We start from the raw sequence: 56,659 nt of genomic DNA on the forward strand, positions 1-56,659 counted from the left end.
AGAGAAAGGAGCGGGGGGGCACGGAGGGGGGGGGGGGGGGGAGGGCGGGCGCCGTCCCCCCCCCCCCCCCCCCCCCCCCCCCCCCCCCCCCCCCCCCACGTCGCTGTGCGCCCCCGTGTGGGTGGCGGTCAGGGGCGGGTGGCGGTCAGGGTTCGGGCCTCGGTGACGACCAGCTCCTCGACGCCGTAGAGGAATCGTTCCATCCGGGGGCGGGGGAGTACTGAGCCGTCGGCCGTCATCGCCAGCTGGAGCGCGTCCGGGGTCTGGAGCGCGTCGAGGGCGTAGGTGAGGCCGGGGCGCGGCTCGAACTTCTTCGGCCGGCTGAGGGTGGTGCGGCTCGTGTCGAGGGGTTTGTCGGGGGTGGCGGTGGCCGCTGGCTCGGTGATCGCCGGTGGGAGCAGGTCGCGGGTGTCGTTGAAGATGCACGAGCGGTCGGCCGCCGGGCCGTGCTCGGCGGTCAGCCGGGCGATCTCCTCGTCCAGCAGCCGCTTGTTGTAGTACGCGTGCCGGTAGGTGGCGATCGAGGCGGCGTGCGTGCGGCGGACGACGGCGCCGAACTCGCCGTCCGCTTCCGGCAGATGGAGAATCCCGTCACCGGCCACCACGCTCACCGCGCCCGCGAGGCCCGGCAGGAAGCGGTTGTTGACGACGATCTGGAGCACGGCGTCGGACGAGCCCGCGAGCCGGGCCGTCATCACCGCCGTCGCGGCGAGCAGCACCGAGGAGGTGCTCACCCGGTGGCCGGCCGCGACGAGTTCGACCGCCCGGAGCAGCGCCGGAGAGCTGAGCACGACGTTCGGGAACGGCTGCGGATCGTCGTGCCTGGCCGGCGGGAAGAGGCGCGGCGGGCCCGAGCGCAGTTTGCGCAGGACATGCGCGCGGGCGTTGGCGTCGCGCCGTCGACCGCGCTCGGACTGCTGGAACTCGGCCTCTTCCAAGGGCTGTTGGGCGGGCCGGCCGGCCCGGATCGTCTCGGCGGACTCGCCCAGCGACAGCTCGGTGAGGTCCATCACCAGCCGGCCCATGCCCGCGCCGTCCACCGCCGTGTGCGACAGGACGAGCGACAGGTGCCGGACGAGACCGCCCGCCTCGACCAGGCCCACCCGGATCGGCCACTCGGTGGCGGAGTCGAACGGCAGGGCGGCCAGCTCGTCGTGCAATGCCGCACCGGCGGCGGTGAGTTCGGCGGCGCTGCCGTCGCTGTGGCGGGTGTGCACGGGCAGCCGGCCGTCCGGGTCGACGGTCTGCCGCAGCCGGCCCTCGCCGTCCGGGTGGAGCCTGGTGTGGAGGGAGTCGTGCAGGTGGAGCAGGTCCGCGAGAGCGCCGAGGACGACCGGCACCGGCAGGCCCGGGTCCAGCGGGGCGGCCGTCGTGATGTTGTAGCGCGGCGCGTCGGCGGCCGCCAGCCGGCCGACGGCGTCCCAGATGGCCTGCTGGCCCCAGGTGGCCGGTCCGGTTCCTGACCGGCCGGACGAGAAGGTGATCTCCAGCTGCTGACTCGTGGTCACCGTGAGGCTCTCCGATGTGCGGTTCTGGGCTCGGTGCGTGGTGCGTGATGCGTCGCGCTTCCGGGCGGGGCGGGAGGTGCGGTGGGAACCGGGTGCTGCCAGGGCAAGAGTCTGGCGCACCGCCCAGGTCGCGTCGAGCCTCGGAACACGGGCGCCCGCCACCGCCGTTCGGAGCCGCCCGGCCCGGCTGGGGGCCCGGCTCGACGGGGTGGTTCACGCGCGTCCGCCTCCGGGTACGGCGGTCGGGGCGGTTGCCGCACCGGCCTGGCCGAAGGCGCCGGAGTAGGTGCCGGTGACGGTCCGACCGGTGCTGCGGGCGTGCAGGGCCAGCCGGGCACGTTGGGCGCGGGATGGGCCGGCGGCCGCGTCCAGCTCGTCCGGGCCGAACCAGGCCCACTGGGTGATCTCTCCGTCCGCGCAGGAGAGTTGGACTCCGTCGGGGTCGAGCGTGCCGAAGTCGTGGACGAACTGGACGATCGGATGGTCCAGTCCGGGGGCCGGGTGCTGCCAGAACACCGCGAGGAGTACCCCGGCCGGCAGGTCGAGCCCGGTCTCCTCGCGTAGTTCCCGAGCCGCGCCCGTGCTGGACTGCTCGTGGTTGTCCAGGCCCCCGCCGGGGAAGCCCCACTGGTCGACGTCGTCCCCCTTGACCATCAGCAGCCGCCCGTCTGGCGCCGTGACCACGGCAGCGGTGCACGTCCACGACCGCGCGGTGGTGGCGAGCCACTGCGCGCGCGGAAGGTACGGGCGGGCCGGGGCGTGGGCCCGCAGGAAGGCGACGGCGGCCGGGCCGACGCCGGGCAGGCTGTCGGCGAAGAACCAGCCGTGGGTGGCGTGGTGGCCGAGGAGGAGCCGGCCGAGGTCGTCAGGGCCGGCGGGTACCACCCGGACCACGTGCTGCGGCCCGAGGCCGCTGCCGCGGTGGAGCCGGCCCACGGTGTCGCCGGCGGCGCCGGAGCGGCCGCAGGTCTCGCGCAGGGCGCGGACGGCGGCTTCCGCGGGCGCCTCACCGGGCAGCCGTACGGCGGAGGGCAGTTCCCACCAGCCGTCGGAGCGGCGCAGGAGCAGGATCCGGCCGATGCCGTCGGCGACGAGGGCGGCGGCGGTGGGTCCGTCGGTGTCCACGTGGGGTCCCTTCGGTGATGACGGAGTCGGGAGGAGGCTGGTGAGGGCTGCGACGAGGGCGACGGTCCGGGCAGCCCGGGCGTGCGGCTGCCGGGTGCGGTCAGCCGCCGACCAGCGAGTGGGGGGTGGCGCCGGCTGCCCAGCCGTGGGTCGAGAAGCCGCGGCCGCCGGAGAGGTAGGAGGTCAGGGCGGCGTGGGAGGTGGGGAACATCGGCAGTGGCAGCTTGCGGGCCGGTGACCAGAGCACGGCGAGGTGCTTGTCCGGTTCGGTGTTCGTCAACTCGCCTTCCCAGTGGGTTGCGAGGAAGACGCAGAGCATGAAGGGACCTTTGCCGTCCCACCCCTGGCGGACCTGGATCGTGTGCACGAGCCGAAGGTCTCCCGGGGCGATGACCAGGCCGGTCTCCTCGTACAGCTCCCGGGCGGCGGCCTCGTCGAGCACCTCGCCGACCTCGACCTTGCCGCCGGGGATCGTCCAGGCCGGCGTCCGGCTCCACGAGTCGTTCGCGTAGTGGACGGTGGCGATCCGGTCCTCCTTCTCATCGTGGACGATCACGGCCACGGCCTGGCGCAACGATTCCACGGTGCTACCTCCAAGGGCATTCGAGGGTTGGGGGATTCAGGCTCATCATGCGTAGCCGGCGACGGACAGGGTGCTGCCGCGGCCGATCTCGGTGAGGGCGTGGACGGTGTAGGGGGCGGTGCCCTCGGGCAGGCGGGTGTTCGAACAGCGGGTGGGCGGCCGACGGGTGCGGACGTCGGGCCTAAGTGGGCATGGGGGTGGCGGAGTTGCTGGGGCCTGGCGGACGGGAGGAGGCTGATGATGGTGCTGTTCGAATTCGGTGTTCAAGTGGTTTCGGTCCGGGCGCGCCCGGGTCGAACGGGTTGTTTTCGAGCACCCCGTGGCGTGGGTGGGAACGCCCGGCCGCCGGTCGCGGACGGCTGCGGAAGCTGCCGGAGCCCAGTGCGCAGGCGGCGAGCGCCTGTTCGAGGGCAGGCGCCGGACCGTGAGATGGGGCGCGGAGCTTGCGGCGGGCGTGTCCGGCGCCGGAATCACTCGTCCGAATGATCGGGCGGCGAAGGAGGTTTCGGGCAGCCGGCAGGGCTACGGGGAATCGGTCCGCGTCGCGGCCTCGCCCGCCCGCATCCGCGCCGCACCGGCGTCGGGCGCGTCCCCGCCCCGGGACGGCGGAAGGGGCGTCGACGCGGTGAAGGTGGCGGGGGCGTAGTGCGCGTGATGCAGGCGGTAGGCGTCGCCGAGATGGTGCTGGAGGCGGCTGTGGCGGAACTGGTGGACCGCGCCGGTCTGGCGGAGCACTCCCCGCCGGTAGGCGTCGTCCAGGAAGGCGACCGTGTCCCAGGGGAGGTTGCCGGTCATGGGCAGCCAGACGCGGCAGAAGATCACCCACTGGCCCCAGGCGGTGAACCCGAGGGCGTAGGAGAAGGTGCCGCCGAGCCCGCCCACCACTCCGATGAAGAGGCCGTCCGACAGCTGCCAGTTCATCGGCCCCAGGACTGGTTGCAGCAGCTCGACGACGAGGCGGCCGCCGAGTGCGATCGCGAGGGTGAGCGCCGGCACGAGGACGAGGACCTGCCGGCCCACCGTCGCGCGGTTGGCGGACAGGAGGCCGACCGGGGTCGCGGCGGAGGCGATGTCCAGGGGCGCTTCGAGCGCGGCCATCAGCCCGAAGACCAGTCCGGCCGCCGAACCGAAGATCAGTCCGAAGGCCAGCATGTTGATGAGCGTGCCCTCGATCACCGCGCCGTCGGCGAGCGAGACCCTGTTGTTCAGCGCGCGTTCCAGCGTGATGGCGCCGGCACAGCCGACGCCCATCACGAAGCCGCCCAGCAGCACCGCCCCGAACCGGGAGGTGAAGGTGCGCATCGGTCCGCGGCCGATGCGGGTGTGGTTGCCGGGCAGTCGCAGCCGGACCTGGGACGGTGCGAAGGCGCTGCTGCCGAACCTCACGATGAGCCAGTAGACCGATCCGAAGGCCAGGCCCGCGATCGGTCCCATCAGGGAGCCTTCCAGGACGATCCCGTCGAGGTCCGCGGCGAGGACGGAGCCGAACTGGTGGGCGATCAGGCCGACGGACCATTCGGCGAGGGTCACGGACAGCGCGCAGGTCAGCATGACGGCGAGGAGGCGGGTCGACGGCCGCACCGAGTCGCCGATCTTCCACCAGGCGAGGTCCTGCTGGTCGAGGTCGGGGAGCCGGGCCAGGTGGTGGGCGAGGTAGCCGAGCCAGCGCCGGACCCGTTCGGACCCGGGGTCCGAGTCGTGGTCGGACCGCCGGCGCGGGGGGCCGCCGGCGGCCCGTGCGGGGGCGAGGCGCCGGTAGACCGTGGGCACGAAGCCGGCCAGCAGGTGCTCCTCGAGCGCGTGCTGGGTGGGAAAGCGGGTGCTGTCCAGCAGTTCGGCCGGATCGGTGTCGGCGTTCTCGCTGTAGAGCGTCCGCGCCAGGATGACCATCAGCGGGGTGCTCAGGACGCCCGCGAGGTTCCTGCTCGCGGGGGTGTCCTGGGTGCGCAGCGCCTCCAGGACGGCGTCCCAGACGTTCCCGGACCCGTTCCGGTCTCCGAGGGTGTCGTCCCGGCCGCTTCCCCGGGCGTTGACGGGGCGGGAGGTGCGCGGCAGGTAGTCCGTGAGGTCGCCGGGGGTGAGGTCGACGAGTTCGATGCCGGCCGCCCAGACCAGCGGGGTCCCCGCCGCGTGCACCGCCTCGGCGAACTCCCCGCGGCGGCTGGTCAGCACGAGCGGCATCGACGTGGCGTTGAGCGCCTCCAGTGCGTGGGGCCGCAGGCCTTCGGCGATCTCGTCGAAGCCGTCCAGCACCGGCAGGAGCAGGTCGGCGTCGACCAGCGCGGCGGCCAGCGTCGAGCCGCTGGGGACCCGCCGGACCAGGTGGGGGTGGTCGCGCAGCAGCAGGTCGATCAGCCAGTCGCGCAAAGCGGTGGTCGTCGGGTCCCAGGACCCGAGGCTGAAGATCACCGGTACCCGGTCGGCGGCGGCCGGGGCGGCCAGGAGGTCCAGGACGAACCTGATCGTCAGGATGGACTTCCCCGACCCGCCCCGGCCGAGCACCACGAGCCGCCCGGACGGGATCCGCCGGTAGACCTCGGCCACCCCGCGCAGATCACCGCTGAGGTCCACCCCGTCGGACGCGGACCCGGGGGGAAGGCGCTGGATGTTCTCCGCGTGGTCCGTCAGCCCCGCAGGAGCAGGTTGCCAGCGCACCGGCAACGGGAACGGATCGTGGACGCGGCGCTGCTCCTCCTCGATCTGCCAGCGGCGCCTGACTTCGTTCGCCAATTCCGCGGTCGCCCCGGCGAGCGCGTCCGGAATCCGCGGGAAAGGTGCCGGAAAGGGAGCGTGACCGGAAGCCGGTTCGGAATCGGCAAGGTATTCCGGAGCCAGGTCCCGGGCGGACTCAGGACCAGACCCGGAAAACGGTTCGGGAATCGTCTCTGACGATGCATTCGCGAGTGTGGCCGCCAGCAGCAGGCGATCCTCGGGCCCTACGCCGAGAGCGTCCGCCAGCAGATTGACCGTACCCAGCCGGTGATCGGCGGACTTTCCGGTCTCCAGTCTGCGGATGGTGCGGACGCTCACCCCCGACCGCTCCGCCACCTGTTCCTGTGTCAGCCCTGACTGCTTGCGCAGCCGGCGCAACAGTGTGCCGAGCTGATCCGCCACGTCGGCGCCCTCTTTCCCCGCGAGTACGGCCTGCGAGGAGCCTACCGTGACGACCGGTCATATGTGGCCGGTGCCATGGCCTGTCCTGCGACCTGCGCGAACGCCAGCATCGGTGGTGTCCGGTCGCCGGCCCAACCCGGAGTGAGGAGTCGATATGGCCTACCGCCACTGGTGCGGTGAGTGCGGGTACAAGACGGCGTGGCTCCCCCGGGCGGAGAGCGAGGAGCAGCAGATCCTGCACTACGCCAAACAGCACCCCGGAATTCCTCCGGGGGGCAGTGTGGAGGTCAGTCGCAGTGACCCGGGCGGAGGCCCGGGATGTCTGCCGGTCCTGGGAATCGCGGTTCTGCTGCTGATTCTCGCTGCTTCGTGCCGTCGTTGACGCCGGATTCCGTCGACCGAATTCGTCCGAGCAGGCCGGACTTCCGGGTGGAGGTGCGACCGGCACCCCGCCCGCTTTCGGCCCCACACAGGAGAGTGATCGTATGCTTCGCGAAATACGTGCCCTCGGCCTCGCCGTCGTCCTGGCGGGAATGGCTCTCGCCACCGCGCCGTCCGCCGGCGCGGCAACTCCCGCCCGCACCACCGCCTCCACCGGCACCACCGCCTCCGTGGGCGCCGCCGCGGACACGCGCACGCCCATCGGCGGCGGCACCGGCATCATCTTCCGCATGGCGCCGAGCCCGGAGAACCCGCAGAGCTACTACGTCTGCACCCTCACCGCCGTCGGCCGTGACACCGCCGGCAACCTGGTGGCCCTGACCAACGCCCACTGTTTCATCGACGAGCAGGGAAACAAGCTCGTCGGCTCGCCGGTGTACCGGGACACCTCGCCCGCCGGGACGGCGTTCTCCCCGGCGCCGCTCACCGCCAGCCGGCCCGACCTGGCGACGGGGGCGATCGGCGAGGTGACGTACGTCAGCACGCCCAACAACCTGCTCAACAACGGCCCCAAGGGGCTCGACTACGCGGTGATCAAGCTGGACGAGAGCCGGGTGGCGGCCACCGACACCGTCGGCGGCGTGACCATCAAGTCGATCGGCGCCCCGCCGGCGGTGGGGACGCGCATGTGCAAGGAGGGCCACCGGACCGGTCTGACCTGCGGCATGAGGATCGGCACCAACGGCATCTGGTTCACCCACCTGATCTGGACCGACGGCGGCGACTCCGGCTCCCCGGTCGTCTCCGGCACGACGCTGGTCGGCAACGCCTGGGGCATCCAGCACAGTTCGCCGATCCTGAGCATCATCGACGAGCTGAACGCCAACGGCGGCGTCGGCGCCGGCTTCCACCTGGCCGGCTGACCACTGCCCGACCCTGCGACTGCTTTTGCGATTCACCCTCCGACTCACCCTCACGGAGAGAGAACCCTCATGACCTCCCTGCTGTCCGGTGCGCGCGTGCGCGCCGCGATGCGCGCCACCGCAGCCGCCGCCGCGACGGCGCTGGCGGCAACGGTGATCGCCTTCACCGGGCCGGCCGCGCACGCCGACGCGCAGGCCGACGCGCCTGCCGTGCCGGTCTTCGCCGACGGCTACGGCCTGACCCAGGTCGCCGGCGCCACCGAAGTCCACTCCGACACCGACTTCACGATCACCGTGACCACCGGACAGCTGTCCGGCCGGCACAGGATCCGGATCTTCCTGCCCAGCGGCTACGCCGCCGAGCCCGGGAAGCGCTGGCCGGTGGCGTACTTCCTGCACGGCGGTGGCGGCAACGTGGACGATGCCGCGGCGGCGCCGGCCCTGCACTCGGACTCGATGATCACGGTCGTCCCGGACGGCGGCTTGAAGGGCTGGTACGCGAACTGGCTCATGCAGAACACCGTCCTCGGCGCGGCGAACTGGGAGACCTTCCACCTCAACCAGGTCGTCCCCTTCATCGACGCCAACCTGCGCACCATCGCCGACCGGGGCCACCGGGGCATCGTCGGCCTGTCGATGGGCGGCTACGGCGCGCTGCACTACGCGGAGGCCCGCCCGGACCTGTTCGGGCAGGTCGCCGCACTCTCCGGCGGCATCGACTTCGGCATGGCGGAGATCCGCGGGGTCGTCCTGGCCACCGAACTCAACCTCACCGGCGTGTGGTGCGCGCTGAGCACCTCCACCCCCTCCGGCACCGGACAGTGCACCGGCTACGGCCCCTACGTCGACAGCGACGCGATCTTCGGCTCGCCGTACCCCGTCTTCAACGCGGACCACGTCTGGAACGAGGTCGATCCCGCCGCCAAGGCCAACCTGGCCAAGCTCACCGGCGCGGGGATCACGCTCTACACCGGCAACCAAGGTGCCATCGACCACTTCACCGAGATCGCCTCCAACAACGTCAAGACCCGCCTCGACCAGCTGGGACTCCCCAGCACCCTGGTCGACTACGGCAACGGGGCGTCCCTGGACCCCGGTTGCAACGGCGGCCACAACTACGGCTGCTGGGCGCCCGCGCTCGCGGACTACATCCCCCGGCTCGGGGCCGCGTTCGCCGCGGCGGGCTGACCCACGGACGGAGGGCCTGCGCCCGACCGCCGCTCCGCGTCATCGCGCGGAGCGGCGGTCGGGGGCCCACGGCCGCCTCACCGCACCGCGAAGCACGAAGCACGAAGCACACGAAGCACGGACCCACCACATACGAACGCGCAGAGCTGTGAAGCTGCGAAGAAGCGAGGATTCCATGGACGATCTGATGCACAAGCTGGTTTCGGGTGCCCTCAGCGGTGGGCTGATCGCACTGGTCGGGGGGCTCAGCGTCCTGGTCCGCCGGAGGCGGGTCGCCAGGGCGGAGGCTGCCGCACCGGCCCCGGTCGAGGACGTTTCGCAGGCGCTGCTGCGGCAGGCCCAGGAGGCCGACCGGAGGCGCGAGGTGCTGGCCGCGCAGGCCGGCCCCGCCGATGCGCTCGACCCGGCCCGGGCCGCCGCCGATCTCTGGCGCCGGCTCACCGAGGTGCGGCAGGGGCGGTTCCAGGCCGAACGGCAGGCAGCCCTGACGCGGCTCGGTGAACTGCTCGCCGCCGCCGGCCGGCCGGACGAGGCGGCGCGAGTCCGCCAGGAGATCGTCGGGCTCGGCTGACACGCCCGACCGAAAGCGAGGAGACCCCCATGCCCGCAGCACTCTGGACCGGCCGGGACGCCGACCCGGACCGCGTGACCGCCGACCTCACCCGGGCGCTCGGCCGTGAACTCGGCCTCGACCGGCCGCCGGTGGCCGCAACGCTCCCACCCGACAGCACCGGTGTCCCGGCCGGTAGCCTGCTGCCGCCGCGCGAGCGGTTCAGCGGAATGCCCGCACCGACACTCTGCTACGCCTACGTGGACGCCCAGGCACCGAGGCCGTTCGAGCTGCGCGCCTCGCTGATGACCGGGCGGGCCGCGCTCCGCCGCAGCCTGGGGCTGGGCCAGCTCCTCTACGCCGTGCCGCTGAGCCGGTCACCGTCCTCCCGGACCGCCCTGAGCGCGCCCCGGCGCCTCGGCCCGTCCGCCTTCGAGGGCGACGCCGAGGCCGCCCGCCGTCTGAACGCGGACCGCGAGCTGGTCGCGGACGCCAATGCGCTCACCCCCCTGGAGGCCGGGCCGGACACCTCGCACACCTGGTCGATCGAACGGCTGCTGGCGGTCGAGCCACTGCCCCGGGCCGCCGGGTCGGTCCTGATCCTGCGCACCCTCCACCGCCCCGCCGTCCGCGGATGGTCGCTCTGCTCCGATGCCGTGCTGAACCTGGCAGCCCGCATCGAAGCCGCCCTCGGCTGAGCCCGGCGGGACGCGCGCGCTCGGCCGGGGCGGAGCCGCACGGCCCGGGCGGCCGGGGCGCTTCCGGCCCGGTTCGAGGCGCCGGCGCCAGACCTCCAGAGGGCCAGACCTCCACGGGGCCGGGCCCGTGAGAGTCGGCAGGCGCCCGGTAGTTCCCCGTGGACGGAGCGAGCCCGCCGTGGTCACACCCGGTCGGCGGTCACCAGGTGGTAGTCGAGCAGGCCGCTCTGCCAGGCGGTGAGGAAGTTGCGCGTCCAGTGGCCGGGCGGGACGGTGTCCTTCAGGTAGCGGTCGAGGCCGGGCCAGACGCTCGCGCCGATCGACTCGGTGGTGACGTTCCCGAAGCCGGCGGCGGCGAGATCGGCGGTGAAGGCCTTGAGCGGGTGAGCCACGTCCAGGCCGTCGGCGAAGCTGGCGAGCATGATGCTCAGCCGCTCGGCGACCTCCGGGCCGGAACTGAAGAACGTCGTCACCACCAGCCGCCCGCCGGGCCGCAGCACCCGGGCCGCCTCGTGAGCGAAGCCGGTCAGCTCGCGGAAGTGCTGGGCCGCCTCGACGGAGTACAAGCCGTCCAGCGAGCCGTCCGCGAACGGCAGTTCGTCGGCGGCGCCGAGCGTGTAGGCCAGCCGGTCCGGGAACGTCGCCAGCGCCTTGGCGTTGACGGTCCGGGCGCGTTCGACCTGGTCCGGATGGATGTCCACGCCGGTCACCGCGGCGAACCGGAACTCCCGCATCGCCAGCGCCGCACCCAGCCCGCGCCCGCAGCCAACCTCGGCCAGCCGCAGCTGCTCGGCCGGTGCCGGAAAGGCGCGCAGTACCCGCCGGTACAGCTGCTCCTGGCTGCGCACCCGGTCCTCGGGGGTCGGTGACGTGGTGTCGATCCCGTGCCAGTCGCCGAAGTTGATGAAGCCGCCGGCGAAGCTGGCCGCCAGGGCGAGATCGCCGGGGCCGTAGGTCTGTCGTACGGTGGCGGGAATGCGGTCGTGGTTCATGGGTTGCTCGGTCTCCTCGCGGGTCGCCGCCCGGGGCCTCGGGCGTGCGCCGCGGTACGTACCCAGACGGGATCGTGGCCGAACACCACTCCAGGGTGGACTTGTGCGGACAACCGGGCAGGCCAGGCGGGTGTTGATGTGACCGGACGATGAGCATCCCAGTGATGTGCGGGTCGACGGCCGGGCGCCCCGCAGGTTCCCGGTGGCCCTCGGCGGCGGCCTGGCGAGGGCGGCGGTGACCGGGCCGCCGACTCCGCCCGCGCGCCTCCGGCGCTCCGTCCACGGACCGGGAACCTCGGCTCCCCGGAATCGGGTGGACACCGGGGCCCGGCAGGTACTAGAGCTACTGGAGGCAAGGGACGGGAGGCGTGTGCCGCAGGGGCGGCGCCACCGGGGAGGACAGGAGACCGAATGGCCACCGAACGGATCGCGCCACCGCTGACCGGGGGCGAGCGCGAGATGCTGCGCGCCTTCCTGGACTACCACCGGGCGACGCTCGCGATGAAGTGCGACGGGCTGACCGACGACCAGCTGCGGCTGCAGTCGAGCCCGCCGTCCACGCTGTCCCTGCTCGGGCTGGTCCGGCACATGGCCGAGGTCGAGCGGACGTGGTTCCGCCGGGTCATCGACAAGGAGGACGTCCCGTTCGTCTGGTCCCCGGAGCGCGACTACCAGGCCGCGTACGACGCGCGGGGCGCCGACCGGGCGGAGGCGTTCGCGGCCTGGCAGGAGGAGGTCGAGCACGCCCGCCGGATCGAGCGGGAGGCGGAGTCGCTGGACGTGACGGGCTACATGCCGAAGTGGGAGGCGGATGTCTCGCTGCGCCTGGTGATGCTGCACCTCATCCACGAGTACGCCCGCCACAACGGGCACGCCGACTTCCTGCGCGAGTCGATCGACGGTGAGGTGGGGGCGTAGCGCGAGGCCGCTGCCCGGGCGGGCCGTGCCCGGAATGGCCAACGGCCGGGCAGCGCAGGGCGGTTCACCAGCCGGTGGGCCGGCCCGCGCGCCAGAGGTCGGCGCCGACCAGGGCGGCCAGCTCGCGTACGGCCGCGCGGGTGCGGTGGCCGAGCCGGCGGGGGTCGAACTCGGCGCCCGCCGCCAGGTGGTCGTCGAACGGCAGCTCCACCACGCCCCGGCAGCGTGCGCCGAAGTACGCCCGCAGGTCGGCAGGGTCGATCAGGCGGGCGGTCCCGCGTACCGCCGAGATCACGGTGATCGAGCGCTCGGCCAGCTCCCCGTGGCCGTGCGCGTGCAGCCAGTCGAGGGTTGCGGCCGCGCTGCCGGCGCCGTCCGCGCTCGGGGTGGTGGCGAGGATCAACTGGTCGGCCAGGACGAGGACTCCGCGCATCGGGTCGTCCAGCAGGCCGGTGCCGGAGTCGGTGAGCGTGATCGGGTACCGCTGCGCGAGCAGCTCCAGGGCGGCGCGGTAGTCGGCGTCGGAGAGTGTCCCCGGGCGGTCCGGTCCGGCGAGCACCGCGAGACCGCTCGGTGTCGGTGAGACGTACCGGTCGAGGTCGACGAGGTGGCGGGCTGCCGCGAGGCCGGTGATCCCCGCTGTCGTCCGTTGCCGGACCCGGCGGCCCAGCGATCCGGCGTGCGAGCCCGCGTCGACCGCCACGACGGGCTCGCCGCGCTCGGCGGCCAGCATCGCGCCCAGGGCGAGCACCAGGGAGGTCTTGCCGACGCCACCCTTGGCGCCCACCACGGCTACCCGCCAACTCCCGTGCAGCGGTGACCTGATGAGCCTCAGCTGCTCCCGGCCCCGGCGTTCGCCGGTGCGCAGGCGGTCCAGCACACTGCGCCGCGGGGCGGGGGCGGGGGCTTGTGCGGGGGCGGGGGCTTGTGCGGGGGCCGGTACGGAGGCCGGTGCGGCGAGAGGGGTCGGGTGGGGAGCCTGATGCAGCGCCAGTGGCAGTGACAGCGATGGCGGTGCCGATGGCGGTGGCGGCAGGATCCGGGTGCCGAAAGCGTCGAGGGGCGGTGCGGGGGCGGGGGCGGCGGTCCTCACGATGTCTCCTTCGGGCGCGGTCTGCGGCGTACTCTCCTTACCCGGCTCTACGGGACGTCGGCGCAGGTCAGTTCACCGACCGGGCGCCCGGCCGGTGTTGAACCCGGGGCCGGTACTCCGCCGTGGACGGGGGAGACGTGGCCCGGGGCCGCGCCACCGGTTGTCGGTGGGGGCTGGAATGATCCACTTCATGAGCGACCCGACCTCCTCCGTCTCCTGGAGCACCGACCTGCCCGCCACCGTCGAGCTCGTGCGGACGCTGCACGACCTCGACTGGGGCGGCTGGGGCCGGCCCGACGTCGAGCGGCTGGTGGCGGAGCACGCGGACTGGAAGATCCGGCGGGAGTTCCAGGACGGCGTGGTCCTCGGCCTGCAGCCCCGCGAGATGTTCCAGCCCGCCGGCCCCGAGCTGCACTTCGAAACGGTCGTACCCAAGCAGCCCCGCTACCGGCTCGCCCGGCTGTCGCTGCTCGGATTCCGGCTCCCCTGGTCCGCCGAGGAGCGCCGCGCGGAGCTGAAGCGGCTCTCCGCCGCGCTGGCGGCCGTCGGCACACCGACGGCCGTCCCCACCGCGGCCGACGGCTTCGGCCTGCGCTGGCAGTCCGCAGACCGCACCATGCTGCTCCAGGCCAACGACCGCCGCGCCTGGCTGGCCGTCCACCCCGTGGCCGCCTCGGCCGAGCACGTCAGCCCCGAACTCCCGGCCGTGATAGCCGCGTTCGCCCCGCTGCTGCACGACGCGCCCCTGGGAGTCCACGACGGTGAGGCCGTGGCCCGGCTCGCCACCGGCGTCCCCGGCTGGACCCTCGACGTCACGGAGACCCACGCCGAGCTCCGCACCGCCGACCCGGCCTGCACGCCCGTCCTCCTCGGCCTCGGCCGAGCGCCCGGCCGCTTCGACCGGCTGACCCTGCACCGCTTCGAGGAGGCGCCCACGCTGGAACACCGGCGGGACGTCTTCGGTGACATCTACCGCGCCACCTGCGGCGTCCTCGGCGAGCCGACCCTCTACGGCGGCGGCCCCGCCGGCCCGGACGCGCGCTGGCGCGAGGCGGGCGAGTCCGCCGCCCGGGTGCTGCGCCTGCGTGCCGACCGGCGGAGCGTCTGGCTGGAGGCCGCCCCGGCGGAGGAGGTCGAGGAGGAGGAACACGCCACCTTCGAATACGGCGGTCCGAGCGGCGGCCCCGACGGGCGGAGCGACTTCCCCCTGCTGCCCTACAGCTGGCAGCTCCACCTGCACGGCCCCGGCGACCTCGCGACCTACCTCCCCGGCGGGCGCCTCGCCGGCACCCTGCCGCACCTGCGCGAGGGTCTGGAGCTGCTGCTGGCCGCCTGGATCGAGCAGCTGCCCGTCCAGCGCCCGGGCGAGAAGGTCACCTTCTCCCTCGCCGACCGCCGGATCAGCGGCGGGCTCTCCTTCGCCTACGACACGAACAAGGGCAAGGGAATCCTGCTCCGGGTCGGCTCGCGCCCCGGAGACCCGGAGGCCGTCGCGCAGGCGATGGCGGCGGACGGCTGGCAGCCCTCCGGCACCCGGTGGAAGGCCGAGTTCAAGGCGCCGACGGCGAGCACCGCCGCCGAGGTCGCCACCCTGATCACCGCCGAACTCGCCGCCCGCGGCATCACCGACCCCCAGCAGGGTCTGACCGCCCGGCGCGTCGGCATCGGCAACACCCATGGCGCCCAGGGGTTCTTCCGCGCGACGGGCCTGGGCATCGAGTCGGCGTAAGGCCCGGCCTCAGGGCGGTGCGGGCGACCGGCCGGAGGGCGGCCCGGGCGACGGGTTCGCGGAACCGGTGAACCGTGGGGGCACCCCCGTCCGTAGTACGGGGTGGCGGCACTGCCACCGGCGCCCGATCCCCCGTGCGGGCGCCGGTTCAGCCGCCCGGGAGCGCGGACCACCCTCCCCGGGGCGGGCCACCCTCCGGGGCGGACCACCCGCCTGGGCCTCCGGCCCGCCCGGTCCCCTCCGACTTCCGCGCCCTGGCGGGAGGCGGGATCGGGACGCTCCGGCGGCCGTCCTTGTGGGAGGGCGGCCGCCGGAGCCCTCGCGCGCCGCGGCGTCACCTCCGGAGCCCTTGCGCGCCGCGGCGTCACCGCCCGAGCCTCACCACCCGAGCAGGAACGCCCCCTGCGCCAGGCCCGCCAGCACGGCCCCGGCCGCCACCTCCGGCGCGACGGGCTCGGCGTCCACCGCGTGCCGGTCCGGCAGGCCCGGTTCGGCCGGCGCACCCGCCGGCCGCAGCACCACGTAGTGCAGGGCCGCCCCGGTGGTGCGGCTCTCGCGGCGGAAGGCGTCCAGCGTCGTCGCCTCGACCGCCGCCTCCACCACCACCTGGTACCCGCCGGTGGCGAACGCGAAGGCGGCCTGCGCCGTGGCGGCCAGCGCCGTCGTGTTCTGCCGCCGTGCCTCCGGCAGGTGCGCCGGGACGTAGCCCTGCCGGACCGCCCGCTGGAAGTCGTCCGCCCGCAGGTGCACGCTCGGGTGGAGGGCGTCCGCCAGCAGGGGCGCAATCGTGCCGCTCCCGACCCCGGCCGGGTCGGCGAGCACGACCACCCCGCCGGCGCCCCGGCCGCCCCCGATCTCCGGCCCACCTACGGTCGTACGGTTCACGGCTGCTGATCCCTTCGCGGGCCGGGGGCGGACGGGGTGCCGGGGCGGGTCGGACCCGGGTACGGACAGCCGGGTGCCTCGCCCCTACGACTGACTGCTGTCGGAGATCAACCTAGTCCACGGCGGTACCCCGAGTCCTCCCCCCTACCGTCCGCGGACGGCTCTGCGGGCTGCTCGGCGGACTGCTCCGAGGACGGCTCTGCGGACCGCTCCTGCGGCGGGGCATCCGGCCGCAGCACGATCGGGTTGGTCAGCGCCGCCATCGGGCCCCACGGCAGGTCGGGGCCCATCGCGTTGCCCCGTCCCGGGGTGCCGTCGGCCTTCGGGTGGCGGACCTCGGCCCGGACGAACGCGGCGAGCGAGGCGGTCGTCCGCCAGACCACGGTGCCCGTGCCGTCGGCGGGCAGCGACTCCTGGTGGAGCTGGCCCTCGTCGGTGAGGAAGCGGACCGTGCCGCCCGGGACGCCGGAGACGGCGAGCCGTACGTCCACCGGGGCGTCGGCGGGGACGGAGAGCTGTTCGCCGATGCCGGCCTGGCGGCCGTGCCCGGTGGCGGTGAACTCCAGCTGAACGGTGGCCGATTCGGCGAGCCAGCTGCGCCCGGCGCGCAGGCCGTCGAGGACGGCGTCGCGGGTGAGGTCCTCGGCCCGGACGACGGTGTGCGGGGAGCCGATGACCTGCGGGGCGCTGTGCGCGTCGCTGTTGCCGATGGCCGGCAGCCAGGAGCGTCCTTCCCGCAGGGCGACGGCGAGGCCCGCGTCCCAGGTGTCGACCGCCGACTCGTCGTCGTAGGTCCAGGGACCGTTCCAGACCTCCACCGCGTCGGCGTCCTGGTAGCCGAACTTCCACTGGCAGGCGACGTACGGGCAGTACGGGTGCGCGGGCACCACCAGGCCGCCCTGGCGGCGGACCTGCCGGGCGAAGCGCGGGAACGCCTCGTCGCGCGAGCGGTACCGCCAGTCGACGAACTGGCCCGGGCGCAGGCCCAGCGCCAGCCAGTGGCCGTTGCGGGTGGTGACCTCCTCGCCGGGCACGATCAGCAGGTCCGGTCCGGCGAGCGGGCCCCAGACGCCGTGCGACGAGCTGGTGTTGTGGTCCGTCGACACGATGAAGTCCAGCCCGGCCGCCCGCGCGCCCGCCGCCACCTCGGCCGGCAGCCGGCGCCCGTCGGAGTGCACGGTGTGCAGGTGGCAGTCGCCCCGGTACCAGGCCCGCCCGCGCCCCCGGGCCCGCTCGGGCGGGTAGGACGGGGTGAACTCCGGCCCTGGCGCGCCGAACCGGAGCGTGATCGTGACGTGGTAGTCGAGCCCCTGCGGCGCCACCTGGTAGGGGCCGAGCGCGACGTGCCACGTCCCCGGGCGGATCGGGCCCGGGAGGTAGCCGGGCGTCGCCTGGTCGCGGGCGACCGTGAACTCGGTACGGAACCCGCCCGACCAACCACGGAAGCCGCGCCCGCCGAGGTCGGTGCCGCGTTCGTCGAAGAGGCCGATGTCGCAGGAGTTGCCGGGGGTGCCGGCGGGGACGGGAGGCTTGTCGTAGCCGTAGGAGACGGCGATCTCCCGGACACCGGACGGGACTTCGAAGGGAAGGTGGACGAAGTCGGGTGCGCCGGTGGGGAGATGGCCGGTGAGGGTGATCGTCCGGTCGGGCGCCGTCCCCGCCGCGTGCGCCGCCCCGGCGGAGGCGGCGGTGGCCGTGAGGCTGAGCGCGGTGACGGCGCCGCCGGCCAGGCCGGTTCGGAGCAGGTCGCGACGGTCCAACTGATGGCGTTCGGTGGTGGGTTCGTCATTGTCGGTCATCGGGGCCTCCGGTCTCGGGCAGCGGCGGCGGGTGGACACCCGGCCGGCTCGCCCGCCTCCCTACCCGCGCTGGTGAACCGGTGATGAGCCGGGCCCCACCGGCGTACGGCGGCTCAGTGAAGGACGCCCGGGACGTCCACCGGCACGGCCAGTACCTGGCCGGTCCGGGCGTCCTCCGGCGGTGGCCACTCGGCGGCGGTCAGGTAGAGCGTCCGCCCGTCCGGGCCGCCCAGCGCGCACGAGAAGCACCCCCGGTCGAGCGTGACCCGCTGCACCACCTCGCCGCCCTCCCGCACCCGGACGCAGCAGCGGTTCGGCACGTCCGCGAACCAGAGCGCGCCCTCCGCGTCCAGGCTGATCCCGTCCGGCGCCGAACCCTCGACCGCTGCCCAGACCCGCCGGTCGGTCAGGCCGCCGTCCGGCTCGATGGTGAACGCGGTGAGCCGGCCCGCGTACGACTCGGCGACGATCAGCGTCGAGCCGTCCGGGGTGATGGCGATTCCATTGGGAAAGGCGAGGTCCCCGGCCACCTGCCGGACGGCCCCGTCCGGGGTGACCAGCGCGAGCAGCCCCGGCCCCGGGGCCTCGCCGCCCATCAGGTCGAACCCGATGCAGTTGACGTACGCGTTGCCGCGCCCGTCCACGGCCACCTCGTTCCACGGCCGGTCGCAGACCGCCCGCAGGTCCGCGTACGGGGTGAGCGCGCCGTCCGCCTCGCGGCGCAGCAGCCGGCGGTCGCTGCCGGCCACGACGAGCAGGCGGCCGTCGGGTGTGGGCAGCCAGTCGATGCAGAAGGGGAACGAGGGGATGCGGGCGACCACCGTGGCGGCGCCGTCCCCGCCGACGGTGAGCAGCTCCTGCGCGCCCCAGTCGCAGACCCAGAGCCGGCCGTCGTGCCAGCGGGGGGACTCGCCGAGGGCGAGGCCGGTGAGGAGGGGGACGGGGGTGGCGGGGGTGTCCGGCATCGGGTGCTCCCTGCGCTGGGTGCCGGCATGGCTGGCTGCCGGAACGGACTGGTGGGGTTGCGGCGGGTGACGATCGATCGGTTCATAGAAGCAGATGATCGGAATGTCTGAAATATGTGGAGGCGGGTATGTCGCTGAGTCGGCGGACACTGCTGATCGCAGCGGCCGGCAGTGCACTGGCGGGGTGTCAGGCAGCAGTCAAGCCCGCCGAACGGGTGACGGCCGCGGCGCCGTCCCAGACGGCACCGGCGACGCCCGAGCCCTCCGCCACCCCCGCACCGCCCGTCACTCCTCCCGCCGTCCCACCCACTGTTCCACCTGCCATCCCACCCGCCTTCACCCGGGCCGTGGCGGTGGACCGGTACGGGGTCCTCGAACCGGCCGACTGGGGCCTGGAAGTGCCCGGTGTGATCACCGCACTGCCCGACGGCGAGCAGGCCACCGCACTCACCTTCGACGCCTGCGGCGGCCCCGGCGGCTCGGGCTACGACGCCGACCTCATCGACCTCCTCCGCACCCACGACATCCCCGCCACCCTCTTCCTCAACGCCCGCTGGATCGACGCCAACCCCGCCGAGTTCGAGAGCCTCGCCGGCGACCCGCTGTTCGAGATCGCCAACCACGGCACCCTCCACCGCCCCCTCTCCGTCACCGGCCGCTCCGCCTACGGCATCGCCGGCACCGGCGACGCCGCCGAGGCGTACGACGAGGTCGCCGGGAACAGGGAGAAGCTCACCGCCCTGCTCGGCCACCCGCCCCGCTTCTTCCGCTCCGGCACCGCCCACTACGACGAGGTCGCCACCCGCATCGCCGCCGACGTCGGCCAACGCATCGCCGGTTTCACCGTCAACGCCGACGGCGGCGCCACCTTCACCGGGGCCCAGGTCCGCCAGGAGGTCGCGGCCACCCCACCCGGCGCCATCGTCATCGCCCACCTGAACCACCCGGCCGGCGGCACCGCCCCCGGCTTCGCCGCCGCCCTCCCGGCCCTGCTGGCCGACGGGCGCCGCTTTGCCCGGCTCTCGGACGTCCTGGGCTGAGCCGGGCGCCGCAGAGCGCTGCTCTGGCACAGCGGATGCCGGCGGTTCGAAACCGTCCGCGCCCACCCTTTGAACAGCAGGGAGCGGTAAAGGCCCAGGTCAGTAAAGTCCGGAGCAGTTACGTCGCCGATGCGGGCGGTTCGGTCAGTGAGGCGATGCACGTAGTGAGCAGGCGCCGCATCTGGTCTTGTTCGCCGGCATTCAGATTGGCCAGCATGTCTTGCTCGACGCGGCGAACCGCGGCGCTGGCCACGTCGAGCTGGCGGCGCCCGCGGGCGGTCAGCTCGGTGGGCAGGGCCCTGCCGACGGGTGCCTGTGCCGGGCGGACGACGAGTCCCTGGCGTTCGAGGGCCTGCAGGAGCACATTCATCGACTGCCGGGTGACGAAGGTGCCACGGGCAAGCTCGGAGTTGGACAGACCCGGTCGTTGGGCAAGCAGCTCCAGGCAGGAGTAGTGGGTGATCGTCATGCCCAACGGCCTCAGCACGGCTTCCAGGGCGGAGTGCAGGGCGCTCGCGGCCGCCTTCAGCATGTACCCCAGTGATGTGTCCAGCTCGATTCCGGGCTCGCCTTGACTCATGTCAGTAGTCTGACATACATTTTTGGTGTCAGAAGACTGACATACCTTGAGGAGGTAAGGATCGTGGCCGTTACCGGACCCGACTTCATTTCGCTGCAGGTGCGCGACCTGGAGCGCTCTGCCGTTTTCTACGAGCAGTACCTGGGGCTGAAGCGCTCTGACGCAGGACCGCCGCACGCTGTCGTGTTCGACACCAAGCCGATCGCGTTCGCCGTCCGCGAGGTCGTCGCGGGCGTCAACCTGGACACGATCGCGCAGCCAGGCCAGGGAATGGCGCTGTGGCTGCACGCCCCCGACGCGCAGGACATCCACGACGCCCTCGCAGCCGCCGGCACGACGATCGTCTCGGCGCCCGTCGACGGGCCGTTCGGCCGCACTTTCACGTTCGCGGACCCCGACGGCTACCAGGTGACCCTCCACGACCGCGGCTGAGCCGGGCGTCCTGGTCTTCGGCGCGGCAGGCGCCCTGAGCGGGCTTCTCACAACGGCAGGCCAGCCGCCGGGACACGGCAAAGCCGCTCGTCGAAGCAGGCTTTGATGTCGCCTTCCACGATCCACTCGTACTTCCTGGACGTGCGCAGACGCACCTCGGCCACCGCGTCGTGCCGTTGCTCCGGGCGCGTAGGTGGTGACGGGAATGTAGGCCGGGCGGGAGTCGAACGGTACGGCAACAGGTTGGCCGGCGGCCTCGATCCGGGCGCTGTACGAGGCCTGGGGGCACAAGCAGGTCGGCTTTCGGCAACCCTTCGCCGACTCGCCCCGTTGCGCCGTCATGCTGCGAACCCTCCGCTGAGGAACGAGATCTGACGCAGCGATGCCCCGGTCCGGCCTGCTGGCCGGACCGGGGCACTGTCCGTGGGCCCACCTCTACGGGCTGTTCCTCCGCATGGCCCTGGAGGCCCGCCCTACGCCCGCACGTCCACGGTGAAGCGGCGGTCGACCTGTTCGGGTGCCATGTCGGCCGGCGGCGCGATCACCCCGCCCGCGTAAAGGTTGTGCAGGGCGATCTCCGTCCGGCCAGGGCCCTCGGCGCGGAAGACGAAGAAGTGGCGGCCGCCCGAACCGAACACGCCACCGGACATGCCGAGGAGGTGGAGGTTGGCGATGTACTCCTCGTCCGACACCTGAACCGTGGCCGTGTCGGGGCTCGGCACGGCCACCGTCCACGCGTCACCCCAGGACGGGTGCTCGTCGACCTCGATCGAGAACAGCTGCCCCGGCTTGACGGTGAGCTGTCCCGAGGTGGCGGTGAACACCTTGCCGTGGTCGAGCTTGCCCCGGGTCAGCAGGTGGACTCCCACCGCTCCCGCCGCGAGCACGACGACCAGCACGCCGGCCACGGTCAGCAGAAGCCGCCGTCGCGTCATGACGTTGCCTCCCGGCTGGTCACCCGCAGGGCGAGGACGGCGGCGACCGCGTCCAGCCAGCGGGCCACCAGCAGGTCCCCCGACGGTTCCTGGACGACCATCGCGGCCGCCTCCAGCCACCCCCGTGCCACGGCCGCCGCCGGGCCCGGCAGCGGTTCGGGCAGACCGGCCGCGTAGCGGGTGCCGCCCGCCCTGACCACCTCGCCGAGGAAGACCAGGGCGCGCGGCAGCACGCCCAGGCGGTCGGCGGCGATGGCGGCGGCCACCGCGCCGTCCCCGAACAGGGCCGAGCGGTGCGCCCCCTCCGACGGCAGGCCGAAGCGCAGCAGGATCTCGATGTCGAGCGCGGCCAACTGGCTGTCGCTCATGGAGTGTGGAGTGCTCACAGCGGCCTCACTTGGGGAGCTGGACGTGGTCGGCGACGGGCATTCCGCCACCGGCGGCGGCGCCTTCCATGTGGTTGTTGACGAAGTCGCTCTCGCTGACCCAGACGGTGTAACCCCAGGGGTTGTAGATCTCTAGCTGGTCGCCGCGATGGCCGATGATCATCATCTGATGGCCGTCCGGACGGAACCAGGTGTCCTCCTTGACGCCGACCGGTACCGGCTTGCCCTGGTCCACCGCCGCCTCGACCTGGGCCAGGACATTGCGGCGCTGTTCGGCGTCGTCGTCCAGGTCCACGGTGTGGTAGCTCGCGCCGGTGTGCTTGGCGATCTCGTCGTTGGCCATGTCCTTGGACTCGTAGTTGTACCTGCCGTCCGCAATGAACTCGTGCCACGACCCCTCCGAGTCGTAGACCCGGTTCGTCTCCTTGTCCCAACGGTCCTTCGCGGCCTGGCCGTTGTCGTACGCCGGGTCGCCGGGGCGGCCGCCGGTGGTGAGCTGGAAGGCGAACATCGGGTCGACCATCGCCCGGGCCGTGACCGTCGAGGCGGCCACGCAGGTCGGGTGCTGGCCCTGGCTCCAGGCGACGCCGCCGTAACCGGTGCCGTTCGTGTCGGACGAGAGGGAGGTGAGCTGCACCGGGGAGATCCGCTGGGCCAGCCAGTTCGGGTCGTCGCCGTGCTCGTGGATCTGTGCGCCGAAGGCCTTGACCTCGTCGTAACTGTGCCCGGCGGCCAGCGCCTTCATCAGGTAGGCGCGCTCCTCCGGGGACTTCGCGCCGGCCAGCAGTTCGTCGAAGCGGGCCCGGTCGGCGTCGCTCATCTTGTCCATGAACTGGGCGGCCCGGGTCACGTCGTTGGCGGTGAGGATCGCACCGGCCTCGTCGCTGCCCAGGAGGGAGGCGTCGACCAGGACCAGTTTGTCGGCCGCGCCGAGCCCCTTGTTCTTGAACTTGCCGGCCAGTGCCTTGCCCGCCAGCCCGTTCAGTTCGCGGGCCGCGGCGCGGCCGGCGTCCTCGGCCTTCACGGCTGCGTCGAACATCGACTTGATGCCGTCCTTGGCCTTGGCGTGGGCCGAGTGCATCTTGTCGTCGTCCCAGTGCACCGGGTCGGGTGCGCCGGCGACGGTGATGTCGTGCAGCAGCCCGAGTGCCTCCCGCAGTGGGGCGTCGCCCTGGCCGTGCAGCGTCTGCGCCTGGCTGAGGGCGCCGGCCAGCGTCTTGAGGTGGTCGTGCCCCTTGGCCAGTGTCTCGCGGCAGCGCTGCAGGTCGTCGGCGGAGGCCTTGACGACCTCGACGGCCTTCTCGCCGACCTGGCCGGTCCAGGCCTCCGGGAGCCGCTCGGACGCCGTCCGGGCGACCTCCAGCTGGACCTGGTCGAGCTGACTGCCCGCATTGTGGTAGGCGGCGGCCAGTTCACCCAGCTTCCCCGGATCCCCCTTCGGGGCGTCGAGCTGCAGGGCGTCGTGCACCGCGTACTTGAGGTCGCCGGCGCCCCACATGCCGTGCGACTCGTCGATGGTCTTCTTGAGGCGCTCGACCTGTGCCCGGTGGCTGCCCGGGTCGGTGCCCAGCGGATGTGCGTCGTGGTCGGGCATCGGTCACCGCACCTGGAGGTGCTGGGAGATCTTGCCGTCCACGCCCGCGTAGTTGGCGGCGGTCTTGCCGACCTTGTCGCCGAGGTCGTGCAGCGCGTCGGTGTTGACGCCCAGCTCGTCCTGCCAGGCCGACCAGAAGGCCTTTGCCGCCTCCGGCGCGCCGTACGGCCCGAAGGTGCCCTCGCCGGACATGCTCAGCCGGCCCAGGGTGTCGCGGATCGTCCCCACGTCGTTGCCCGCGGCGGTCAGTTTGCCCGCCGCCGAGTCCAGCTTCTCCGGGTGGGCGGTGAAGCCCGTCCCTGTGCTGTCGGTCATTGTGTCCTGCCCCCGTTTCCCTTACGGCCCGTCAAGGCCGCCGCACAGCATAGCCGCAGCTCGGAGGCGGTCTGGCGGCCCGAACCCGCCCGTTACGACACTGTCGCGAGGTGGGCACAAAGCGATCGGAAACGGCCATCCACGGCCTTGCCCGGGTCAAGGGAATGGCAGCTCGAAGGCCCGCAGTCGTCCGAGGGCGATCGCCGCCCGGGTCGTACGCCCGAGTCGGGACCCGGCCACCGAGCCTGAGGGCCAAGGGTCGGCCGGCCTGCGGGCGCCGCACTGCCCGGCCTGCTCCTGCGCTGACCGGGTGCCGCACCGCCCGGTCAGCGCAGGAGCAGGCCGCCGGGGAGTTCGTCCTCGATGATGGTGACGAGCCAGTCGAAGACGGTCGGACCCCGGCCGGCCCGGGCCTCGGCGAGGCGGGTGCCGACGTGGTCGCGGTTGGTGGGGTGGCAGCGGGCGAGCATCAGCTCCAGCTGCCGGGCCGTCTCGGGGTGGGCGAGGTGGCGGCGGGAGGCCTCGTGGTCGTGCCACTCGATCGCGTAGTCGCCGTCGTCCGGGGTGCCGAAGCCGCCGCGGAGGCAGTCGGCGAAGGCGTCGAGGTTGCGGCCGAAGTAGCCGCCGCAGCCGATGGAGCGGCCGGCCTCGGCCCAGAATTCCTCCAGGGTGGTGACCCGGGTGCCGTCGATGACGTAGGTGACGGTCACGGCAGGACGGTGATCGCGGTGGCGAGGAGGCCGTTGCGCACGGTCCAGCGGCCGGTGAAGGAGTCGAGGCTCCGGCCGTCGACGACCGGGCCGGGGACGAGGAGTTCGGCGTGGAAGGTGCCGTCGGTGTGGAGGGTGAGCTCGGCCTCGCTGAAGTCGAGGAAGAGGTGGGTGAGCGGGAACCAGGTCTTGTAGACGGACTCCTTGGCACTGAACAGGAGGCGGTCCCAGGGGGTGTCGGGGTGTTCGGCGAGCAGCTCGGCGATGCGCTTCTGCTCGGCGGGGAGGGCGATGGCCTCGAAGACGCCCTCGGGGAGGCGGAGGGCGGGTTCGGCGTCGATGCCGAGGGAGACGACGTCGCCGGCGCGGGCGATGGCGGCGCCGCGGAAGCCGGCGCAGTGGGTGAGGCTGCCGACCACGCCGTCGGGCCAGCCGGGGGCGCCGCGCAGGCCGGGGACGAGGGGGCGGTAGGGGACGCCGAGGCGGGTGAGAGCGAGGCGGGCGCAGTGGCGGACGGTGGTGAATTCGCGGCGACGGGAGTCGACGGCGCGGGCGATGACGGCCTCTTCCTCCGGTTCGAGCCGGGCCTGCGGCGGGTCGTCGTACGCGACCTCCACCACGACGGTTTCGGGCAGCAGTTCGCCGATCACAGGTCCCCCCTGAGTGTGTGCCGTGCGGACGGGACGAGCCTAACCCGGCCGGCCCCCGCGGCGGGGGCCGACCGGGCGACCGACCGGGCGAGCGGCCAGGTGAGCAACTGAGCCAGTGGCGGGGCGAGCGGCCGGGGGTGTGCGGCTACTCGAAGGCCGCGGCCGCCTCGCGGAGGGCCCGGGCGACCGTCTCGGGGTCGTACGGGGCGGGCTCGCCGGGCAGGTAGGTGACGGCGCGCAGCCCGCCGGTGTAGCGGAAGGAGCGGTGGCGCTCGTAGACCGGCCAGGAGACGGGGGACTTGCGGTCGACGCCGACGCTGATGCCCTGGAACGGGGCCATGCCGATCAGCTGGTGGACCGGGCCGAGCCGGCCTGCCTCGGTGCCGTCGACCAGTACGCGGAACTCCCACTTGAGGTCGGCCACGGCAGTGGCCTCCAGGGTGATCCGGCGGGCGCCGGCGGCCAGTGGGCCGGCCTCGGCCTCGAAGAGGTCGCCGTACTGGTTGTAGGCGAAGCGGAGCCGGCCGTCCTCGACGTAGAGGCTGTAGCCGCCGCCCTGGTCACCGTGGGAGACGAGGACGCCCTGGTCGTCGGCGCCGTGGGCGTCCAGCTCGACCTCGACGGTGAAGGAGCGGAAGGAGATCAGGCGGGAGGAGCGGTACCGTTCCAGCTCGGGCGTGCCGGCCAGCAGGGTGACCGGGCGGCGCAGCCGGTCGGCCTCCGGGCCGCGCAGGGCGAGGGCGCCGCTGCCGTCGGCCAGCGGGAAGACGCCGTCGCGCCAGGCGGAGGCCTCCCAGGCGGCGGCCAACTCCTTGACCAGTGCGGGGTGTTCGGCGGCGACGTCGTGAATCTCGGTGGGGTCGGTGCGCAGGTCGTACAGGGCCCACTCGCTGTCGTCGTAGGGTGCGCCGAAGCGGTGCAGGGTGACGAGCTTCCAGCCGTCGCGGTAGTAGCTGCGGTTGCCGGTCATCTCGCAGTACTGCTCGGGGTGGGTGGAGGGGGCGTCCGGGGTGCGCAGGACGGGGGCGAAGCTGATGCCGTCGAGCGACTGCACCGGCTTCCCGGCGCGGTCCGACGACCGTTCGACGCCGGCGAGTTCGAGCAGGGTGGGCAGGATGTCGGTGACGTACTGGTACTGCGGGCGGACGCCGGTGTCGCCCACGGCGCGCGGCAGGCCGGCCGGCCAGGAGAGGACGAAGGGCACCCGGACGCCGCCCGCGTAGGTCTGGCCCTTGTAGAAGCGGAACGGGGTGTTGGAGGCCATGCCCCAGCCGCGCGGGTAGTGGACCAGGCTCTGCGGGCCGCCGATGAGTCCGATCTCGCGCTCGACGTCGGGGTTCCAGTCCTCGGGCAGGTCGGGGTGGTGGACGAAGCGGCTGAAGTAACTGCGGGTGCCCTCGGCGCCGCCCTCGCCGGTGCCGCCGTTGTCGGAGGTGAACACGATGATGGTGTTGTCGAGTTCGCCGAGCGCGGCGAGGGTGTCGGTGAGCCGGCCGAGGTTCTGGTCGACGTTGTCGACCATCGCCGCGTACACCTCCATGTAGCGGGCGTACAACTTCTTCTGGACGTCCGTGAGTTCGCCCCACGGGCCGACGTCGTAGCCGGTCTCGCCGTTGCGCTCGGGGAGCTCGGTGCCGGGCGGGAAGTGGCCGGCGGCGAGCTGGCGGGCAAAGCGGGCGGTGCGCAGCTCGTCCCAGCCGTCGTCGTAGCGGCCCTGGTGCCGGGCGAGGTCGGCCGGTTTGGCCTGGAGCGGGCCGTGTACGGCGTTGTGCGCGAGGTAGAGGAGGAACGGCTTCTCGGCGTCGTGTGCGCGCAGCGACTTCACCATGGCGATGGCCTGGTCGGTGATGTCGTCGGTGTAGTAGTAGTCGTCCGGGAACTCGTCGATGTCCAGGGGGCTGTTGTCACGGACGAGTTGGTGCGGGTGGAAGAGGCTGGTGAGGCCTTCGAGAACGCCGTAGTACTGGTCGAAGCCCTTCTGTAGGGGCCAGTTGGTGCGGCTGTCGGCGGCGTTGGAGGCGGAGTCGCGGGTGAGGTGCCACTTGCCGACGGCGTAGGTGGCGTAGCCCTGGTCGTGCAGCAGTTCGGCGAGGGTGGGGATGTCCCCGGCCACCTCCATGCCGTAACCGGGGAAGCCGGGGTCGGCGTTGGCCACGAAGGAGTAGCCGACCCGGTGCGGGTTGAGGCCGGTGAGCAGGGCGGCGCGGGCGGGGGAGCAGAGCGGCATGGTGTGGTAGTTGGCCAGCTTGACGCCGTTCGCGGCGAGCCGGTCGAGGGTGGGCGTGGGGATCTCGGAGCCGAACGGGCCGATGTCGCTGTAGCCCATGTCGTCGATCAGGACGACGACGATGTTGGGCGCGCCCTCACGCGGGCGGACGCGCTCCGGCCAGGCGGGTGTGGAGACGCCGAAGGTGCGGCCGACGCTGCCGGGGAAGCCGGCGTACGGGTCGCGGCGGTGCGGGTCGTGCGGCCGGGGATCGGGAGTGGTGGTCATGCGCTGCTCCGGGTGGTGAGGCGGGGGGCGGACTCCAGGCGCGGTACGGCGGCCAGGAGTTCGGCGGTGTAGGGGTCTTCGGGCGCGGTGACGACGCGGTCGGCCGGGCCGGTCTCGACGATCCGGCCGCGGTGCATCACCGCGATCCGGTGGCTGACCTGGCGGACCACCGCGAGGTCGTGGGCGATGAAGAGGATGGCGAGGCCTAGTTCGCGTTGCAGCCGGGCGAGCAGCTCGATCACCTGGGCCTGGACGGAGACGTCCAGTGCGGAGACCGGCTCGTCGCAGATCAGCACGCTCGGTTCGGGTGCCAACGCCCGTGCGATGCCGATGCGTTGGCGCTGGCCGCCGGAGAAGGAGCGCGGGTGCCGGTCGGCCATGGCGGGTTCCAGCCCGACCTGGCGGAGCAGTTCGGCGACCCGCCGCTCGCGGGCCGCGCGGTCGCCGAGGCCGTGGGCGATCAGCGGTTCGGCGATGATCCGGCCGGCGGTCATCCGCGGGTTGAGCGAGGCGTACGGGTCCTGGAAGACCATCTGCACCTCGCGGCGGGCCGCGCGCTCCCCGCCGCGTCCGAACTCCTCGCCGCGGAACCGGATCGAGCCCGACGAGGGTGCGTGCACCTGGACCAGGGCGCGGGCCAGTGTCGACTTGCCGGAGCCGGACTCGCCGACCAGTCCGAGCGTCTCGCCCGGGTGCAGCTCCAGGTCGACGCCGTCCAGCGCGGTGACCGCCCGCCGGCGGGGACCGTACGTCTTGCCCAGGCCGGTGACGGTGAGCAGTGGTACGGCGCCCGGGGTGCTGTTGGCGGCGGCCCCGGAGGGTGCGTCCAGTCGCGGCACGGCGGCCAGCAGCTGCTTGGTGTAGGGGTGTCGGGGTGCGGCGAGGACGTCGCCGGTCTCGCCGTGCTCGACCACCCGGCCACCGCGCATCACCAGGATCCGGCGGCAGGTCTGCGCGATCACGCCGAGGTCGTGGCTGATCACCAGCAGCGCCGTGCCGGTCTCCCGGTTGATCCGGGCGAGCAGCCGGAGGATCTGCTGCTGGACGGTCGGGTCGAGGGCGGTGGTCGGCTCGTCGGCGACCAGCACCTCGGCCTTGTTGGCGAGCGCGAGCGCGATCATGATGCGCTGGCGTTGGCCGCCGGAGAACTGGTGCGGGTGGTCGCGCAGCCGTTCGGCGGCGGAGGGGATGCCGACCAGGTCGAGCAGTTCGACGGCCCGGGCGGCCCGCTCGGCCCTGCCCGCGCCGCCGTGCGCCCGTAGTGCCTCGTCGAGCTGCCTGCCGACGGTGAGCACCGGGTTGAGCGAGGACATCGGGTCCTGGAAGATCATCGCGATCCGCCGGCCGCGCAGCCCGCGCAGGTCGCCCTCGGGCAGCGCGGCGAGGTCCTGCCCGTCCAGCTCGACCGAGCCCCCGGTGATCCGCCCGCCGGCCGGCAGCATCCGCAGCAGCGCCAGCGCGGTGGTGGACTTGCCGGAGCCGGACTCGCCGACCAGCCCGAGGGTGGCTCCGGCGGCCAGCTCGAAGCCGACCCCGTCGACGGCCTTCGTGCCGTCGAACTCGACCGTGAGGTCGCGTACCTGAAGGACGGGGCGGCTCATCCGCGGATCCCCTTGTTCAGGGCCTCGGCGATCAGGGTGAAGCCGAGGACCAGGGCGGTGGTGGCGGCCAACGGGGCGGCCGCGAAGGTGGGGTGGGTGGAGAGGTAGGCGACGGACTGGCTGAGGATGGAGCCGAGGGTGGGCTCCGGAGGCCGGACGCCGAGGCCGAGGAAGCTCATCGCGCCCTCGATGAAGACGCCGATGGAGAGGGCGACGGCGGTCTGCACGATCAGCGGGTCGGCCGCGTTGGGGACGACGTGGCGCAGCAGCACCCGCAGCCGGGAGGCGCCGCCGACGCGGGCGGCGAGCGCGTACTCGCGCTCGCGCTGGACGAGGATTCCGGCCCGCAACTGCCTGCCGAAGCCGGGGATTTCGGCGAGGGCAATGACGATGAGGACCGGCCAGCGGCCGGGGCCGAGGACGGCGGTGACGGCGAGCGCGAGGATGAGCCCGGGGAAGGCGAGCAGCAGGTCGAAGACGCGTTGCACGGCGAGGTCGGCCCAGCGGGAGGAGGCGGCGAGCAGGGCGAAGGAGCAGCCGAGCAGGGCGCCGGCCGGGACGGCGGCGAAGGTGATCGCCAGGTCGGTGCCGATGCCGTGCAGTACCCGGCTGAACAGGTCGCGGCCCATGTCGTCGGTGCCGAAGGGGTGTTCGGCGCTGGGGCCGGCCAGGGCGAGCGCGCTCTGGGCGTTCGGGTCGAGGTCGGTGAGCAGCGGCGCGAGGAGGGCGGCGAGTGCGACCCCACCGACGAGGGCGAGGCCGGCGAGGCCTCGGCCGGTGAGCAGCCCGGCCAGATAGCGGTTGCGGCGCGGGCCGGCGGCCTCCGACGGGTGGGTGGTCGAGGCTGTCAGCGTGGTCATCTGGTTACTCCCACCGGATCCGGGGGTCCAGCCACGCGTACACCAGGTCGGTGAGCAGCTGGACGGTGACGTAGACGGCGACGATCAGCAGCAGGAGGTCCTGCACGACGGGGTAGTCGCGGCGGATCACGCCCTGCTCGATCAGCTGGCCGAGCCCGGGCCAGGCGAAGATCCGCTCCACCAGGACGGCTCCGGCGATGAGTTGGCCGATCTGCAAGCCGAGCACGGTGATCGCGGGAGGCAGCGCGTTGGGCAGCGCGTGCTGCCAGACGATCCGCCGGCGGGAGACGCCGAGCGCGGTGGCGGTGCGGACGTAGTCCTCCGCGAGGGCGCGTTCCATGCCGTCCTTGAGGTAGCGGGCGAGGACGGCGGCGCTCGGCAGGGCCAGGCAGACGGCGGGCATCAGCAGGTACTGGACGGCGAGGTCGGGCTGGTCGAGCAGCGACTCGTGGCCGCCGGCCGGCAGCAGCCCGAGGGTGACCGCGAAGAGCAGCACGAGCAGGACGCCGGTGACGAACGGGGGGACGGCCAGGACGGCGGTGGTGAAGGCGTGGACGGCGGCGGCGACCGGGCGGCGCCGGGCGGTGGCGCCGAGCACCCCCAGCGGCAGCGCGATGACGATCACCAGCAGCAGGGCGCCGAGGGTGAGTTGGACGGTGGCGCCGAGGCCGTTGCCGATCAGGTCGGCGACCTGCCCGCCGATCGCGTAGCTGGGCCCGAGCTCCCCGGTGACGAGGTGGCCGAGCCAGCCGGTGTACTGGGAGAGCAGTGGCTGGTCGAGGCCGAGCCGGGTGCGGACGGCGGCGATGGCCTCCGGCCCGGCGTCGGGGCCGGCCAGCGAGGTGGCCGGGTCGCCGGGGATCAGCCGGAGGATGAGGAAGACCAGGAAGGAGGCGAGGGCGAGGACGAGCAGCCCGGAGGGGAGGCGTTTGAACAGGAGGGTACGCATCGGTCAGGCCGTCAGGTACGCGTCGTCGAGGTTGAGGTAGCCGAACTTGTTGAGGTCGGCGCCGCGGACCTTGCTGCCGGCGACCTCCACCAGGCCGGCGATGGCGAGGTCGATCACGAACTCCTCGTCCAGCAGTACGTCGGTGATCTGCTGGTAGAGGGCCGTGGCCTCGGCGCTGGCGCTGTCCGGGCGCTGCCAGGCCTTCTGCACGATGTCGGTGTAGGCGGGCGAGGCGAAGCGCGAGCTGTTCTTGGCCTCGTTGAACGGGTAGGCGCTCACCGCGAGGGTGGCGGGGTGGAGCTGGGCGAAGCCGTGGCTCAGCGTCCAGAGCGCGGGCATGGACTGCGAGATGAGCTGCTTCTGCATGGTGGGCGAGTCGGTGGGCTGGAGAACCGTCTCGATGCCGACCTGCTTGAGGTCGTACTGGAGGATCTGGGCGATCGCGGTGGCGCCGGGCTCGTTGGAGTGCGCGAACGGCAGGGTGATCGTGGTGAGGCCGGCGTCCTTGAGCAACGCCCGGGCCTTGTCCGGGTTGTGGCTGTAGCGGGTGGCGTTGGCGTCGCTGTACGCGGGCGAGGACTTGGGCCAGGGAGCGGAGGAGACGGTGCCGTAGCCGCCGAGCGCCTGCTGCACCAGCCGGTCGCGGTCCACCGCCCAGGCGATGGCCTGCCGGACGCGCTTGTCGCTCACGTGCTCGGCGGTGAGGTTGGCGCCGATGTAGTAGGCGCCGGAGCCGGTGTCGTACTGCTTGATCAGGAACTGCGGGTCGCTCTTGAGGGTGGCCACGTCCTTGCCGCGGACGGTGTAGGAGAGGTGGGTCTGGCCGGTCTTGAGCGAGGAGAGCAGCGACTCGGCCTGCGGGATGATCCGGATCTCGACCCCGTCGAGGTAGGGACGGCCGGGGTTCCAGTACTTCTCGTTGCGGGCGAAGGTGATCGAGCTCCCGGGCTTGCGCTCGGTGAGGGTGAACGGGCCGGTGCCGACCAGCTTGGTGCCGGCGACAGCGTCCTCGACGGTCGCCGAGTCCGGGATGATCATGAACTCGAAGAGGTCGAAGAGGTTGCTGACCGGGTGGGCGAGGACGAGGGTCAGCTCGAAGTCGCCGTTCTTGCGGAAGTCGGCGACGGCGGCCGCGGTGGAGCGCAGCTGGGCCGAACGAGTCGGGTTCTGTAGGTTCTTGACGGCGAACACCACGTCGTCGGCGGTGAACCTGCGGCCGCTGTGGAAGAGCACGTCCTCGCGCAGTCTGAGGGTGACGCTGGTGCCGTCGGCGCCGACCTGCCAGGAGGTGGCCAGCTCGGGCTGCGGCTGGAGCCTGTCGTCGTACCTGGTCAGGGTGTTGAAGACCAGGCGCTGGACGAGGGTGTTGGCGCTCTGGGCGAAGAGCAGGCTCGGGGTGAAGTCGATGCCGGTGCCCACCGTGAGGACGCCGCCCCGGCGCGGGCCCGGCGAGCCGCTCGCGGCGGAGGAGGCGGTGTCCGCCGCCGAGCGGCAGGCCGCCAGCGTCAGCAGACCGGCTCCGGCGAGGCCCCCGCGCAGCAGGGCGCGACGGGAGAGGCCGGGGGCGGAGGGAGTGGTGAACGCGGTCATGGCGGGTCCTTCGCAGGGGTGGTGGGTTGCGGTCGTGCGGGTGGGTCGTGGTGAGGGCGGTCAGAGCAGCCACCTCGGTCGGACCGGCGGTTCCTGACGAGTGACGGGCGGGCCGGCTCAGGCCTGGAGTGAGGCCTCCAGCTCCTCGGCCGGGACGAGGCCGGCCACCTTCGGTGGCTCGACCGGCTCCAGCAGCCGGCTCGGGGCGCCGTCCACGCCCACCGGCAGGTCGCCGTCCAGGGTGATCCGGCGGACCAGGCGCGGCTCGTCGCCGTAGTCGTTGACGGCGTAGTGCTGGGTCGCCCGGTTGTCCCAGATCGCCACGTCGCCGACCTGCCACTCCCAGCGCACCGTGTTCTCCAGGCGCTCGATGTAGCGCTGGAACAGCGCGATCAGGGCCCGGCTGTCGGCGCCGGACACGCCCTGGATCCTCTGCGCGAACGCACCCAGCACAAGGGACTTCTCGCCGGTCACCGGGTGGACGCGGACCAGCGGGTGCTCGGTCTTGAACGCGGTGGAGACGAACACCTGGCGGAACAGCTTGGCGATCTCCGCGTTGTCCGCCAGCTCCGGCTTGAGGGCCAGGCTCGCCGCGTAGTCGTAGTCGTTGGTGTGCACGGCCCGCAGGCTCTCGGCCAGCACCTTCAGCGGCCCCGGGAGGTCCTGGTAGGCGGCGACGGTGTTGGCCCAGACCGTGGAGCCGCCGGCCGGCGGCAGCTCCAGCGAGCGGAGGATGGACGCCTTCGGGTAGGACGGGACGAAGGTGACGTCGGTGTGCCAGTTGTTGGCGCGCACGCCCTTGGTGGCGTCCAGCTCGAAGATGTACCGGCCGTCGGCGCTGGGCACCGTCGGGTGGCCGACCGGCTGGCCCAACAGGCGGGCGAACGCCTCGTGTTCGGCGTCGTCCAGGTGCTCCTGGCCGCGGAAGAAGAGCACCTTGTGCTCGTACAGGGCGGCCTCGACGGCGGCGACCGTCTCGGCGGGAAGGTCGCCGCCGAGGCGGACGTCGTGGACGATCGCGCCGATCCGGCCGGCGGCCGGGGTGAGGCGGAGCTCGGTGAGGGCGGTGGTCATGGCGGTACCTCGGCTTTCGCGTGATGTCGCGTGATGTCGCGTGATGTCGCGTGGATTCGTGGGGCTTCGAGTAGGGCTTCGGGTGGGGCGGGACAGGTGAAAGGGCAGGGGGCGCGTGCAGGCCGTGGGGAGTAGGGCAGGGCGCCGGCGTGCACGGAGTGCGCGGTGCAGCGGTGCAGCGGCTCGTGGGTTCGCGGCTTCGCGGGGAGAACGGGTGGCGCTGGACGTGAGGGCTGGGCGCCGCGCCCTGGACGGAGCCCGTCCGGCGAGCCCGGCCGCCCGGTCGGGCCGTCAGGGGCTCAGAGGTTGGGGCTTCGGAGGTTCAGCCGTTCAGCAGGTGAGCGTTTCAGCGACAACAGAGGCTGCGGCGACGGCCGCGGCAGGGGCGGGGACAGGCAGGGCACGGGACGTGGCGAACGGTGGTCATCGGCCCTCCTTCCGGCGTGCTGCGAGTGGGCTCGGCGCTCATCGTGCTGAACGCCGAGCTCCGCTGTCAATCGCCATCTTGCCTGCTGAGCAGGGGTGTTGCCGCAGTATGGCTGCCCTGTTGCGGCCGATGGCCGGACGATGGCGGGAGGGCTTCGCGGTGCCGATCGGCCTTGTAGCGGGCCTGTCGGAGTTGCTGACTCTCGGAGCGGAAGAAACCCCGGAGACGCTCCGCGGCGCTGCCGGGCTCGCCCTGGGCCCGAGCGAGGGGGACGGCACCGAGCCTGGAACTGCTGCACGCCCGCGAAGGCGGCGAACCCGGCACGGTGCCGAACGCGTGCGGGGAGGCGAGGTGCGCGATGGCGCCGGGGTCCGCCGTCGCCAAGGCCGCGCCGCCGGCGCTCACCCGGGCCGCCGCCGTCGAGCGGGGACCACGTAGGGTGCGGTGCAACGCCGTTGAGCCGGGACCGTCCCGGTGGAGCGTCACCGGCACGTCTGGACCGATCCGGAGCCGAGCGCGGCCCTGCTGCCCGAGGCCCTGCTGCCTTGGGATCCCGTTGAGATCCCGTTGACATCCCCGAGGAGAAGGCCGATGCGTGCCGAACCCGTTGCCGAGACCCCGCGACTCGCCCTCGGCGAGGGCCCGCGCTGGGACGCCTCCCATGGCCGCCTCCACTGGATCGGGATCCGCGACCGCCGCGTCCTCACCCTGGACGCGTCGAGCGGCCGTGTCGGCGTCACCGAACTCGCGGTCACCCCCGGCGCGTTGATGTTCCGCCCGGACGGCCGGCCGGTGCTCGCCACCGAACGCGGCTTCGAGCTGCTCGACCCCGCCACCGGGCGCACCGAGCTGCTCGCCCCGGTCGAGGCCGACCGGCCGGAGCGCCGGATGAACGACGGCGCCTGCGACCCGTACGGCCGCCCGGTCGCCGGCACCATGCAGCGGGCCGAGCCCTGGCGGCCCGGCCCGCTCTACCGGCTGGAGGACGACGGCATCGCGCGGCCCGTCCTGGACGGGCTGTCCGTCCCCAACGGCCTGGCCTGGCCGGAGCCGGACCGGCTCTGGCACATCGACACCCCGACCCGCCGGATCGACCTCTACGAGTACCCCGAGGTCGGCCCGGTCGGCCGCCGGATCCGTTCACTGGACGTCTCCCACCTGCCGGGTCTGCCTGACGGCATGACCCTCGACGCGGCCGGGAACCTCTGGGTGGCGTTCTGGGACGGCGCCGCCGTCCACTGCCTCTCGCCGGAGGGGCAACTGCTCGCCACCGTGGAGCTTCCGGTGCCGCGCGTGACCAGTTGCGCGTTCGGCGGACCGGACCTGCGCACGCTGTACATCACCACCGCCCGGACCGCCGAACACCCGCTGTCCGGCGCGCTGTTCGCGGTCGGGCGGGTCTGACGGCGACCGCGGCGACCTCTCTTCATACGACGCGGGCGACCTTGTAGGCGATGGTGCCCGCGTGCGGCCCCCTCACCGGCCGAGCAGGCGGGCGAAGTCGAGTCCGAGGCTGCCGAGGACCGGCAGTGCGCCGAGGTCGGTGACCCCGCCGACCGGGATGCTGTACCCCTGGTTGACCTCCCGGGGAGCGGCGGCGGCCGGGGTGACGCCGGTCAGCACGGCGGCGCCGAGGAGCGCGGCGGTGAGAGCGGTGCGAAGCGTGGGGTGCACGGGGCCTCCTGGGGTGCGGAACGTGCCCTGACAACGCGCCGGCCCGCCCTGCGGTCACGTATCGTCCCGCCTTCGGCCGCTTTCGTAAAGCATCGTGACTTGTGTCCATGACAACACATCAAAGGTCTGGACCGCGTCGGCCGGACCGGCATAGCGTCCTGTCCCGGGAGGGTCGGACGTGCTCGAACTCCTTCGCGAAGCCGGCGAATTGGCCTGATCCGGCGATCGCGGGAGGCCCCGGCCCCGCCCGTGCTCGGTATGCCGTCCGCACCAAGAACCGGAGGGGAACCATGCGAATCGTCAAGAACATCAGGAGTGCCCGGATCCTGGCCGGCGCGCCGCTCGCCGCCGCCGCGCTGATCGCCCTGACCGCAGGCTCGGCCAGTGCCGCGATCCCGATCAACAAGCCGATGACCGGCAAGGCCACCTACTACAACGACGCCGGCTACGGCGCCTGCGGCACCCAGATCAACGCCGCCACCCAGATGCTGGTCGCCGTCTCGCACACCTGGTGGACCACTGCCAACCCGAACAACGACCCGGTGTGCAGGGGCATTTCGGTCAAGGTGACCTACCAGGGCAAGACCGTCACCGTGCCCGTCAAGGACCAGTGTCCGTCCTGCGACTCCACCCACATCGACCTCAGCCAGCCCGCGTTCGCCCGGCTCGCGCCGCTCGGCAAGGGCGTGATCACCGGCCTTACCTGGCAGTTCGTCAAGACCGGGTTCGCCGGCGAGACCATCCCGCTCTCCGTGCCCGTCGAGGGCTCGACGATCGGCTAGGCGTTCTGCCGGGCGGGGGCGGTCACGCGAGAGCGGTCGGGCGCCGGGGTGCCCGACCGCAGGCGGTCCGGCACCGGTGTGCCGGGGTGCGAGACGGTGGGCCCCGCCCGTGATGCCTGACAGGGTGCAGGGCCCGGCGGCCGGATCCTGGCAGCGTGGTGGTGGTCCGCGCGGGCGGACGCGGCGTAGCGTCCCCGCAGATCACCGAGCGAAAGCAGGTTCCCGTGGCCCGCAACGGCGACGACACCCCGGCCGTCAACGGCGGCGTCTCCTTCTGGTACGCGCGGAGCGGCCTGCCCGAACCCCGGCCCGCGCTGCCCGGCGACGCGGACGCCGACGTGTGCATCGTCGGCGGCGGGTACACCGGGCTCTGGGCGGCGTACTACCTGAAGAAGGCCGAGCCCGGTCTGCGGATCACCCTGCTCGAACAACGGTTCTGCGGGTACGGCGCGTCGGGGCGCAACGGCGGCTGGCTCTACAACGGCTTCGCCGGGCGGTCCGCCTTCGCCCGCCGGTACGGGCCCGGGCCGGCCGCCGCGATGCAGCGCGCGATGGACGCGGCGGTCGGCGAGGTGGCCGACACCGCCGCGGCCGAGGGCATCGAGGCGGACGTCGTCCGCGGCGGCGTCCTGGAAGTCGCCCGCACCCCCGCCCAGCTCGCCCGGCTCCAGGCCTTCGCCGAGGCCGAGGCCGCCTACGGTCCGGACCGCATCCACCTGCTGACCGGCCGCGAGACCGCCGACCGGATCCGGATCGCCGGCGCCCTCGGCGGCACCTGGACGCCGTACGGAGCACGCATCCAGCCCGCCGAGCTGGCCCGCGGTCTCGCCCGGGTGGTCGAGGCGCTCGGCGTCCGCATCCACGAACAGTCCCCGGTCACCGCCGTCCACCCCGCCGGACCGGGCCGCCGCGCCCGCGCCGTCACCCCGCACGGCACCGTCACCGCCGACCACGTGCTGCGCGCCACCGAGGGTTTCACCGCAGGGCTGAGCGGCGAACGGCGCACCTGGCTGCCGATGAACTCCGCGATGATCGCCACCGAACCACTGCCGCCCTCCTTCTGGGCCGCGGCGGGCTGGGAGGGCCGCGAAGTCCTCGGCGACTTCGCGCACGCCTACATGTACGCGCAGCGCACCGCCGACGACCGGATCGCCCTCGGCGGGCGCGGCGTCCCCTACCGCTTCGGCTCGCGCACCGACTCCGACGGCACCACCCAGGCGGCGACCGTCCGCCAGCTCCGGGCGATCCTCGACAGCTTCTTCCCCGCCGCCGCCGAGGCCCGGATCGACCATGCCTGGGCCGGCGTGCTCGGCGTCCCCCGCGACTGGTGCGCCACCGTCGAGCTCGACCGCACCACCGGCCTCGGCTGGGCCGGCGGCTACGTCGGCAGCGGCGTCACCACCGCCAACCTGGCCGGCCGCACCCTGCGCGACCTCGTCCTCGGCCGTGACACCGGACTCACCCGCCTGCCCTGGGTCGGCCACACCGTCCGCCGCTGGGAGCCCGAACCGCTGCGCTGGCTCGGTGTCCACGCCCTCTACGCGGCCTACCACGCCGCCGACCGCCAGGAGTCCACCGGCCGCCCCACCACCTCTCCGCTCGCCCGTCTGGCGGACGCGGTCTCGGGGCGCGGGTAGCGGGCGTCGGGCGGCGGTCCGCTCGCGGGGAGGGGTGGGCAGTTCACGGCTTTCTGCCTCGTCTCCCGCTGCCTGCAGCAGGTCCTGGGCCTGGGCGCCGCGGCGACCGGCGCCGCAGGCCGAGCCCGGTCGGCGGGGAGCCGAGGACGGCGCCCGCGCGGCTCCGGTCCTCCGCGGACCGGGCGGCGCCGCTCAACCTCCCACGCGCACCACGTACTTGCCGGTGGCCCGGCCCGCTGCCATGGCGTCATGGGCGGCGGGGACGTCGGCGAGTCCGGGCAGCTCGGTGACGGGCAGGGTGAGCCGGCCGTCGGCGAGCAGGCCGACGACCCGGGTGATCGCCCGGCCCAGTCGGCCGGGGGCGGTGGCGGCCAGGCCGCGGTGGCTGAAGCCGGTGACGGTGAGGTTGCCGGCGAGCAGCCGGCCGACCGGGGGCAGGGCGCCGATGCCGCCGCCGCCCGCGTTGCCGAACAGGACGATCCGGCCGCCCACCGCGGCCAGGTCGAGGTCGAGCTCCAGGGCCTCGGTGCCCAGCGGGTCGAGGACGAGGTCGACGCCCAGCCCGCCGGTGGCCTCCCGGACCGCCTCGCGGAGCCGCTCGTCGCGGGCGTACGCGTGGTGGTAGCCGGAGGCCTCGGCGGCCGCGGCCTTCTCGGGGCGGCCCACGGTGCCGATGAGCCGGCCGCCGCCGAGCAGCGGGACGAGCTGGGCGATCGCGCTGCCGATCCCGCCGCCCGCCGAGTGCACGAGGACGGTGTCGCCGGCGGTGAAGCGGCCCGCGTCGGTCAGTAGCAGCATGGCGGTGGCCAGGCCGAGCGGGGCGGCCGCGGCCTCGCGCAGTCCGAGCCCGGCCGGCACCGGCACGGTGAGGGCGGCCTCGGCGAGGACCACCTCGGCGAGGCCGCCGCCGGGCGGCGCGGCGACCACCCGGTCGCCCGCCTGCAGCCCGGTGACGCCTTCGCCCACCGCGCGGACCGTGCCGGCGACCTCCTTGCCCGGCAGGTACGGCCAGCCGGAGTCGTACGCGGCGTCGCCGCGGCGGGTCATCACATCCACGAAGTTCAGCCCGGCGTAGGCGACGTCGACCGCCACCTGGCCGGGGCCGGGGTGCGGCGCCCCGACTTCCTGGATCTGCGAGTTCTCGGCTCCACCGGGTGCGGTCATCACCAGTGCGCGCATGTCGGGCCCCCTCGGCTACGATGTTCGACGAATGTCGAAATTGCTGTGCGGTATTGGTACCACGCAATTTCGATGATTGTCGAACATGACTGACAGGGAGGTCCGTCCGTGCCCCGCAGCAGCACCCGGCGCAAGCCGCCGCTCGCGCACCCCGCGACCGGGGAGATCGACCTGTTCGACGTGCTCCACGCGCTCGCCGACCCCACCCGGATGACCATCGTGCGCATCCTGCGCGCCGAAGCCGAACGCGCCTGCGGCACCTTCCCGGTCGACGTCGCGCCCTCGACACTCAGCCACCACTTCAAGGTGCTGCGCGAGTCCGGCGTGGTCCGGCAGCGCGAGGACGCCAACCGCCGGCTCACCGCCCTGCGTGCCGCCGACCTGGAGGAGCGGTTCCCCGGCCTCCTCGACACCGTCCTCGCCGCGCACGCCCGCACCGCCGCGCACGCCCGCACCTCCGCCGGCTAGGCCCGGTCCGGCAGTGCCCGGGCGTCTCCCGGCCTGGCGTCCCCACGTCGAGCCGGTTTCGTCGGCCCTCCGGGCGTGCCTGCCTGCCGGCCGGGCCGCCGCCCCGCACCGTGGACCCGGAAACCGGACGACGGAGGGACGGGGTGCATGCGCGGGATGCGGGCGCTGCTGGTGGGGCTGATGGTGTTCGGTCTCGGGGTGCCGGCCGGGCCCGCCGGGGCCGTGCGGCCGGGGTGGGCGGTCGTGGTGGTGGACCAGGCCTCGCGAAGTGTCCTCGTGCTGCAGAGCGCCGAGCAGCTGATGGCCTACCAGTGGCCGGACCGGCTGCCGGTGGTGTGGTCGTGGAGCGCGGACCGGGCGCCGGACCTCGCCGACCTCGCCCCGGCGCGCAGCTGGGCCAGGCCGGACGAGGCGAAGAGCCGCACCAGGGCCGGGCGGCGCTACCTGCTCACCACCGCCTCCGGCGGCCTGGTGGCCGTCGTCGACACGGCGACCGGCCGTGCCTCCTGGGCGGCCGACACCGGCGGCGCCAACCCGCACAGCGCGGAGCTGCTCCCGGACGGGAACGTCGCCGTCGCGGCCAGCGACGGCGGCTGGGTCCGGCTGTACACGGCCTCGCAGGGGCCGCGCAGCACCGTCCACGCCGAGTACCGGCTGCGCGGCGCGCACGGCGTGCACTGGGACCGGCGCAGCGGACTGCTCTGGGCGGTGGGGGACGACACGCTCACCGCCCTGCGGGTCGGCGGCACGCCGGCGGCGCCCGAGCTCACCGCCGTCCGCAGTGCCGCGCTGCCGGAGCCGGGCGGGCACGACCTCGCGCCGGTGCTCGCCGCGCCCGGCCGGTTCTGGGTGAGCACCGCCGCGCACCTGTGGCGGTACGACCCGGCGGGCGGCCGCTTCACCCGGGTACCGCTCGGCTCCGAGGCCGCCGGGCGGGACGTCAAGAGTGTCGGCGACGAGCCGGGCACCGGGCGGCTGCTCACCGCGGCCCCCGACCACGCCGGGCCCTGCTCCTGGTGCACCTCGGTGCTCACCTTCCACCGCCCGGACGGCGTCCGAGTGCTGCCCGGTACGCACCTGTACAAGGCGCGTTGGTGGGCCAGTTGGACCGGCTGACCTGCTGTCGCCCCGGTCGGGTCCGCGGTGACAGCGGGTGACCTCCGGGAGGGCATTCGGCTGATGCGGCAGATTTTATGCCCCGGCAAACTACTCCAATGGTGGGCAGTTTCCCGTCGGCTTCCGTAATCCTGTGACGGCGTGGCCGGGCTGGGATAGCGTCCGTTCCGCCGGGGGGTGCGCGATCCGCGCCTGAACCGCTCCGGCGTATTCGAACGCACCAGACAATGCAGTATATTTTTCGGGAGAAAACCGTGCGCAATTGCCTTTCGGAAATCCGGTCGGACGCCGTCGACGAGCTGCGGCTCGCCGTGGACTCGCTCGCGGCGTTCCCGGCCCGGGGCGGGGCCGGCGGCGCCGACGTCGACGTCCCCGACCGCCTGGCCGCGGTGGCCGAGCTCTGCCGGGCCGTCGACGGGGTGCTCGACAGCCTGGTCGTCCAGGCCGCCGCCGAGGCCGCCGAGGAGGGGTGGACCGCCGCCCGGATGGCCTCCGAACACGCCGTCTACTACGCCAGGTTGCAGCGGGCGCTGCTGCCCGCCGGGGCCGGCGGCCAGGGCGACGCCGGGCTGAAGAAGCAGTGAGCGCGCCGCACCCAAACGCGCACGTCCTGACCTGCCCCACCCGGTGGAGCGACGTCGACGAGAACGGGCACATCAACAACGCCCGGTTGGTCTCCTACGTCCAGGAGGGGATCTACGACCTCTTCCGCCACCACGCGGTCGCCGTCCGGGAATCACTTTTCCCGTCCGGATTCCTGATCGCGCGCCATGAGATCGATTACCTGGAGCAGCTCCACCATGCGTCGGAACCATTGCTGGTCCGACTGACCGTGGAACGGCTGGGCCGCAGTTCCGCGCATGTCGAGGTGAATGTCTGCCGCGATCCGCTGACGTATATGCGGGCGCGCACCGTGGTGGTCGCGCGGGACCGGGAATCCGGTCGTTCCCGCAAACTCAGCCAGTCCGAGCGGCGGTTTCTCGAAGCGTTCGTGCCGGGCGGGGCCGCGGCCGATCCGCTGCCCTCGGCGCCGACCCAGCGGGTGGCGGTGAACGCACCGCGCGCCACGGGCCCGGCGCACCGCCCGCGTAGACGCTGCCGCGCCTCTGCGCTCTGACGGCGTCGCCGCCGGCACCGACGAAGCTGCCGGCGGCAAGGGAAGCAACAACGACACGGACAGCAACCGCGGCACGAACGGGTAGCCGCGGCACGGGCAGCGGCCACGGCACGGACAGCGGCAACGGAGCCGCCGGCCGGGGCGCGCCCACACCGGGGCTCTGCCCGGGACCGCACCGCCGGGCCGGCACCGCTCAGCCGAGCGGTTGCCGCCGGCGGTCGCCGGCCCGGCGGAGCCCCGCCGTCCGGCCGCCTCCGCCCCCTCTTCGGGCCTTGGGCAGGCCGTGTGAACCTGCCGGGCGGTGAACCTCAAGGGCCGGTGGTGGCGCGGAACAGCTCCGCGCCCGGGCCGGTGAGGTGGACCGGCTCGCCGGTGGGGCGCAGGTAGGCGGACCGGCCCGGGTGCAGGTCCAGGCGGCGGCCGTCGGGCGCGTGCAGGCGGGCGTGGCCGGCGGTGCAGAGGAGGATCTGCGGGGCCGCGGGCAGGTCGACCCGGGTGGGGCTGCCGGTGGGGTGGAGGCGGGAGAGGCGGAACTCGGCGGCGGGGGAGGGGAACACCTCCTCGACCGCGTCGGCGCCCGGTTCGGGGGCGAGGACGCGGGGTTCGCCGGTGCGGAAGGACGTCACCGCCAGCAGGCCGTCCACGTCGAGGTGTTTGGCGGTGAGGCCGCCGCGCAGCACGTTGTCCGAGTTGGCCATCAACTCGATGCCCAGGCCGTGCAGATAGGCGTGCGGCACCCCGGCGTCGAGGAAGAGCGCCTGGCCGGCCCGGAGTCGGACGTGGTTGAGCAGCAGCGCCGCGACCAGGCCCGGGTCGCCGGGGTAGTCGCGGGCGGCTCGCGCGTACGCGGCGCAGGCCTCGGCGAACGGCCCGCCGTCGTCGGCGACTCGGCACAGTGCCCCGGTGACGGCGGCGAGGTCGGCCGGGCCGGGGTGGACGTCCTCCAGGACGTGGCGCAGGAGCGCGGGCAGCACCTCCCCGGCGGGCCGGTGGCGCAGCGCGGCGGCCCAGGGGGCGAGCAGCGGGACGGCCAGCTCGTCCAGCAGGCGGGCAGTGGCGGTGGCCGGGCGGAACCCGCAGAGCGCTTCGAAGTCGCCGAGGGCGCAGATGAGTTCCGGCTTGTGGCCGCGATCCCGGTAGGTGCGGTACGGGGCGTCGAGCGGGATGCCGCGGGCCTCCTCTGCGGCGTAGCCCGCCCCGGCCTGCGCGCGGGTGGGGTGGACCTGGATCGAGAGGGCACGCTCGGCGGCCAACACCTTGAAGAGGAAGGGCAGTTCCGGTCCGAACCGCCGCACGGTGCCGGCCCCGAGTTCGGCCTCGGGGTCCTCGGCGATCAGCTCGTCCAGCGGGCGCGGCCCGTCGCCGTCGTCGAGCAGGGACGGCGCCGACGGGTGGGCGCCCATCCAGAGTTCGGCCTGCGGCTCGCCGGTGGGCGGGGTGCCGGTGAGTGCGGGGACGGCGGTGGCGGAGCCCCAGGCGTAGGCGCGGACGGGGTTGGCGAGCGGCGCGAACGGGGGGCGGGCGCGTGGGGGCATGGGTGGCTCTCTCGTGACGGGCCCTATCGGCAGAGGGCCGCCGCGCCGATCAGGCCCGCGTCGGTGCCGAGTTCGGCCCGTCGCACGTCGAGGCCGCGGATGTAGGGCAGGGCGGCGTACCGGTCGAGGTGGCGGGCGAGCGGGTCGAACAGTGCGGGGCCGGACTCGGCGACACCGCCGCCGATCACCACCCGGTCGAGGTCGACCAGCGCGGCGGTGGCGGCGATCCCGGCGGCCAGCGCCTGGGCGGCCCGGTCGAAGGAGGCCAGCGCGACCGGGTCACCGGCCAGCGCGTCGGCGGCGACGGCGCGCGCCGAGCGGTCCTCGCCGGCCGGCCGCCAGCCCTGGGCGAGGGCCCGCCGCGCGATGGCCGGGCCGCTGGCGAGGCCCTCCAGGCAGCCGCGCGAGCCGCACGGGCACGGGTCGCCGTCGAGGTCGACGGTGATGTGGCCGAGGTGGCCGGCGTTGCCGCTGGGGCCGGGGCGGACGGCGCCGTCCAGGACCAGCCCGGCGCCGACGCCGGTGGAGACGACCAGGCAGAGCGCGTTGTCGGCGTCCCGGGCCGCGCCGCGCCAGTGCTCGGCGGCGGCCATGGCGACACCGTCCCCGGCCAGCGCCACCGGCACCCCGGCCCTGGCCACGGCGGGGTGGGCGGCGACTTCGGCGACCAGCGGGAACGCCCGCCAGCCGGGGATGTTGACCGGGCTCACCGTGCCGCCTTGGAGGTCCACCGGCCCGGCGCTGCCGATGCCGACGGCGGTCACCGCGGACCACCCGGGGGCCGCGGCGAGGTGGTCGAGCACCCGGTGCACGACGGCCAGCACGGCGGTGCCGGCCTCCCGGGCCGGAGTGGGCAGCTGGAGCCGGTGGGAGAGCTCCCCGTGCCGGTCGACGAGCGCTCCGGCGATCTTCGTCCCGCCGATGTCGACGGCGGCGAACAGCGGGGGAGCGGACGGGGAGGCGGTCATCGCGGGTGGCTCCAGAACGAGAAGCGGGAGGGTGAGCGCCCCCGCCCGGGCGAGCGGGGGCGGTCGAGCAGCGTACGTCAGGCGGACGCGGGCGTCAGCCGCAGTGTGACCAGCTCGAACGGTCGCAGCGCCAGCGCCACGCCGTCCCCGTCCACCGCGACCTCGCCGCGGGTGCCGTCCCACGGCCGCTCCAGCAGGTCGCAGGGCACCGCCCCGGCCAGCGGGAACGAGGCGGTGAGCCGGCCCCGGGCGCGGCCGCCGTTGGCCTCGTAGACGCGGACGACCAGGTCGCCGCTGCCGTCGTCGGCCAGCTTGACCGCGCTGACCACGAGCGCCTCGTCGTCCAGCTCGACCAGCGGCCGGACGGCGTCCACGGAGCCGGTGACCCGCCGCTCGGGCAGGCTGATCAGGTAGCCCTCGCGGACGGCGTCGGCGATCCCGGCGCCCGGCACCAGCGCGTGCCGGAACCGGTGCAGCCCCTGGTCGGTGCGCGGGTCGGGGAAGCGCGGCGCGCGCAGCAGCGAGAACCGGACGGTCGTGGTGGTGCCGCCGTCGGCCTCGCGCACCGTGCGGGTGACGTCGTGGCCGTAGGTGGAGGCGGTGACCAGAGCGACGCCCCAGCCCGGCTCGTCCAGGTGGACGAAGCGGTGGTTGCAGGCCTCGAACTTGGCCGCCTCCCAACTGGTGTTGGTGTGGGTGGGCCGGTACTGGTGGCCGAACTGGGTCTCGGCGGCGTACCGCTCGGTGTGCACGTCCAGCGGGAAGGCCGCCTTGAGGAACTTCTCGGTCTCGTGCCACTCCACCTCGGTGTCGATGTCCAGCCGCTGCACGCCCGCGCGCAGGGTCAGCGTCTGGACGACCGTGGACGAGCCGAAGGACCGCGCCACCCGCACGGCCACCGCGTCCGGCGCGTCGTGCGACACCGTCAGTGAGTCGGCCCCGGTCAGGTCGGTGACGGTGTTGCGGTAGAACTGGTCCACGTCCCAGGCGTCCCACATGTTCGGGAAGTCCGGGTGCAGCTGGAGCAGGTTGGCTCGGGCGCCGGGGGCCACGGTCTCCCGGCCGGTCGCGAGGTCGACCACCGAGACCACCAGACCGTCGCCGTCGACGGTCACCGAGAGCAGCCCGTTGGCCAGGACGAACCCGCCCCCGGCGCGAGCGGCCACCGAGCAGCCCGCCGCCCCGGCCGGTACCGCCGCCCCGCCCGCCGGCACCGCCGAGCGGCGGTGCGGAGCCGCGTTGAACACCAGCTCGCGCCCGCCCGCGGCGTCCCCGGCCAGCGCCTGCTGCGCCCGGCCGATCAACGCCTCCAACTCCGCGGCCAGGCCCGCGTAGGTGGCCTCCGCCTCGCGGTGCACCCAGGCGATCGACGAGCCGGGCAGGATGTCGTGGAACTGGTGCAGCAGCACCGTCTTCCAGATCTTGTCGAGCTGCTCGTGCGGGTACGCCAGGCCGGTGCGCAACGCGGCGGTGGCGCACCAGAGTTCGGCTTCGCGCAGCAGGTTCTCGCTGCGGCGGTTGCCCTGCTTGGTCTTGGCCTGGCTGGTCAGGGTGGCTCGGTGCAGCTCCAGGTACAGCTCACCGACCCAGACCGGCGGCTGCGGGTACTCGGCCTGCGCCTTCTCGAAGAACTCGGCCGGCCGCTCCCAGCGCACCGTGGCCGAACCCTCCAAGTCCCGCAGGCGGGCCGCCTTGGCGACCATCTCGCGCGTCGTCCCGCCGCCGCCGTCGCCCCAGCCGGTCGGGGCGATCGAGTGCCGGGCGACGCCCTTGTCCTTGAAGTTCCGCGCGGCGTGCGCGATCTCCTTGCCCTTCATGGAGCAGTTGTAGGTGTCCACGGGCGGGAAGTGCGTGAAGATCCGCGTCCCGTCGATGCCCTCCCAGAGGAAGGTGTGGTGCGGGAACTTGTTGACCTGGCTCCACGAGATCTTCTGCGTCAGCAGCCACTTGGAGCCCGCGTTGCGGATGATCTGCGGCAACCCGCCGGTGAAGCCGAACGTGTCCGGCAGCCACGCCTCCTGGTTCTCGACCCCGAACTCCTCCAGGAAGAACCGCTTCCCGTGGACGAACTGACGGGCCATCGCCTCGGAGCCGGGCATGTTGGTGTCGGACTCCACCCACATGCCGCCGGCCGGCACGAACCGGCCCTCGGCCACCGCCTTCTTGACCCGCGCGTACACCTCGGGCCGGTGCTCCTTGATCCAGGCGTACTGCTGCGCCTGGGACATGGTGTAGACGAAGTCCGGCTCGTCCTCCAGCAGCGCCGTCATGTTGGCGGTGGTCCGGGCGACCTTGCGGACGGTCTCGCGCAGCGGCCAGAGCCAGGCCGAGTCGATGTGCGCGTGGCCGACCGCGCTGATCCGGTGCGCGGACGGCGCGGCGGGCGCGGCCAGCACCTCGGCCAGCTGCGAACGGGCGGCCGCAGCCGTGCCGTTGACGTCCTGGAGGTCGATCGCGTCGAGCGCCCGCTCGACGGCCCGCAGCACGTCCCAGCGGCGGGCGCCGTCGACCGGCAGCTCCTCCATCAGCTCGCCGAGTACCTCCAGGTCGATCACGAGCTGCCAGACCGTCTCGTCGAAGACCGCGAGGTCCATCCGCTCCAGCTTGTACTGCGGCTCCGAGCCGGCGGTCTCCCTGTCGCCCAACTCGGTCGGCAGGAAGGGGTGGTAGTCGAGGATGACCGGGTTGGACGCGGCCTCGACGTGCAGCTCCACCGGCTCACCGCCGGCCGCCGGGGCGGCGATCCGCACCCACTGGTTCTGCGGGTTGAGGCCCTTCACCGGGGTGCCGTCCGGGCGGTAGACCAGGCCCTCGCACTGGAAGCCGGGCATGTTGGCGTCGAACCCGAGGTCGATCAGCGCCTCGACCGTCCGCCCGGCCCACGCCTCGGGCACCGTGCCGGTGACGGTGATCCAACTGGTGCCCCACGGCGCGCCCCACGCGTCGCCGACGGCGATCGGGGTGCGCGGCGCGGCCAGGCCCTCGGCGACCGGGACGGGCTCGCCGGGCGCCGTCCAGACCGAGACCGTCAGCGGGACGGACTCGGGGTAGACCGCCGGGCGGATGCGCTCGTCCAGGACGCGCTTGAGGCGGGACTCGACCAGGGTGCGGTCATCGTGCATGTCTGCAGGCTCCGTTGCGTGACTGAGAGGGTGGGCGGTGATCGTCAGCGTACGTCTTCGGGGTGGACCACCTCGGTGATCCCGCGGGCGGCCAGGTGGGCGGCGTCCTCCGCGTGTTCGGCGAGCACCGTGGTCGGCCGGGCGCCGGCCTCGGCGAGGCGCATGAACGCCTCGAAGACGGCGCCGCCGGGGCCGCAGACCGAGCGCTTGGGCGAGGTCACCTCGTCGCCGGTGGCGACCACCACCGCGGTGGTGCGCGGGCGCGGCGGCGCCCAGCCGGCCCGCACCTGCGCGACGGCGGCGGCGATCCGGGCGCCGGCCGGCTTGACCCGGCGGTCGGTGGTGAGCAGGCCGAGGCTGTACTCCAGCTCGGGGAAGTCGGCCAGCGAGCGGTCCACGTCGTGCGAACACCACCAGGTGACGCCCCAGAGGTCCGGGCAGTCCAGCACCGCGTCCACGGTGTCGCCGGTGAAGCGGGCGGCGTCCTCGGCGGTGATGTGCGGGGCCGGCGCGCCGACCTCCTGCAGCCAGACCGGGCGGTGCGGGTCGTCCGCCCAGGCCTTGGCCAGCTCGACCAGGTAGGCGGCGTGCTGCGCGGTGGCGGTGGAGTGCGCGCCGTAGCGCTGCGCGGTGCCGTTGAACACCCAGGAGTGCACGGCGGTGGCCGCGCCGATCCGGGCCGAGTGCCAGGGCGTGAACGGGTGCTCGTCCAGGTACCAGGCGGCGTCGTAGGAGGCGTGCAGGTTGAGCCGGCCGGGCGCGCCCTGCTCGCAGGCGTCGAGCATCCGGCGCAGCCAGGCGTCGACCTGTTCGGGGGTGGCCCGGTCCGGGTCGGGGTGCGGCTCTCCGGAGAACTGGTTGACCTCGTTGCCGACCGTCATGCCCAGGAAGTTGGCGCGGCCCTGCAGCGCCCCGGCCAGCGTGCGCAGGTAGGCGGCCTGGCCGTCCACCACGTCCGGGTCGGTGAACATGTTGCGCCGGTGCCAGGTCTGCGTCCATGAGGGCTGGAAGTCGAAGCTGGACAGGTGGCCCTGGAGCCCGTCGACGGCGACGTCCAGCCCGCGCTCGCCGGCGGCGTCCACCAGCGCCGCCAGCTGCTCGACGGCGCGCGGGCGGATCAGGCTGCGGTTCGGCTGGAAGACGGGCCAGAGCGGGAAGACCCGGACGTGGTCCAGGCCGAGCGCGGCGACGGAGTCGAGGTCGGCGCGGACGGCGTCGAGGTCGAAGTCGAGCCAGTGGTGGAACCAGCCGGCGGTGGGGGTGTAGTTGACGCCGAAGCGCGGGGCCTGCGGGGTGCCGGTCATCTGCGGTCGATTCCTCAACGGTGTCGGGGCGTACGGACGGTGGGCTATCCCTTGACGGCTCCCTCCTCGACGCCTCGGAAGAAGAAGCGCTGGCAGACGCCGAACACCACGACGATCGGCAGGAAGGCGATCATGGTCCCCGCCGCGATCAGCCGGGGATTGGCGGAGAAGGTGCCGTTGAGGTACTGAAGCCCGACGGTGAGGGTGTACTTCTGCGGGTCGTTGAGCACGATCAGCGGCCAGAGGAAGTCGTCCCAGGCGCCGATGAAGGTGAAGATGACGATCACGCTGAGCATGCCCCGCACGTTCGGCAGGCCGACGTGCCAGAGCCGCTGCCAGACGTTGGCGCCGTCCACCAGTGCGGCCTGGTCGAGTTCGACCGGGACGGCGGCGAAGGCGGTGCGCATCAGCAGCACGTTGAGCATCGCGATCGAGCCCGGCAGCGCGACGCCGGCCAGGGTGTCGGCCAGACCGAGGCTGCGCACCAGCACGTACTGGGAGACGATGGTGACCTCGCCGGGGAGGACGAGCGTGGCGAGGAAGAGGCCGAGGACGAGCTTGGCGCCTCGGAAGCGCAGGCGGGCGAACGCGTAGCCGGCCAGCGTACAGCCGACCACGTTGCCGGTGATGCAGACCGCGGCGACGATCACCGAGTTGAACGCGTAGGTCCACACCGGGATGGTGTCGGCGACCTTGCCGTAGTTGCCGAGGGTGGGCTGGTCGGGCAGGAAGGTCGGGGTGCGGGTGTAGACGTCCTCGTGCGCGCCCTTGAGGGAGGTGGACAGCTGCCAGAGGAACGGGCCGATGACCAGGAGCAGGACGAGCAGCAGGAGCAGGTAGCGGACGGCGGTCTGGGCGGGGGAGGGGGTGTTGAAGCCCCGGGAGCCCCGGGAGCCCTTGGCGGTCTTCGTCGGGCGGGTGGTCGCGGGATCGCGGTGGGATGCCACGGGGTCGCGGAGGGTGGTCACGGGTTCAGGCCGCCTTCCGGTTGAGCCGCATCAGGAACAGCATCGGGCCGAGCGTGACGACGAACAGCAGCAGGCTGAGAGCCGAGGCGTAGCCGAGGTGGCCGTTGAAGCCGCGGCTGTACATCTGGATCAGCATCACCACCGACATGTCCCGCCCGCCGGGGCCGCCCTGGCCGTTGGAGAGCACGTACAGCTCGGAGAAGACGCGTAGCGAGCTCACCGAGATCAGCGCGGAGATGAGGATCATGGTCGGCCGCACCCCGGGCAGGGTGACGTGCCAGAACCGGCTCACCGGGCCGGCGCCGTCCACGGCCGCCGCCTCGTGCAGTTCCGGCGGGACGTTGGCCAGGGCGGACAGGTAGATGACCATGTAGTAGCCGAGGCCCTTCCAGACGGTCAGGGCGATCGCGCTGAACAGCAGCAGCCACCGGTCGGTGAGGAAGGAGACCGGGGAGCCGGCGAGCCCGGTCTGCTGGAGCACTCCGTTGACCAGACCACGGTCGTCCAGCACCCAGCCCCAGATCAGCGCCACCACGACGGCGGAGGCGATCACCGGGGTGTAGAACGCGGTGCGGAAGAAGGTGATGCCGGGGATCTTGCGCTGGACGAGCAGGGCGAGCAGCAGCGGCAGGACGGTCAGCAGGGGCAGGCAGATCAGCATGAAGACGATGCTGTTGAGCAGGGCGTCGGCGAGCTGTTCGTCGTCCAGCAGGCGGCCGTAGTTCTCCAGGCCGGTGAACTGCCCGCCGCCCAGGGGCTTGGCGTTGGTGAAGGACAGGATCACCGTGTTGACGGCCGGCCAGAGGTTGAAGACGGCCAGCCAGACTATCGCGGGCCCGGCGAGCAGCCAGGGGGTGAACCAGCGCCGGTGGGTCATTGCCGTTGCCTTCCTGGGGCCTGGGGGGTGGTGCGGGTCATTCCCGGGAGCGGCGGGTGGGGGAGACCCGCCGCTTCGCCGGTACGGGGTGGGGCGCGGTGGGGGTCAGCCCTTGAGCAGCTTGTTGCACTGCTCGACGGCGGAGTCCAGCGCCTGCTTGGAGCTCGCGTCGCCGCTGATGGCCAGGGCGATCTGCTGGTTGATGATGGTGCTCATCGCGTCGTCGACCTCGACGGGCTGGATCAGCTTGGCCTTGGCGAGCGAGTTGAACGCGATCACCTTGGCGTCGCTCGCGTTGCTGCCGTCGCTCTTGCTGAAGAACGGGTCGTTCGCGGAGGTCTTGGTGGACGGGAAGATGCTGGTCAGGTGGGCGAAGGCGGCCTGGTTCTCGGCGTTGGTGACCCAACGGGAGAGGGCGACCGCGGCGGCCGGGTTCTTGGTGTTCCTGGGGATGGACAGGCCCTGGACGTACAGCGGCGGGGTGCCCAGCGCGGGTGAGGGGATCACCTTCGGGGAGAGCGTCGGGTTGTCGGTGGCGAGGCTGGTGATGTAGTTGGCGCCGGCGGTGGTCCAGGCGGCGGTGCCGGCGTTGAACAGCTTGGAGTTCCCGGCGTAGCGGTTGGTCAGCACGTCGTTGGGGAGCAGACCCTCCTTGAAGGCGTCGCGGTACTTGTCGAGCAGCGCGGCGGCCTCGGGAGTGTTGAAGGTGAAGGACTTGCCGTCGTCGGACATGAGCTTCACACCGGCGTTGTAGAGGTCGCCGAGGCCCGGCTTGCGGCTCATCAGGTAGGTCTGGCCGCCGGACTTCTCCTTCATCACCCGGGCCTGGGCGATGAGTTCGTCCAGGGAGGTCGGGATCTTCTTCGGGTCCAGGCCGTTCTTCGTGAGGAGTTCCGAACTCCAGTAGTTCACATCGGTGTTGAGGTACCAGGGGTAGCCGAAGGTGCCCTGCCGGCCGGCGAAGCGGTAGGCGTCGACGCCGCCGGCGACGTACTCGTCGGCGAGCTTGGGGTCGGCCTTGGCGACATCCAGCAGGAGGTCCTTCTTCGCGAGCGGGAGGGCGAAGTCGGGCGGGAGGTTGACCACGTCGGGCAGGGTGCCGGCGGCGGCCTGGCTGAGCACCTTGTCGGAGTAGCCCTCGCCGGGCTGGTCGAGCCACTCGACCTCGACGCCGGGGTACTTCTTCTTGAAGCCGTCGATCACGCCCTGCATGTAGTCGGTGAACTTCGGCTTGAGTGCCCAGGTCTGCAGCGAGACCTTGCCCTTGACCTCGCCGGTGGCGGCCGCACTCGCCACGCTGTCGCTGTTCTTGGTGTCACCGGAGCCGAGTCCGCAGCCGGTGAGCGCGGCCGCGGTGAGGGCCGTTGTCGTCAGTGCCGCCCAGATTCTTCGCATGAGGGTCTCCCGTCCTGGGGGTGGGTGGGGGATCGTGCTGAGCTCGGGGTGTTGCCCGGGGATGTTCCGGGGTTCTCTCAACGGGGGTTGTGCCGCACTCCGGAACCTGACTAACTAAACCGGTCTAGCTATGGCAGGGACTATGCTCCCGCCTAAACTTGGATGTCAAGAGAGGAGTCGGATCCCGTGGGCAGACCGACCATCGCCGACATCGCCCGCCAGGCCGGTGTCTCCAAGGGCGCGGTGTCCTTCGCGCTCAACGGGCGCCCCGGGGTGAGCGAGGCGACCAGGGCCCGGATCCTCCGGGTCGCCGAGGAGATGAACTGGCGGCCGCACAGCGCCGCCCGCGCCCTGGGCGGCGCCAAGGCCGACGCGGTCGGCCTGGTGATCGCGCGCCCGGCCCGCACCATCGGCGTCGAGCCGTTCTTCAGCCAACTGCTCTCCGGCCTGCAGGCCGTGCTCTCGGCCCACTCGGTCGCGCTGCACCTGATGGTGGTCGAGGACACCGCCGCCGAGATCGAGGTCTACCGGCGGTGGGCCTCCGAACACCGGGTCGACGGCTTCATCGTGGTCGACCTCCAGGTCCGCGACCCGCGGCTGGAGGTCCTGGAGGAACTCGCGCTGCCCGCCGTCGTGCTGGGCGGCCCCGGCAAGGGCGGCGGACCGGTCCGGATCTGGGCCGACGACCGCGAGGCGATGCTCTCGATCGTCGACTACCTGGCCGCCATCGGCCACCGCCGGATCGCGCACCTGGCCGGCCTGCCGCACTTCCAGCACACCCAGCGCCGGATCCGGGCGCTGCGCGACGCCTCCAGGCGGCTCGGCCTGGAGGAGGCGCTCTCGGTGCCGACCGACTTCAGCGACGCCGAGGGCGCCGCCGCCACCCGCACCCTGCTCTCCCGCCCCCGGCGCCCCACCGCGATCGTCTACGACAGCGACGTGATGGCGGTGGCCGGGCTCGGAGTGGCCGGCGAGATGGGCGTCGCGGTGCCCGGCGAGCTCTCGATCGTCTCCTTCGACGACTCGGTGCTCGCCCGGATCGTGCACCCGCCGCTGACCGCGCTCAGCCGGGACACCTTCGCGCTGGGCGAGCAGGTGGCCCGGAGCCTGCTCGCGGTGGTGGACGAGACCGGCCCCGGACGCGACCTGCAGATGCCCACCCCGCGCCTGACCGTCCGGGAATCCACCTCGCCGCCGGGGCCCGGATCACCCTCCGGGGTGGCAGTTGCGCGGACCGTTGACACGGGACCTGAACCGGTTTAGCCTCGCAGCGCCGAGCGGGGCCCGCTCGGTGCGCCACCGCGGGCGGAAGGCCGGCGAGCCGCCCAGGGGAAACCACTCCGCGCCGCGCCGTGGGCCGCGGCGCGAACGGCCGGCACCGCGCCACCGGGCGCTGCCGCACGCCCGCGTCCGGCCCGGTCACCGCCTCCGCGGCACCCCGCCCCCACCTGTACAGCGCCACCCACGCACATGCACCCGGGCCGCCCCGCCGCGGCGGCCCCACCCACCTCCTCCGCTCGATCGGAGCCACCGCATGTCACGACGCATCCCCCTGCTGCTGAGCGCCGCCCTCGGGGCCGCCGTCCTGGGCGGCGCACCCGCCGCCCACGCCGACACACCGGCCGCCCCCACGGCCGCCACGGCCGCAACCGGCACCCAGCCGTACGCCTCGTACTGGTACCCCAACACCATCCTGAACTGGGACCCGGCCACCGACCCGGACGCCCGCTTCAACCGCTCCCGCGTCCCGCTCCAGCCGCGCACCAGCGACCCGGCGCTCAAGGCCAACCCCAACGCCCGGGCCGGCGAGGGCAAGGTGGCCTCCCTGGTCTCCTTCGGGCCGACCTCCAATAACCCCTCCCAAGGCTCCGCCGACCCCAACTACTACGCCTTCGGCTACTGGCAGTACGTCGACAAGCTGGTCTTCTGGGGCGGCTCGGCCGGCGAAGGGCTGATCCTCGCCCCCAACCCGACCGTCATCGACGCCGCCCACCGCAACGGCGTCAAGGTCTACGGGACGGTCTTCTTCCCGCCCGCCGCCTACGGCGGCCAGCTCCAGTGGGTCCGCGACTTCGTGCAGAAGTCCGGCACCCGCTACCCCGTCGCCGACAAGCTCGCCCAGGCGGCCCAGTACTACGGCTTCGACGGCTGGTTCATCAACCAGGAGACCGGCGGCGGCGATTCGGCCCTCGCCGGCGAGGTCCGCAACCTCATGCAGTACACCAAGGCGCAGAGCTCCACCGAGTTCATGTGGTACGACGCCATGACCGAGTCCGGCTCGGTGAGCTGGCAGAACGCGCTGACCTCCGCCAACGACTCCTTCCTCCAGGAGGGGAGCAGGCGGACCGCCGACTCGATGTTCCTCAACTTCAACTGGAGCTCCGGCGGCCTGGATTCGTCCCGCACCCTGGCCCGCGGCCTCGGCCGCAGCGAGTACGACCTCTACTCCGGCATCGACACCGAGGCCAACGGCTACAACACCTCCGTCGACTGGAACGCGCTCTTCCCCGCCAACAAGCCCCACACCACCTCGCTCGGCCTCTACCGCCCCGAGTGGACGTGGAAGTCCGCCACCGACCGCGCCGACTTCTACGCCAAGGACTCCCGCTACTGGGTCGGCGCCAACAACGACCCCTCCAACACCGCGACTTCGTCCAGCTGGAAAGGCCTCTCCAGCTACGTCGCCGAAGCCTCGCCGATCACCGCCAAGCCCTTCGTCACCAACTTCGACGCCGGGCAGGGCGACTTCTACAACGCGGCCGGCACCCGGGTCGCCGGCGGCGGCTGGAACAACCTCTCGCTCCAGGACGTCCCGCCCACCTACCGCTGGCTGGTCAGCTCCACCGGCTCCAAGCTCACCCCGTCCATCGACTTCACCGACGCCTACGAAGGCGGCTCCTCACTGCGCCTCACCGGCACGCTGGACGCCGCCAACACCGTCCGCCTCTACCAGAGCAAGCTGCCGGTCGCGGCCGACAGCAGACTCTCCGTCGTGGTGAAGACCCCGGCCGCCGGGGCGACCAGGCTCAAGGCCGCGATCTCCTTCACCGACGCGCCGACCAGCTTCACCACCCTCGACCTGGGCGCCAACTCCGGCACGGGGTGGGAGCGTCACACCCTCGACCTCTCCGCCTACGCCGGCCGCACCATCGCCCAGATCGGACTCCAGGCCGACGGGTCCGACCCTGCCTACGACGTGAGAATAGGCCAGCTCGCCGTCTACGACGGGACGGTGGACGCGCCCGGCGCGCCCAGCGGCCTCACCGTGCTCGGCGCGAGCGACGTGGTGGCCGGCACCAGCCAGTCGCTGCGGCTCTCCTGGACGGCCCCGGCGAGCGGCTCCGTCCACCACTACGAGGTGTACCGGCGAAACGCCGCCGGCACGCGCACCTTCCTCGGCGCGACGCCGTCCGACGCCTACTTCGTGAACAAGCTGGACCGGGCCGGCGCCGAGAGCAGCACCACCGTCGAGGTCGAGGCCGTCTCCACTGAGTACGGCCGTTCCACCGCGGCCACCACCACGGTCTCCTGGACCGGCACCCCGCCCACCGGCGGCAACCTGGCGCTCAACCGTCCGGCTACCGGCTCCGGCCAGTGCAACGCCAACGAGACCCCGGCCAAGGCGGTCAACGGCACCGTCAACGGTGGCAACGGCGACAAGTGGTGCACCACCACCTCGGCCAAGTGGCTTGAGGTGGACCTCGGTTCGGCCAAGCCGCTCTCCAAGTTCGTGGTCAAGCACGCCTCGGCCGGCGGTGAGAGCACCTCCTACAACACCCGCGACTTCTCGATCCAGACACGCAACTCCACGAGTGACGCCTGGACCACCGTCACCACCGTCACCGGCAACACCGCCGGCACCACCACCCACCCGGTGACCACCACGGCCCGCTATGTCCGCCTGGTCGTCACCAAGCCCACCCAGACCACCGATCCCGCCGCCCGCATCTACGAGTTCGAGGCCTGGGGCGCGTAGCTCCGCCGTTTCTTCGTGAAAGGACCCCACCCCGTGCCGGTCACCATCACCGCCGTCGAAAGCACGGACCTCTTCACCGGCCCCGAGGACGCTCCGCGCCAGCTGCTGCGCGTGACCCTCGACGGCCCGTCGGCCGCCCGGATCACCGTCACCGGCCCGGGCGTGCGCGGCGAGGCAGCCGGCACGGGGCTGGTCGAAGTCCCCCTGGAGATCACCGGCGCCGCGCCCGGCGCGCGGCTGCCGGTCACCGTGACCGCGGACGGCTCCGTGACCGCGGACGGCTCCGTGACCGCGGACGGCTCCGCGGCCGGGGGAGTCGTCGAAGCCGAGGGAGTCGTCGAGGTCGCCGAGCCCGGCTGGACGATGTTCATGGTCTCGCACTTCCACTACGACCCGGTCTGGTGGAACACCCAGGCCGCGTACACCTCGCCGTGGGAGCTGCTCTCCGCCGAC

General features: G+C 73.2%; 50 protein-coding genes (1 of these 50 cut by a window edge). 19 read left to right on the forward strand and 31 right to left on the reverse strand.

All coding sequences use genetic code 11. The features are described 5' to 3' along the window. Positions 1–128: 128 nt before the first annotated feature. The 4 genes from ACZ6NC_RS31345 to ACZ6NC_RS31360 all read right to left on the reverse strand — a co-directional run bounded on the left by ACZ6NC_RS31345 (position 129) and on the right by ACZ6NC_RS31360 (position 6,330). Positions 129–1,508, reverse strand: coding sequence for a condensation domain-containing protein (locus ACZ6NC_RS31345; protein ID WP_465737227.1), 1,380 nt, complete (start codon positions 1,506–1,508; stop codon positions 129–131). A gap of 213 nt (positions 1,509–1,721) precedes the next feature. Continuing rightward, positions 1,722–2,633: an NUDIX hydrolase gene (locus ACZ6NC_RS31350; RefSeq protein WP_465737228.1), complete on the reverse strand. Its 912-nt coding sequence runs from the start codon at positions 2,631–2,633 to the stop codon at positions 1,722–1,724. Positions 2,634–2,733: 100 nt separating this feature from the next. Beyond that, the gene (locus tag ACZ6NC_RS31355; protein WP_465737229.1) at positions 2,734–3,216 is read right to left on the reverse strand and encodes an NUDIX domain-containing protein; all 483 of its coding nucleotides are present in this window, start codon (positions 3,214–3,216) and stop codon (positions 2,734–2,736) included. Positions 3,217–3,738: 522 nt separating this feature from the next. After that, entirely contained in the window at positions 3,739–6,330 is a 2,592-nt protein-coding gene (locus ACZ6NC_RS31360) for a helix-turn-helix domain-containing protein (protein ID WP_465737230.1), read from the reverse strand. Positions 6,331–6,815: 485 nt separating this feature from the next. Here ACZ6NC_RS31360 and ACZ6NC_RS31365 point away from each other — a divergent pair, with 485 nt between their 5' ends. The 4 genes from ACZ6NC_RS31365 to ACZ6NC_RS31380 all read left to right on the forward strand — a co-directional run bounded on the left by ACZ6NC_RS31365 (position 6,816) and on the right by ACZ6NC_RS31380 (position 10,070). Continuing rightward, a complete protein-coding gene (locus tag ACZ6NC_RS31365; RefSeq protein WP_465737231.1) occupies positions 6,816–7,634 on the forward strand; it encodes a trypsin-like peptidase domain-containing protein in 819 nt (272 codons plus the stop codon). Positions 7,635–7,703: 69 nt separating this feature from the next. Further along, complete coding sequence (locus ACZ6NC_RS31370; RefSeq protein WP_465737232.1) at positions 7,704–8,822, forward strand: alpha/beta hydrolase; 1,119 nt, start codon at positions 7,704–7,706, stop codon at positions 8,820–8,822. 175 nt (positions 8,823–8,997) lie between these two features. Next, positions 8,998–9,393 carry a hypothetical protein gene (locus ACZ6NC_RS31375; protein ID WP_465737233.1) on the forward strand — a complete coding sequence of 132 codons (396 nt, stop codon included), beginning with the start codon at positions 8,998–9,000 and terminating at the stop codon, positions 9,391–9,393. Between the two features lie 29 nt (positions 9,394–9,422). Beyond that, positions 9,423–10,070 (forward strand): hypothetical protein, encoded by a 648-nt coding sequence (locus tag ACZ6NC_RS31380; RefSeq protein ID WP_465737234.1) that lies wholly within the window; start codon positions 9,423–9,425, stop codon positions 10,068–10,070. A gap of 182 nt (positions 10,071–10,252) precedes the next feature. Here ACZ6NC_RS31380 and ACZ6NC_RS31385 read toward each other — a convergent pair whose 3' ends face one another. Continuing rightward, on the reverse strand, positions 10,253–11,062 hold the full coding sequence (locus ACZ6NC_RS31385; protein WP_465737235.1) for a class I SAM-dependent methyltransferase: 810 nt from the start codon (positions 11,060–11,062) through the stop codon (positions 10,253–10,255). 411 nt (positions 11,063–11,473) lie between these two features. Between ACZ6NC_RS31385 and ACZ6NC_RS31390 the strand changes: the two genes are divergently transcribed. Next, complete coding sequence (locus tag ACZ6NC_RS31390) at positions 11,474–11,980, forward strand: DinB family protein (protein ID WP_465737236.1); 507 nt, start codon at positions 11,474–11,476, stop codon at positions 11,978–11,980. A gap of 64 nt (positions 11,981–12,044) precedes the next feature. On the opposite strand, the gene ACZ6NC_RS31395 is transcribed toward ACZ6NC_RS31390, so the two are convergent. Next, a complete protein-coding gene (locus ACZ6NC_RS31395; protein ID WP_465737237.1) occupies positions 12,045–13,073 on the reverse strand; it encodes a MinD/ParA family ATP-binding protein in 1,029 nt (342 codons plus the stop codon). A 190-nt stretch (positions 13,074–13,263) separates the two neighbouring features. On the opposite strand from ACZ6NC_RS31395, the gene ACZ6NC_RS31400 reads away from it, so the two are divergent. Next, on the forward strand, positions 13,264–14,802 hold the full coding sequence (locus tag ACZ6NC_RS31400; RefSeq protein ID WP_465737238.1) for a hypothetical protein: 1,539 nt from the start codon (positions 13,264–13,266) through the stop codon (positions 14,800–14,802). Between the two features lie 378 nt (positions 14,803–15,180). On the opposite strand, the gene ACZ6NC_RS31405 is transcribed toward ACZ6NC_RS31400, so the two are convergent. The 3 genes from ACZ6NC_RS31405 to ACZ6NC_RS31415 form a co-directional block, all read right to left on the reverse strand. After that, complete coding sequence (locus tag ACZ6NC_RS31405; RefSeq protein WP_465737239.1) at positions 15,181–15,687, reverse strand: hypothetical protein; 507 nt, start codon at positions 15,685–15,687, stop codon at positions 15,181–15,183. Between the two features lie 107 nt (positions 15,688–15,794). Next, on the reverse strand, positions 15,795–17,486 hold the full coding sequence (locus ACZ6NC_RS31410; RefSeq protein ID WP_465737240.1) for a CehA/McbA family metallohydrolase: 1,692 nt from the start codon (positions 17,484–17,486) through the stop codon (positions 15,795–15,797). A 113-nt stretch (positions 17,487–17,599) separates the two neighbouring features. Continuing rightward, positions 17,600–18,451 carry an SMP-30/gluconolactonase/LRE family protein gene (locus ACZ6NC_RS31415; protein ID WP_465737241.1) on the reverse strand — a complete coding sequence of 284 codons (852 nt, stop codon included), beginning with the start codon at positions 18,449–18,451 and terminating at the stop codon, positions 17,600–17,602. Between the two features lie 128 nt (positions 18,452–18,579). Here ACZ6NC_RS31415 and ACZ6NC_RS31420 point away from each other — a divergent pair, with 128 nt between their 5' ends. Continuing rightward, positions 18,580–19,491: a polysaccharide deacetylase family protein gene (locus ACZ6NC_RS31420; protein ID WP_465737242.1), complete on the forward strand. Its 912-nt coding sequence runs from the start codon at positions 18,580–18,582 to the stop codon at positions 19,489–19,491. Positions 19,492–19,609: 118 nt separating this feature from the next. On the opposite strand, the gene ACZ6NC_RS31425 is transcribed toward ACZ6NC_RS31420, so the two are convergent. Next, positions 19,610–20,071, reverse strand: coding sequence for a MarR family winged helix-turn-helix transcriptional regulator (locus tag ACZ6NC_RS31425; protein WP_465737243.1), 462 nt, complete (start codon positions 20,069–20,071; stop codon positions 19,610–19,612). A 63-nt stretch (positions 20,072–20,134) separates the two neighbouring features. Between ACZ6NC_RS31425 and ACZ6NC_RS31430 the strand changes: the two genes are divergently transcribed. Beyond that, positions 20,135–20,503 (forward strand): VOC family protein, encoded by a 369-nt coding sequence (locus ACZ6NC_RS31430; protein ID WP_465737244.1) that lies wholly within the window; start codon positions 20,135–20,137, stop codon positions 20,501–20,503. 473 nt (positions 20,504–20,976) lie between these two features. On the opposite strand, the gene ACZ6NC_RS31435 is transcribed toward ACZ6NC_RS31430, so the two are convergent. From ACZ6NC_RS31435 to ACZ6NC_RS31490, 12 genes are all read right to left on the reverse strand, one after another. Further along, positions 20,977–21,438, reverse strand: a complete 462-nt coding sequence (locus tag ACZ6NC_RS31435; RefSeq protein ID WP_465737245.1) for a protease inhibitor I42 family protein — start codon at positions 21,436–21,438, stop codon at positions 20,977–20,979. Then, on the reverse strand, positions 21,435–21,806 hold the full coding sequence (locus tag ACZ6NC_RS31440; protein ID WP_465737246.1) for a hypothetical protein: 372 nt from the start codon (positions 21,804–21,806) through the stop codon (positions 21,435–21,437). The genes ACZ6NC_RS31435 and ACZ6NC_RS31440 overlap by 4 nt, the downstream gene beginning before the upstream one ends. Before the next feature lie 25 nt (positions 21,807–21,831). Further along, positions 21,832–23,418 carry a putative alpha/beta hydrolase gene (locus ACZ6NC_RS31445; RefSeq protein ID WP_465737247.1) on the reverse strand — a complete coding sequence of 529 codons (1,587 nt, stop codon included), beginning with the start codon at positions 23,416–23,418 and terminating at the stop codon, positions 21,832–21,834. A gap of 3 nt (positions 23,419–23,421) precedes the next feature. After that, positions 23,422–23,733, reverse strand: a complete 312-nt coding sequence (locus tag ACZ6NC_RS31450) for a WXG100 family type VII secretion target (RefSeq protein WP_465737248.1) — start codon at positions 23,731–23,733, stop codon at positions 23,422–23,424. Between the two features lie 326 nt (positions 23,734–24,059). After that, positions 24,060–24,443 (reverse strand): barstar family protein, encoded by a 384-nt coding sequence (locus tag ACZ6NC_RS31455; protein WP_465737249.1) that lies wholly within the window; start codon positions 24,441–24,443, stop codon positions 24,060–24,062. After that, positions 24,440–25,093, reverse strand: a complete 654-nt coding sequence (locus ACZ6NC_RS31460) for a 4'-phosphopantetheinyl transferase family protein (protein ID WP_465737250.1) — start codon at positions 25,091–25,093, stop codon at positions 24,440–24,442. The genes ACZ6NC_RS31455 and ACZ6NC_RS31460 overlap by 4 nt, the downstream gene beginning before the upstream one ends. Before the next feature lie 145 nt (positions 25,094–25,238). Further along, a complete protein-coding gene (locus tag ACZ6NC_RS31465; protein WP_465737251.1) occupies positions 25,239–27,587 on the reverse strand; it encodes an arylsulfatase in 2,349 nt (782 codons plus the stop codon). Next, positions 27,584–29,188 (reverse strand): ABC transporter ATP-binding protein, encoded by a 1,605-nt coding sequence (locus ACZ6NC_RS31470; RefSeq protein ID WP_465737252.1) that lies wholly within the window; start codon positions 29,186–29,188, stop codon positions 27,584–27,586. Before ACZ6NC_RS31470 ends, ACZ6NC_RS31465 begins: the two co-directional genes overlap by 4 nt. Next, positions 29,185–30,048 carry an ABC transporter permease gene (locus ACZ6NC_RS31475; protein WP_465737253.1) on the reverse strand — a complete coding sequence of 288 codons (864 nt, stop codon included), beginning with the start codon at positions 30,046–30,048 and terminating at the stop codon, positions 29,185–29,187. The genes ACZ6NC_RS31470 and ACZ6NC_RS31475 overlap by 4 nt, the downstream gene beginning before the upstream one ends. Before the next feature lie 4 nt (positions 30,049–30,052). Further along, positions 30,053–30,997 carry an ABC transporter permease gene (locus tag ACZ6NC_RS31480; protein WP_465737254.1) on the reverse strand — a complete coding sequence of 315 codons (945 nt, stop codon included), beginning with the start codon at positions 30,995–30,997 and terminating at the stop codon, positions 30,053–30,055. 3 nt (positions 30,998–31,000) lie between these two features. Continuing rightward, positions 31,001–32,587: an ABC transporter substrate-binding protein gene (locus ACZ6NC_RS31485; protein WP_465737255.1), complete on the reverse strand. Its 1,587-nt coding sequence runs from the start codon at positions 32,585–32,587 to the stop codon at positions 31,001–31,003. Positions 32,588–32,704: 117 nt separating this feature from the next. Then, the gene (locus ACZ6NC_RS31490) at positions 32,705–33,661 is read right to left on the reverse strand and encodes a TauD/TfdA dioxygenase family protein (protein WP_465737256.1); all 957 of its coding nucleotides are present in this window, start codon (positions 33,659–33,661) and stop codon (positions 32,705–32,707) included. A 785-nt stretch (positions 33,662–34,446) separates the two neighbouring features. On the opposite strand from ACZ6NC_RS31490, the gene ACZ6NC_RS31495 reads away from it, so the two are divergent. Then, positions 34,447–34,659, forward strand: coding sequence for an SDR family oxidoreductase (locus tag ACZ6NC_RS31495; RefSeq protein WP_465737257.1), 213 nt, complete (start codon positions 34,447–34,449; stop codon positions 34,657–34,659). Positions 34,660–34,679: 20 nt separating this feature from the next. Next, positions 34,680–35,492: an SMP-30/gluconolactonase/LRE family protein gene (locus tag ACZ6NC_RS31500; RefSeq protein ID WP_465737258.1), complete on the forward strand. Its 813-nt coding sequence runs from the start codon at positions 34,680–34,682 to the stop codon at positions 35,490–35,492. Between the two features lie 72 nt (positions 35,493–35,564). On the opposite strand, the gene ACZ6NC_RS31505 is transcribed toward ACZ6NC_RS31500, so the two are convergent. Then, positions 35,565–35,762: a hypothetical protein gene (locus ACZ6NC_RS31505; RefSeq protein WP_465737259.1), complete on the reverse strand. Its 198-nt coding sequence runs from the start codon at positions 35,760–35,762 to the stop codon at positions 35,565–35,567. Between the two features lie 290 nt (positions 35,763–36,052). Here ACZ6NC_RS31505 and ACZ6NC_RS31510 point away from each other — a divergent pair, with 290 nt between their 5' ends. Then, positions 36,053–36,544: a cysteine/serine endopeptidase inhibitor gene (locus ACZ6NC_RS31510; protein ID WP_465737260.1), complete on the forward strand. Its 492-nt coding sequence runs from the start codon at positions 36,053–36,055 to the stop codon at positions 36,542–36,544. A gap of 224 nt (positions 36,545–36,768) precedes the next feature. Continuing rightward, positions 36,769–38,181 carry an NAD(P)/FAD-dependent oxidoreductase gene (locus ACZ6NC_RS31515; protein ID WP_465737261.1) on the forward strand — a complete coding sequence of 471 codons (1,413 nt, stop codon included), beginning with the start codon at positions 36,769–36,771 and terminating at the stop codon, positions 38,179–38,181. A 192-nt stretch (positions 38,182–38,373) separates the two neighbouring features. Here the strand turns inward: ACZ6NC_RS31515 and ACZ6NC_RS31520 are convergent, their stop codons facing one another. After that, positions 38,374–39,360 (reverse strand): quinone oxidoreductase family protein, encoded by a 987-nt coding sequence (locus ACZ6NC_RS31520; protein ID WP_465737262.1) that lies wholly within the window; start codon positions 39,358–39,360, stop codon positions 38,374–38,376. A 108-nt stretch (positions 39,361–39,468) separates the two neighbouring features. Between ACZ6NC_RS31520 and ACZ6NC_RS31525 the strand changes: the two genes are divergently transcribed. From ACZ6NC_RS31525 to ACZ6NC_RS31540, 4 genes are all read left to right on the forward strand, one after another. Next, a complete protein-coding gene (locus ACZ6NC_RS31525; RefSeq protein ID WP_465737263.1) occupies positions 39,469–39,828 on the forward strand; it encodes an ArsR/SmtB family transcription factor in 360 nt (119 codons plus the stop codon). A gap of 147 nt (positions 39,829–39,975) precedes the next feature. After that, positions 39,976–40,944: a DUF6528 family protein gene (locus tag ACZ6NC_RS31530; RefSeq protein ID WP_465737264.1), complete on the forward strand. Its 969-nt coding sequence runs from the start codon at positions 39,976–39,978 to the stop codon at positions 40,942–40,944. Between the two features lie 254 nt (positions 40,945–41,198). After that, positions 41,199–41,528: a hypothetical protein gene (locus ACZ6NC_RS31535; RefSeq protein ID WP_465737265.1), complete on the forward strand. Its 330-nt coding sequence runs from the start codon at positions 41,199–41,201 to the stop codon at positions 41,526–41,528. Then, on the forward strand, positions 41,525–42,061 hold the full coding sequence (locus ACZ6NC_RS31540) for an acyl-CoA thioesterase (RefSeq protein WP_465737266.1): 537 nt from the start codon (positions 41,525–41,527) through the stop codon (positions 42,059–42,061). The genes ACZ6NC_RS31535 and ACZ6NC_RS31540 overlap by 4 nt, the downstream gene beginning before the upstream one ends. A gap of 308 nt (positions 42,062–42,369) precedes the next feature. Here the strand turns inward: ACZ6NC_RS31540 and manA are convergent, their stop codons facing one another. The 7 genes from manA to ACZ6NC_RS31575 form a co-directional block, all read right to left on the reverse strand. Further along, positions 42,370–43,596 carry a mannose-6-phosphate isomerase, class I gene (gene manA / locus ACZ6NC_RS31545; RefSeq protein ID WP_465737267.1) on the reverse strand — a complete coding sequence of 409 codons (1,227 nt, stop codon included), beginning with the start codon at positions 43,594–43,596 and terminating at the stop codon, positions 42,370–42,372. A 23-nt stretch (positions 43,597–43,619) separates the two neighbouring features. After that, entirely contained in the window at positions 43,620–44,564 is a 945-nt protein-coding gene (locus ACZ6NC_RS31550) for an ROK family protein (protein WP_465737268.1), read from the reverse strand. A gap of 77 nt (positions 44,565–44,641) precedes the next feature. After that, positions 44,642–47,686, reverse strand: coding sequence for an alpha-mannosidase (locus ACZ6NC_RS31555; RefSeq protein ID WP_465737269.1), 3,045 nt, complete (start codon positions 47,684–47,686; stop codon positions 44,642–44,644). A 44-nt stretch (positions 47,687–47,730) separates the two neighbouring features. After that, the gene (locus tag ACZ6NC_RS31560) at positions 47,731–48,990 is read right to left on the reverse strand and encodes a glycoside hydrolase 5 family protein (RefSeq protein ID WP_465737270.1); all 1,260 of its coding nucleotides are present in this window, start codon (positions 48,988–48,990) and stop codon (positions 47,731–47,733) included. Positions 48,991–49,034: 44 nt separating this feature from the next. Continuing rightward, entirely contained in the window at positions 49,035–49,958 is a 924-nt protein-coding gene (locus ACZ6NC_RS31565; RefSeq protein WP_465737271.1) for a carbohydrate ABC transporter permease, read from the reverse strand. Positions 49,959–49,962: 4 nt separating this feature from the next. Beyond that, entirely contained in the window at positions 49,963–50,835 is an 873-nt protein-coding gene (locus ACZ6NC_RS31570) for a carbohydrate ABC transporter permease (protein WP_465737272.1), read from the reverse strand. Positions 50,836–50,940: 105 nt separating this feature from the next. Then, complete coding sequence (locus ACZ6NC_RS31575; RefSeq protein ID WP_465737273.1) at positions 50,941–52,230, reverse strand: ABC transporter substrate-binding protein; 1,290 nt, start codon at positions 52,228–52,230, stop codon at positions 50,941–50,943. Positions 52,231–52,416: 186 nt separating this feature from the next. Here ACZ6NC_RS31575 and ACZ6NC_RS31580 point away from each other — a divergent pair, with 186 nt between their 5' ends. The 3 genes from ACZ6NC_RS31580 to ACZ6NC_RS31590 all read left to right on the forward strand — a co-directional run. After that, positions 52,417–53,493, forward strand: coding sequence for a LacI family DNA-binding transcriptional regulator (locus tag ACZ6NC_RS31580; protein WP_465737274.1), 1,077 nt, complete (start codon positions 52,417–52,419; stop codon positions 53,491–53,493). Between the two features lie 271 nt (positions 53,494–53,764). Beyond that, a complete protein-coding gene (locus tag ACZ6NC_RS31585; RefSeq protein WP_465737275.1) occupies positions 53,765–56,206 on the forward strand; it encodes an endo-beta-N-acetylglucosaminidase in 2,442 nt (813 codons plus the stop codon). 33 nt (positions 56,207–56,239) lie between these two features. Next, positions 56,240–56,659 carry the beginning of a glycoside hydrolase family 38 N-terminal domain-containing protein gene (locus ACZ6NC_RS31590; protein ID WP_465737276.1) on the forward strand. 3,831 nt of this gene lie beyond the right edge of the window, so the window shows 420 of its 4,251 coding nt (coding positions 1–420); its start codon is at positions 56,240–56,242; the stop codon falls past the right edge of the window.

The organism is Kitasatospora sp. NPDC041988 (assembly GCF_055588525.1).

Coding starts and splice junctions, on each gene's coding strand:
- ACZ6NC_RS31365 (WP_465737231.1), top strand. CDS start 6,816: ATGCTTCGCGAAATACGTGCCCTCGGCCTCGCCGTCGTCCTGGCGGGA.
- ACZ6NC_RS31370 (WP_465737232.1), top strand. CDS start 7,704: ATGACCTCCCTGCTGTCCGGTGCGCGCGTGCGCGCCGCGATGCGCGCC.
- ACZ6NC_RS31375 (WP_465737233.1), top strand. CDS start 8,998: ATGGACGATCTGATGCACAAGCTGGTTTCGGGTGCCCTCAGCGGTGGG.
- ACZ6NC_RS31380 (WP_465737234.1), top strand. CDS start 9,423: ATGCCCGCAGCACTCTGGACCGGCCGGGACGCCGACCCGGACCGCGTG.
- ACZ6NC_RS31385 (WP_465737235.1), bottom strand. CDS start 11,062: ATGAACCACGACCGCATTCCCGCCACCGTACGACAGACCTACGGCCCC.
- ACZ6NC_RS31390 (WP_465737236.1), top strand. CDS start 11,474: ATGGCCACCGAACGGATCGCGCCACCGCTGACCGGGGGCGAGCGCGAG.
- ACZ6NC_RS31400 (WP_465737238.1), top strand. CDS start 13,264: ATGAGCGACCCGACCTCCTCCGTCTCCTGGAGCACCGACCTGCCCGCC.
- ACZ6NC_RS31410 (WP_465737240.1), bottom strand. CDS start 17,486: ATGACCGACAATGACGAACCCACCACCGAACGCCATCAGTTGGACCGT.
- ACZ6NC_RS31415 (WP_465737241.1), bottom strand. CDS start 18,451: ATGCCGGACACCCCCGCCACCCCCGTCCCCCTCCTCACCGGCCTCGCC.
- ACZ6NC_RS31420 (WP_465737242.1), top strand. CDS start 18,580: ATGTCGCTGAGTCGGCGGACACTGCTGATCGCAGCGGCCGGCAGTGCA.
- ACZ6NC_RS31425 (WP_465737243.1), bottom strand. CDS start 20,071: ATGAGTCAAGGCGAGCCCGGAATCGAGCTGGACACATCACTGGGGTAC.
- ACZ6NC_RS31435 (WP_465737245.1), bottom strand. CDS start 21,438: ATGACGCGACGGCGGCTTCTGCTGACCGTGGCCGGCGTGCTGGTCGTC.
- ACZ6NC_RS31440 (WP_465737246.1), bottom strand. CDS start 21,806: ATGAGCGACAGCCAGTTGGCCGCGCTCGACATCGAGATCCTGCTGCGC.
- ACZ6NC_RS31445 (WP_465737247.1), bottom strand. CDS start 23,418: ATGCCCGACCACGACGCACATCCGCTGGGCACCGACCCGGGCAGCCAC.
- ACZ6NC_RS31450 (WP_465737248.1), bottom strand. CDS start 23,733: ATGACCGACAGCACAGGGACGGGCTTCACCGCCCACCCGGAGAAGCTG.
- ACZ6NC_RS31465 (WP_465737251.1), bottom strand. CDS start 27,587: ATGACCACCACTCCCGATCCCCGGCCGCACGACCCGCACCGCCGCGAC.
- ACZ6NC_RS31470 (WP_465737252.1), bottom strand. CDS start 29,188: ATGAGCCGCCCCGTCCTTCAGGTACGCGACCTCACGGTCGAGTTCGAC.
- ACZ6NC_RS31475 (WP_465737253.1), bottom strand. CDS start 30,048: ATGACCACGCTGACAGCCTCGACCACCCACCCGTCGGAGGCCGCCGGC.
- ACZ6NC_RS31480 (WP_465737254.1), bottom strand. CDS start 30,997: ATGCGTACCCTCCTGTTCAAACGCCTCCCCTCCGGGCTGCTCGTCCTC.
- ACZ6NC_RS31485 (WP_465737255.1), bottom strand. CDS start 32,587: ATGACCGCGTTCACCACTCCCTCCGCCCCCGGCCTCTCCCGTCGCGCC.
- ACZ6NC_RS31490 (WP_465737256.1), bottom strand. CDS start 33,661: ATGACCACCGCCCTCACCGAGCTCCGCCTCACCCCGGCCGCCGGCCGG.
- ACZ6NC_RS31495 (WP_465737257.1), top strand. CDS start 34,447: ATGGCGCCGGGGTCCGCCGTCGCCAAGGCCGCGCCGCCGGCGCTCACC.
- ACZ6NC_RS31500 (WP_465737258.1), top strand. CDS start 34,680: ATGCGTGCCGAACCCGTTGCCGAGACCCCGCGACTCGCCCTCGGCGAG.
- ACZ6NC_RS31510 (WP_465737260.1), top strand. CDS start 36,053: ATGCGAATCGTCAAGAACATCAGGAGTGCCCGGATCCTGGCCGGCGCG.
- ACZ6NC_RS31520 (WP_465737262.1), bottom strand. CDS start 39,360: ATGCGCGCACTGGTGATGACCGCACCCGGTGGAGCCGAGAACTCGCAG.
- ACZ6NC_RS31530 (WP_465737264.1), top strand. CDS start 39,976: ATGCGCGGGATGCGGGCGCTGCTGGTGGGGCTGATGGTGTTCGGTCTC.
- manA (WP_465737267.1), bottom strand. CDS start 43,596: ATGCCCCCACGCGCCCGCCCCCCGTTCGCGCCGCTCGCCAACCCCGTC.
- ACZ6NC_RS31550 (WP_465737268.1), bottom strand. CDS start 44,564: ATGACCGCCTCCCCGTCCGCTCCCCCGCTGTTCGCCGCCGTCGACATC.
- ACZ6NC_RS31555 (WP_465737269.1), bottom strand. CDS start 47,686: ATGCACGATGACCGCACCCTGGTCGAGTCCCGCCTCAAGCGCGTCCTG.
- ACZ6NC_RS31560 (WP_465737270.1), bottom strand. CDS start 48,990: ATGACCGGCACCCCGCAGGCCCCGCGCTTCGGCGTCAACTACACCCCC.
- ACZ6NC_RS31570 (WP_465737272.1), bottom strand. CDS start 50,835: ATGACCCACCGGCGCTGGTTCACCCCCTGGCTGCTCGCCGGGCCCGCG.
- ACZ6NC_RS31575 (WP_465737273.1), bottom strand. CDS start 52,230: ATGCGAAGAATCTGGGCGGCACTGACGACAACGGCCCTCACCGCGGCC.
- ACZ6NC_RS31585 (WP_465737275.1), top strand. CDS start 53,765: ATGTCACGACGCATCCCCCTGCTGCTGAGCGCCGCCCTCGGGGCCGCC.